The organism is Methylocystis sp. Sn-Cys, from assembly GCF_016745395.1.
Lineage (GTDB): Bacteria > Pseudomonadota > Alphaproteobacteria > Rhizobiales > Beijerinckiaceae > Methylocystis > Methylocystis iwaonis.
Genome location: NZ_JAERVJ010000009.1, coordinates 152,323 through 207,124, shown reverse-complemented (window position 1 = coordinate 207,124; position 54,802 = coordinate 152,323). Strand labels below are relative to the sequence as shown.

At 65.3% G+C, this 54,802-nt stretch carries 54 protein-coding genes and 1 pseudogene (2 of these 55 running past the window's edge); 20 read left to right on the top strand and 35 right to left on the bottom strand.

The genetic code is table 11. The features are described from left to right. The 4 genes from fba to JJT62_RS16735 all read right to left on the bottom strand — a co-directional run. Positions 1–469, bottom strand: the start of a protein-coding gene (gene fba, locus JJT62_RS16750) for a class II fructose-bisphosphate aldolase (protein WP_202073920.1). It extends 614 nt beyond the left edge of the window; only the first 469 of its 1,083 coding nucleotides appear in the window; it begins with the start codon at positions 467–469; the stop codon falls past the left edge of the window. A 204-nt stretch (positions 470–673) separates the two neighbouring features. Further along, positions 674–1,012: a hypothetical protein gene (locus JJT62_RS16745; RefSeq protein ID WP_246744953.1), complete on the bottom strand. Its 339-nt coding sequence runs from the start codon at positions 1,010–1,012 to the stop codon at positions 674–676. Positions 1,013–1,111: 99 nt separating this feature from the next. After that, on the bottom strand, positions 1,112–3,103 hold the full coding sequence (gene tkt / locus JJT62_RS16740; protein ID WP_202073918.1) for a transketolase: 1,992 nt from the start codon (positions 3,101–3,103) through the stop codon (positions 1,112–1,114). A gap of 11 nt (positions 3,104–3,114) precedes the next feature. Next, entirely contained in the window at positions 3,115–3,990 is an 876-nt protein-coding gene (locus JJT62_RS16735; protein WP_202073917.1) for a phosphoribulokinase, read from the bottom strand. 242 nt (positions 3,991–4,232) lie between these two features. On the opposite strand from JJT62_RS16735, the gene lepB reads away from it, so the two are divergent. From lepB to recO, 5 genes are all read left to right on the top strand, one after another. After that, positions 4,233–5,003: a signal peptidase I gene (gene lepB / locus JJT62_RS16730; protein ID WP_202073916.1), complete on the top strand. Its 771-nt coding sequence runs from the start codon at positions 4,233–4,235 to the stop codon at positions 5,001–5,003. 10 nt (positions 5,004–5,013) lie between these two features. Next, positions 5,014–5,703 (top strand): ribonuclease III, encoded by a 690-nt coding sequence (gene rnc, locus JJT62_RS16725; protein ID WP_202073915.1) that lies wholly within the window; start codon positions 5,014–5,016, stop codon positions 5,701–5,703. A gap of 188 nt (positions 5,704–5,891) precedes the next feature. Then, on the top strand, positions 5,892–6,827 hold the full coding sequence (gene era, locus JJT62_RS16720; RefSeq protein ID WP_202073914.1) for a GTPase Era: 936 nt from the start codon (positions 5,892–5,894) through the stop codon (positions 6,825–6,827). Positions 6,828–6,856: 29 nt separating this feature from the next. Next, entirely contained in the window at positions 6,857–7,084 is a 228-nt protein-coding gene (locus JJT62_RS16715; protein ID WP_202073913.1) for a DUF1737 domain-containing protein, read from the top strand. A 171-nt stretch (positions 7,085–7,255) separates the two neighbouring features. Then, positions 7,256–7,969: a DNA repair protein RecO gene (gene recO / locus JJT62_RS16710; protein ID WP_202073912.1), complete on the top strand. Its 714-nt coding sequence runs from the start codon at positions 7,256–7,258 to the stop codon at positions 7,967–7,969. Positions 7,970–8,194: 225 nt separating this feature from the next. Here recO and JJT62_RS16705 read toward each other — a convergent pair whose 3' ends face one another. Next, on the bottom strand, positions 8,195–8,425 hold the full coding sequence (locus JJT62_RS16705) for a hypothetical protein (RefSeq protein ID WP_246744952.1): 231 nt from the start codon (positions 8,423–8,425) through the stop codon (positions 8,195–8,197). A 257-nt stretch (positions 8,426–8,682) separates the two neighbouring features. Here JJT62_RS16705 and parC point away from each other — a divergent pair, with 257 nt between their 5' ends. Further along, positions 8,683–10,944, top strand: a complete 2,262-nt coding sequence (gene parC / locus JJT62_RS16700) for a DNA topoisomerase IV subunit A (protein WP_202073910.1) — start codon at positions 8,683–8,685, stop codon at positions 10,942–10,944. Positions 10,945–11,062: 118 nt separating this feature from the next. Here the strand turns inward: parC and JJT62_RS16695 are convergent, their stop codons facing one another. The 4 genes from JJT62_RS16695 to JJT62_RS16680 all read right to left on the bottom strand — a co-directional run bounded on the left by JJT62_RS16695 (position 11,063) and on the right by JJT62_RS16680 (position 16,532). Continuing rightward, complete coding sequence (locus JJT62_RS16695; protein ID WP_202073909.1) at positions 11,063–13,672, bottom strand: CHAT domain-containing protein; 2,610 nt, start codon at positions 13,670–13,672, stop codon at positions 11,063–11,065. Next, entirely contained in the window at positions 13,672–14,172 is a 501-nt protein-coding gene (locus JJT62_RS16690; RefSeq protein ID WP_202073908.1) for a hypothetical protein, read from the bottom strand. The genes JJT62_RS16695 and JJT62_RS16690 overlap by 1 nt, the downstream gene beginning before the upstream one ends. 308 nt (positions 14,173–14,480) lie before the next feature. Then, positions 14,481–15,623, bottom strand: coding sequence for a LuxR C-terminal-related transcriptional regulator (locus JJT62_RS16685; RefSeq protein WP_202073907.1), 1,143 nt, complete (start codon positions 15,621–15,623; stop codon positions 14,481–14,483). 33 nt (positions 15,624–15,656) lie between these two features. Beyond that, positions 15,657–16,532, bottom strand: a complete 876-nt coding sequence (locus JJT62_RS16680) for a transporter substrate-binding domain-containing protein (RefSeq protein WP_370568575.1) — start codon at positions 16,530–16,532, stop codon at positions 15,657–15,659. 58 nt (positions 16,533–16,590) lie between these two features. On the opposite strand from JJT62_RS16680, the gene JJT62_RS16675 reads away from it, so the two are divergent. Beyond that, on the top strand, positions 16,591–18,576 hold the full coding sequence (locus JJT62_RS16675) for a glycosyltransferase family 2 protein (protein ID WP_202073905.1): 1,986 nt from the start codon (positions 16,591–16,593) through the stop codon (positions 18,574–18,576). On the opposite strand, the gene JJT62_RS16670 is transcribed toward JJT62_RS16675, so the two are convergent. After that, on the bottom strand, positions 18,535–19,608 hold the full coding sequence (locus tag JJT62_RS16670) for a DGQHR domain-containing protein (protein ID WP_202073904.1): 1,074 nt from the start codon (positions 19,606–19,608) through the stop codon (positions 18,535–18,537). The two genes, JJT62_RS16675 and JJT62_RS16670, sit on opposite strands and share 42 nt — an antisense overlap. A gap of 552 nt (positions 19,609–20,160) precedes the next feature. On the opposite strand from JJT62_RS16670, the gene JJT62_RS16665 reads away from it, so the two are divergent. Then, entirely contained in the window at positions 20,161–20,382 is a 222-nt protein-coding gene (locus tag JJT62_RS16665) for a DUF2093 domain-containing protein (RefSeq protein ID WP_202073903.1), read from the top strand. On the opposite strand, the gene lpxK is transcribed toward JJT62_RS16665, so the two are convergent. The 4 genes from lpxK to JJT62_RS16645 all read right to left on the bottom strand — a co-directional run bounded on the left by lpxK (position 20,366) and on the right by JJT62_RS16645 (position 23,880). Beyond that, entirely contained in the window at positions 20,366–21,355 is a 990-nt protein-coding gene (gene lpxK / locus JJT62_RS16660; protein ID WP_202073902.1) for a tetraacyldisaccharide 4'-kinase, read from the bottom strand. The two genes, JJT62_RS16665 and lpxK, sit on opposite strands and share 17 nt — an antisense overlap. Before the next feature lie 6 nt (positions 21,356–21,361). Continuing rightward, positions 21,362–22,639 (bottom strand): 3-deoxy-D-manno-octulosonic acid transferase, encoded by a 1,278-nt coding sequence (locus tag JJT62_RS16655; RefSeq protein ID WP_202073901.1) that lies wholly within the window; start codon positions 22,637–22,639, stop codon positions 21,362–21,364. 123 nt (positions 22,640–22,762) lie between these two features. Then, positions 22,763–23,017, bottom strand: coding sequence for a DUF4170 domain-containing protein (locus JJT62_RS16650; protein ID WP_202073900.1), 255 nt, complete (start codon positions 23,015–23,017; stop codon positions 22,763–22,765). Then, positions 23,014–23,880 carry a 3'(2'),5'-bisphosphate nucleotidase CysQ gene (locus JJT62_RS16645; RefSeq protein WP_246744951.1) on the bottom strand — a complete coding sequence of 289 codons (867 nt, stop codon included), beginning with the start codon at positions 23,878–23,880 and terminating at the stop codon, positions 23,014–23,016. Before JJT62_RS16645 ends, JJT62_RS16650 begins: the two co-directional genes overlap by 4 nt. 184 nt (positions 23,881–24,064) lie before the next feature. Here JJT62_RS16645 and JJT62_RS16640 point away from each other — a divergent pair, with 184 nt between their 5' ends. Continuing rightward, complete coding sequence (locus JJT62_RS16640; RefSeq protein WP_202073899.1) at positions 24,065–24,589, top strand: DUF6101 family protein; 525 nt, start codon at positions 24,065–24,067, stop codon at positions 24,587–24,589. 394 nt (positions 24,590–24,983) lie between these two features. Here the strand turns inward: JJT62_RS16640 and JJT62_RS16635 are convergent, their stop codons facing one another. Continuing rightward, the gene (locus tag JJT62_RS16635; protein WP_202073898.1) at positions 24,984–25,811 is read right to left on the bottom strand and encodes a molybdenum storage protein subunit alpha; all 828 of its coding nucleotides are present in this window, start codon (positions 25,809–25,811) and stop codon (positions 24,984–24,986) included. Positions 25,812–25,825: 14 nt separating this feature from the next. After that, a complete protein-coding gene (locus JJT62_RS16630) occupies positions 25,826–26,638 on the bottom strand; it encodes a uridine kinase (RefSeq protein WP_202073897.1) in 813 nt (270 codons plus the stop codon). 392 nt (positions 26,639–27,030) lie between these two features. On the opposite strand from JJT62_RS16630, the gene JJT62_RS16625 reads away from it, so the two are divergent. After that, complete coding sequence (locus JJT62_RS16625; protein WP_202073896.1) at positions 27,031–27,345, top strand: hypothetical protein; 315 nt, start codon at positions 27,031–27,033, stop codon at positions 27,343–27,345. 329 nt (positions 27,346–27,674) lie between these two features. Here JJT62_RS16625 and JJT62_RS16620 read toward each other — a convergent pair whose 3' ends face one another. From JJT62_RS16620 to JJT62_RS16585, 8 genes are all read right to left on the bottom strand, one after another. After that, a complete protein-coding gene (locus JJT62_RS16620; protein WP_202073895.1) occupies positions 27,675–29,792 on the bottom strand; it encodes a phosphocholine-specific phospholipase C in 2,118 nt (705 codons plus the stop codon). 168 nt (positions 29,793–29,960) lie between these two features. Beyond that, positions 29,961–32,024, bottom strand: a complete 2,064-nt coding sequence (locus JJT62_RS16615; RefSeq protein WP_202073894.1) for a YgiQ family radical SAM protein — start codon at positions 32,022–32,024, stop codon at positions 29,961–29,963. 133 nt (positions 32,025–32,157) lie between these two features. Further along, complete coding sequence (locus JJT62_RS16610; protein WP_202073893.1) at positions 32,158–32,700, bottom strand: YqhA family protein; 543 nt, start codon at positions 32,698–32,700, stop codon at positions 32,158–32,160. Positions 32,701–32,934: 234 nt separating this feature from the next. Continuing rightward, entirely contained in the window at positions 32,935–34,065 is a 1,131-nt protein-coding gene (locus tag JJT62_RS16605; protein ID WP_202073892.1) for a GTP-binding protein, read from the bottom strand. A 151-nt stretch (positions 34,066–34,216) separates the two neighbouring features. Continuing rightward, positions 34,217–35,092: a metal ABC transporter substrate-binding protein gene (locus JJT62_RS16600; protein ID WP_202073891.1), complete on the bottom strand. Its 876-nt coding sequence runs from the start codon at positions 35,090–35,092 to the stop codon at positions 34,217–34,219. A 5-nt stretch (positions 35,093–35,097) separates the two neighbouring features. Further along, positions 35,098–35,967: a metal ABC transporter permease gene (locus tag JJT62_RS16595; protein WP_202073890.1), complete on the bottom strand. Its 870-nt coding sequence runs from the start codon at positions 35,965–35,967 to the stop codon at positions 35,098–35,100. Next, the gene (locus tag JJT62_RS16590) at positions 35,957–36,721 is read right to left on the bottom strand and encodes a metal ABC transporter ATP-binding protein (protein ID WP_202073937.1); all 765 of its coding nucleotides are present in this window, start codon (positions 36,719–36,721) and stop codon (positions 35,957–35,959) included. The genes JJT62_RS16595 and JJT62_RS16590 overlap by 11 nt, the downstream gene beginning before the upstream one ends. Before the next feature lie 5 nt (positions 36,722–36,726). Beyond that, positions 36,727–36,921, bottom strand: a complete 195-nt coding sequence (locus tag JJT62_RS16585) for a hypothetical protein (RefSeq protein WP_202073940.1) — start codon at positions 36,919–36,921, stop codon at positions 36,727–36,729. A gap of 382 nt (positions 36,922–37,303) precedes the next feature. On the opposite strand from JJT62_RS16585, the pseudogene rpsU reads away from it, so the two are divergent. Next, positions 37,304–37,522 (top strand): annotated as a pseudogene (gene rpsU / locus JJT62_RS16580) (30S ribosomal protein S21); the annotation flags it as partial. Positions 37,523–37,635: 113 nt separating this feature from the next. Further along, positions 37,636–38,502, top strand: a complete 867-nt coding sequence (locus tag JJT62_RS16575) for a tetratricopeptide repeat protein (RefSeq protein ID WP_202073889.1) — start codon at positions 37,636–37,638, stop codon at positions 38,500–38,502. 264 nt (positions 38,503–38,766) lie between these two features. On the opposite strand, the gene JJT62_RS16570 is transcribed toward JJT62_RS16575, so the two are convergent. Beyond that, positions 38,767–39,474 carry a TerC family protein gene (locus JJT62_RS16570; RefSeq protein ID WP_202073888.1) on the bottom strand — a complete coding sequence of 236 codons (708 nt, stop codon included), beginning with the start codon at positions 39,472–39,474 and terminating at the stop codon, positions 38,767–38,769. 194 nt (positions 39,475–39,668) lie between these two features. Here JJT62_RS16570 and JJT62_RS16565 point away from each other — a divergent pair, with 194 nt between their 5' ends. After that, the gene (locus JJT62_RS16565; RefSeq protein ID WP_370568574.1) at positions 39,669–40,088 is read left to right on the top strand and encodes a PRC-barrel domain-containing protein; all 420 of its coding nucleotides are present in this window, start codon (positions 39,669–39,671) and stop codon (positions 40,086–40,088) included. A 73-nt stretch (positions 40,089–40,161) separates the two neighbouring features. On the opposite strand, the gene JJT62_RS16560 is transcribed toward JJT62_RS16565, so the two are convergent. The 3 genes from JJT62_RS16560 to dapF are packed head-to-tail and all read right to left on the bottom strand — an operon-like array spanning position 40,162 to position 43,974. Beyond that, positions 40,162–41,943, bottom strand: coding sequence for a CocE/NonD family hydrolase (locus JJT62_RS16560; protein ID WP_202073887.1), 1,782 nt, complete (start codon positions 41,941–41,943; stop codon positions 40,162–40,164). Continuing rightward, complete coding sequence (locus JJT62_RS16555) at positions 41,888–43,120, bottom strand: MiaB/RimO family radical SAM methylthiotransferase (protein WP_370568573.1); 1,233 nt, start codon at positions 43,118–43,120, stop codon at positions 41,888–41,890. The genes JJT62_RS16560 and JJT62_RS16555 overlap by 56 nt, the downstream gene beginning before the upstream one ends. Beyond that, on the bottom strand, positions 43,117–43,974 hold the full coding sequence (dapF, locus tag JJT62_RS16550) for a diaminopimelate epimerase (RefSeq protein WP_202073885.1): 858 nt from the start codon (positions 43,972–43,974) through the stop codon (positions 43,117–43,119). Before dapF ends, JJT62_RS16555 begins: the two co-directional genes overlap by 4 nt. Before the next feature lie 137 nt (positions 43,975–44,111). Here dapF and JJT62_RS16545 point away from each other — a divergent pair, with 137 nt between their 5' ends. The 3 genes from JJT62_RS16545 (at position 44,112) to JJT62_RS16535 (ending at position 47,135) form a co-directional block, all read left to right on the top strand. Beyond that, positions 44,112–44,813, top strand: coding sequence for a GyrI-like domain-containing protein (locus tag JJT62_RS16545; protein WP_202073884.1), 702 nt, complete (start codon positions 44,112–44,114; stop codon positions 44,811–44,813). A 371-nt stretch (positions 44,814–45,184) separates the two neighbouring features. Beyond that, positions 45,185–45,505: a copper resistance CopC family protein gene (locus JJT62_RS16540; protein WP_246744950.1), complete on the top strand. Its 321-nt coding sequence runs from the start codon at positions 45,185–45,187 to the stop codon at positions 45,503–45,505. A gap of 1 nt (position 45,506) precedes the next feature. Further along, complete coding sequence (locus JJT62_RS16535) at positions 45,507–47,135, top strand: copper resistance D family protein (protein ID WP_202073882.1); 1,629 nt, start codon at positions 45,507–45,509, stop codon at positions 47,133–47,135. A gap of 309 nt (positions 47,136–47,444) precedes the next feature. On the opposite strand, the gene JJT62_RS16530 is transcribed toward JJT62_RS16535, so the two are convergent. From JJT62_RS16530 to JJT62_RS16520, 3 genes are read right to left on the bottom strand one after another with little or no spacing between them, the layout of a single operon-like run. Next, positions 47,445–47,666, bottom strand: coding sequence for a helix-turn-helix transcriptional regulator (locus JJT62_RS16530; protein ID WP_202073881.1), 222 nt, complete (start codon positions 47,664–47,666; stop codon positions 47,445–47,447). Beyond that, positions 47,666–48,241, bottom strand: coding sequence for a DUF2975 domain-containing protein (locus JJT62_RS16525; protein WP_202073880.1), 576 nt, complete (start codon positions 48,239–48,241; stop codon positions 47,666–47,668). Before JJT62_RS16525 ends, JJT62_RS16530 begins: the two co-directional genes overlap by 1 nt. Next, a complete protein-coding gene (locus tag JJT62_RS16520) occupies positions 48,238–48,507 on the bottom strand; it encodes a hypothetical protein (RefSeq protein WP_202073879.1) in 270 nt (89 codons plus the stop codon). The genes JJT62_RS16525 and JJT62_RS16520 overlap by 4 nt, the downstream gene beginning before the upstream one ends. Between JJT62_RS16520 and JJT62_RS16515 the strand changes: the two genes are divergently transcribed. After that, a complete protein-coding gene (locus JJT62_RS16515; RefSeq protein WP_202073878.1) occupies positions 48,482–49,111 on the top strand; it encodes a hypothetical protein in 630 nt (209 codons plus the stop codon). The genes JJT62_RS16520 and JJT62_RS16515 overlap by 26 nt on opposite strands. 135 nt (positions 49,112–49,246) lie before the next feature. Continuing rightward, positions 49,247–49,963: an outer membrane protein gene (locus tag JJT62_RS16510; RefSeq protein ID WP_202073877.1), complete on the top strand. Its 717-nt coding sequence runs from the start codon at positions 49,247–49,249 to the stop codon at positions 49,961–49,963. A 249-nt stretch (positions 49,964–50,212) separates the two neighbouring features. Here JJT62_RS16510 and carA read toward each other — a convergent pair whose 3' ends face one another. Next, the gene (gene carA, locus JJT62_RS16505; RefSeq protein ID WP_202073876.1) at positions 50,213–51,403 is read right to left on the bottom strand and encodes a glutamine-hydrolyzing carbamoyl-phosphate synthase small subunit; all 1,191 of its coding nucleotides are present in this window, start codon (positions 51,401–51,403) and stop codon (positions 50,213–50,215) included. Between the two features lie 239 nt (positions 51,404–51,642). Between carA and JJT62_RS16500 the strand changes: the two genes are divergently transcribed. Then, complete coding sequence (locus tag JJT62_RS16500; protein WP_202073875.1) at positions 51,643–52,092, top strand: GatB/YqeY domain-containing protein; 450 nt, start codon at positions 51,643–51,645, stop codon at positions 52,090–52,092. A gap of 123 nt (positions 52,093–52,215) precedes the next feature. On the opposite strand, the gene thiD is transcribed toward JJT62_RS16500, so the two are convergent. Together thiD and JJT62_RS16490 are read right to left on the bottom strand one after the other, a co-directional pair. Then, on the bottom strand, positions 52,216–53,016 hold the full coding sequence (thiD, locus tag JJT62_RS16495) for a bifunctional hydroxymethylpyrimidine kinase/phosphomethylpyrimidine kinase (RefSeq protein WP_202073874.1): 801 nt from the start codon (positions 53,014–53,016) through the stop codon (positions 52,216–52,218). 23 nt (positions 53,017–53,039) lie between these two features. After that, positions 53,040–53,270: a hypothetical protein gene (locus JJT62_RS16490; RefSeq protein WP_202073873.1), complete on the bottom strand. Its 231-nt coding sequence runs from the start codon at positions 53,268–53,270 to the stop codon at positions 53,040–53,042. A gap of 111 nt (positions 53,271–53,381) precedes the next feature. Here JJT62_RS16490 and JJT62_RS16485 point away from each other — a divergent pair, with 111 nt between their 5' ends. Continuing rightward, positions 53,382–53,903 (top strand): hypothetical protein, encoded by a 522-nt coding sequence (locus tag JJT62_RS16485; protein WP_202073872.1) that lies wholly within the window; start codon positions 53,382–53,384, stop codon positions 53,901–53,903. Positions 53,904–53,917: 14 nt separating this feature from the next. Here JJT62_RS16485 and JJT62_RS16480 read toward each other — a convergent pair whose 3' ends face one another. Then, positions 53,918–54,802 carry the 3' portion of a WD40 repeat domain-containing protein gene (locus tag JJT62_RS16480; RefSeq protein WP_202073871.1) on the bottom strand. It continues 123 nt past the right edge of the window, so the window shows 885 of its 1,008 coding nt (coding positions 124–1,008); its start codon lies off the right edge, out of view; it ends in the stop codon at positions 53,918–53,920.

Here is a 54,802-nt window from a genome sequence, read left to right as displayed (position 1 = left end):
CCTTCTCGCCTTCGCCGGTCTCCAGCGAGCCGAGCACGCCGAGCTCGCCCTCGACCGAGGCGCCGACCCAATGCGCGAGATCGACGACGCGGCGGGTGACGTCGACATTGTATTGATAGTCGGCGGGCGTCTTGCCGTCGGCCTTGAGCGAGCCGTCCATCATCACCGAGGAGAAGCCGAAGCGGATGGCGCTGGCGCAGGTGGCTTCGCTATTGCCATGGTCCTGGTGCATCACGATCGGGATGTCGGGATACATGGCGATGAGCGCCTCGATCATCTTGGCGAGCATGATGTCGTTGGCGTAATTGCGCGCGCCGCGCGAGGCCTGGATGATGACCGGCGCATCGACGGCGGCGGCCGCCTCCAGCACCGCGAGGCCCTGCTCCATATTGTTGATGTTGAAGGCGGGCACGCCATAGTCGTGCTCGGCGGCGTGATCGAGAAGCTGTCGCAGGGTGACGAGGGCCATTGGGAAGATTCTCCCTTATTAGAGGCGGATGCCGAGTGAAATAGCGGGAACTTGCGCGGTTATCTACATCGTACGGGAAACAAGGGCCAGCCGCGGCGAGGAGAGCTTGACAATCGTTCCCCGCCCGTCATGGCCGGGCTCGGTCCCGGCCATGACGGCGACCCGGAGGCAGGGAGGCGGAGAGAGAATCCGCCTCTAGGACATTCAGTGACTCTCGCGCAGGCCCACGTGGCGCTCGAGGCGGAGCAGGCGCTCCTCGAACTCGCTCAGCAGGACGCCGTGTCCCACCGCCGAGGAGTGATATTCCACCACAGCGCGGCGCAGCCCCACGATCTGGTCGGAGAGACGCTTTTCGAGGGTCAGCATGTCGGACGCGACATCGGCGCGGAGCGAATGCATTTCGGAACGAAGCTCAGTTTTGGCGTCGCCGATCTCGGCGCGAAGCTGGACTCGCAGCGCGTCCACTTTCGCATCGACGGCGTCAACTTTCTTATCGATCTTGCGCAGCAGCGCTAATGTGAGGTTTTCGGGTTCGTCGCTCAAAGCTGGGTCCATTATGCAAAATGCCTCGGCCGTACGCCGGCCGAGGCACTCTAACACATCTCTTGCGGAGCTGCCCGTCCGGCGAAGCTCCGAACCCGCTCAGGCGCGGGCCGCCCCGACCAGCGCGACGCCCGCTTCCGCCACCGCTTCGGCCGTGATGCCGAAATGCTTGTAAAGCTCCGGCGCCGGGGCGCTGGCGCCAAAGCCCGTCATGCCGATGAAGACGCTATGCTCGCCGAGCCAGCGGTCCCAGCCGAGCCGCGCCGCCGCCTCGACGCCGATGCGCGGGCCCTTGCCCAGCACCTGAGCGCGATAGTCGGCGGATTGCGTCTCGAACAGCTCCCAGCAGGGCATGGAGACAACCGCCGCCTTTATTCCCTTCGCGGCGAGCGCATCGGCGCCGGCGAGCGCGATCTCGACCTCCGAGCCCGTGGCGAGGATCGTCACGTCGCGGCCGCCCTCGGGCTCGCGCACGACATAGGCGCCCTTGGCGGAGAGATTTTCGCTCACCGGGCGATCCAGCGTGGGCAGGTTTTGGCGCGAGAGGCTGAGCAAGGAAGGGGTCGCCTTCTGCGCGATGGCCAGCTCCCAGCATTCCGCCGTCTCGATGGCGTCGGCCGGGCGGAAGACGAGGAGATTGGGCATGGCGCGCAGCGACGCCAGATGCTCGATCGGCTGATGCGTCGGGCCGTCCTCGCCGAGGCCAATCGAGTCGTGGGTCAGCACATAGATCACGCGCAGGCCCATGAGCGCCGAGAGGCGGATGCCGCCGCGCGCATAGTCCGAGAAAACCAGGAAGGTGCCGCCATAGGGCACGAAGCCGCCATGCAGCGCGATGCCGTTCATGGCCGCCGACATGCCGAATTCGCGCACGCCATAGTGGAGGTAGCGGCCGGAAAAATCGCCCGGCCGGACCGAGCCCATGCCCTTGGTCAGCGTGAAATTGGAGTGGGTGAGGTCGGCCGAGCCGCCGATCGTCGCCGCCGTGGCCTCATTGATGACGCCGAGCGTCATTTCAGAGGATTTTCGGGTCGCGACCTTGGGCTTCTCGGCGGCGAGCGTCGCGCGGAAGGCCGCGAGCGGGCCGGCGATTTCCGCTGCGACATCGTTCGACAGGAAGGTCTCGAGGGCGCGGCCCTTCGGCGAGGCGGCGAGGCGCTTCTCCCACGCTGCGCGCGCGCCCGCGCCGCGTTGGCCGGCGGCGCGCCAGGCGGAGAGGATCGGCTCCGGCACGTCGAAAGGCGTATGCGGCCAGAGCAGCGTCTCGCGGGCGGCGGCGACTTCCGTCGCGCCGAGCGGCGCGCCATGGACGGACTCCTTGCCCTGCTTGCCGGGCGCGCCATAGCCGATCACGGTGCGGCAGGCGATCATCGAGGGGCGCGGGTCGGCCTTGGCGATCTCGATCGCCTTGGCCACAGCCTCCATATCGTGTCCGTCGACGCGCTGCGTGTGCCAGCCGGCGGCGGCGAAGCGCGCGCATTGGTCCGTCGAGGTCGAGAGATCGGTCGGGCCGTCGATGGAAATCGAATTATCGTCCCAGAACACGATCATGCGCGAGAGCTTCAAATGCCCCGCGAGGTCGATCGCCTCATGGCTCAGGCCCTCCATCAGGCAGCCGTCGCCCGCGATGACGTAAGTGTTGTGGTCGACGAGATCGTCGCCGAAGCGCGCGGCGGTCAGGCGCTCGGCGATCGCCATGCCGACGGCGGTGGCGAGGCCCTGGCCCAGCGGGCCCGTGGTCGTCTCGACGCCCGGCGCATGGCCATATTCCGGGTGCCCCGCCGTCGGCGCGCCGAACTGGCGGAAGTTTTCGAGATCGGCCTTGGTCATGCCCGGATAGCCGAGCAGATAGTGCAGGGCGTAGAGCAGCATGGAGCCGTGGCCGGCCGAGAGCACAAAGCGGTCGCGATCGGGCCAATCCGGCTGGCTGGCGTCGAACTTCATGAAGCGCTGGAACAGCACGGTGGCGACGTCGGCCATGCCCATGGGCATGCCCGGATGGCCGGATTTGGCCTTTTCCACCGCGTCCATGGCGAGGGCGCGGATGGCGTTGGCGCAGCTACGCGCGTCGAGTTCGAGTGCTCTGGACATATTCCGTTCTTTCAGGTCGCGCTCTTACGGCGCTTCACGAGTTCGAGGATCCTCGGCGTGAGGATGAGCTGCATCGCGAGATCGAGCTTATTGCCGGGAATGACGATCGAATTGGCGCGCGACATCCAGCTCCCGGCGATCATCGTCACGAGATAGGGAAAGTCCACCCCGCGCGGCTCGCGGAAGCGGATGACGACGATGGATTCGTCAGGCGTCGGGATGGAGCGCGCGACGAAGGGGTTTGACGTATCGACGGTCGGCGCCCGCTGGAAGTTGATGTCGGTCTCCGAGAACTGCGGGCAGATGTAATGCACATAGTCGTGCATGCGGCGCAGAATGGTCTCGGTCACGGCCTCGGTGGTGTAGCCGCGCGAGTTGCGGTCGCGGTGGAGCTTCTGGGTCCATTCGAGGTTAATGACCGGCACGACGCCGATCTTGAGATCGGCGTAGCGGGCGACATTGACCTCGTCGGTCACCACCGCGCCATGCAGCCCCTCATAGAAGAGGATGTCCGTATTGGGGGGCAGCTCCTGCCAATCGGTGAACTGCCCGGGCGGCACGGCGAGCTGGGCAGCCTCGTTCTCGTCATGGGCGTAGTGGCGGTAGCGGCCAGAGCCTGTCTCGCCATATTCGCGGAAGAGGTTCTCCAGCTCCGGGAGGAGATTGGCGTCGGAGCCGAAATGGCTGAAATGCGGATTGCCCTTGGCCTGCGCCTCGGCCATCCTGGCTTTCATTACGTCGCGGGGGTAGCGATGGAAGCTGTCGCCTTCGACATAGGCGACCTCGATGCGCTCACGGCGGAAAATCTGCTCGAAGGTCGCCTTGACCGAACTCGTGCCCGCCCCGGACGAGCCGGTGATCGAGATGATAGGGTGTTTGACCGACATCGGCGCGCGACCCAGTGAGTTCCTTTTCGAGCTTACGGCGATCTGCTGCAAGGCCTGCCGCGCTGGGCTTGTCGCATGCCTGTCCGGTAAAGGAAAGGCTTTCGAGGATTGGGCCCAAAGCAAAGAGGCGCGCGCCCCCGGAACGGCGCAGGTTCTCATCCTGCCCTTGGCGTGCTAAGGGGCGCAGGGCGGGCTTTGCCGCCCATCAGACCAAGGAGCACGGCTTGAGCAGGAACGTCCCGATGGCCCAGAAACAGGAAGAGGGCGGACTTCTGGAGACCGTCAAGGTCATCGTCCAGGCTCTGGCCATTGCGCTCGTCATTCGCACGCTGCTGTTCCAGCCGTTCAACATCCCCTCCGGGTCGATGATCCCGACGCTGCTCATCGGCGATTACGTCTTCGTCTCCAAATACGCCTACGGCTATTCGAACTATTCCATGCCTTTCGGGCCGAATGTGTTCTCCGGCCGCATTCTCGCCTCGCCGCCCAAGCGCGGCGACGTCGCGGTCTTCAAGCTGCCGCGCGACAATGAGACGGACTATATCAAGCGCGTGATCGGCATGCCCGGCGACCGCATCCAGATGATCGAAGGCCGCCTCTACATCAACGGCGTCGTCGTGCCGCGCGAGAAAATCGACAAGGCGCGGACCGAAAATCGCGAAGGGCAGGAGGTTCCGGTCGCGACCTATCGCGAGACGCTGCCGGGCGACGCCGAACATGCCGGGGTCGAGCACACGATCATCGAGATCGAGGGCGACCACGGCATCAACGACAACACCGAGCTTTTCGTCGTGCCGCCGGACCATTACTTCATGATGGGCGACAACCGCGACAACTCGACGGACTCGCGCATCGCGCCGGAGCTTGGCGGCGTCGGCTATGTGCCCTTCGTCAATCTCGTCGGCCGCGCGGAAGTCATTTTCTTCTCCGTGAAGAAGGACGAATCCGCGCTCGCCTTCTGGCGCTGGCCCTGGTCGGTGCGCTGGGATCGGCTCTTCAAGCCGGCGCATTGAGCGGACATAGATGGCGCGGAGCAAGCCCGATCTCTCGGCGCTGGAGGAGCGCATCGGGCACGCCTTCAAGGATAAGGCCCTGCTGCGCTGGGCGCTGACGCATGTCAGCGCCGCGACGCAGCGCCCGGATTCCTACGAGCGGCTGGAATTCCTGGGCGACCGAGTCCTGGGCCTCGCCGTTGCGCATATGATCTATGAGAGCTTTCCGGGCGACAGCGAGGGCGAGCTGTCCCGCCGGCTCGCTGCGCTGGTGCGCAAGGAGACTTGCGCGGAAGTCTCGGAAAGCTGGGGCGTCGGCCCCCATATGCGGCTCGGCGAGGGCGAGGCGCAGACGGGCGGACGCAAGAAGCGCGCAATCCTCGGCGACGTCTGCGAGGCGATCATCGGCGCGGTCTTTCTCGACGGCGGGGCGCTGGCCGCGGAAGCCGTGGTGCGCGCGGCCTTCGGCCCGAAAATGCACGATGTCGGACGCAGCCTGCGCGACGCCAAGACGGCGTTGCAGGAATGGGCCCAGGCCCGCCGGCTCGCGCCGCCGCGCTACCGGGTGGTGACGCGCAGCGGGCCCGACCACGCGCCCTCCTTCGAGCTGGCGGTGGAAATCGAAGGGTTCGACTCCGCACTCGGGGCGGGAAGCTCCAAGCGCGCCGCCGAGCAGGCGGCCGCGGCGGCCTTCATGGCGCGCGAGGGCGTGCAGGAGTAGGGTTTCTTCCCTTTCCAATTTCACGAGTCCGAGGCGTGATCCTCTTCCCTCCCCCTTGCGGGGAGGGTTAGGGTGGGGGAAGCCGCGATGACAATCTAGATTGTCGACCCCCACCCCTACCCCTCCCCGCAAGGGGGAGGGGGACGCGGCGCCGGCGCCGGCGCCGATACATCCCAACCGATGGGAAGATGGAAGACGAATTGACCGACACCAACGCCACGGAACAGGAAACGCGCTGCGGCTTTGCGGCGCTGGTCGGCGCGCCCAACGCCGGCAAGTCGACGCTGCTCAATCAGCTCGTGGGCGCCAAAGTCTCCATCGTCTCGCGCAAGGCGCAGACGACGCGGGCGCTGGTGCGCGGCATCGCCATCGACGGGCCGGCGCAGATCGTGCTCGTCGACACGCCCGGCATTTTCAAGCCCAAGCGTAAACTGGATCGCGCCATGGTGGCGAGCGCGCTTTCTGGCGTCGCGGACGCCGATGTGGTGGCGCTGCTAGTCGACGCCCGCAGAGGCCTCGACGAAGAGGTCGAGGCGATCCTGACGCAGCTCGCGCAAGCGAAGGCGCCCAAGGTGCTCGTCCTCAACAAGGTCGACGTCGTTCCGCGCGAAAAGCTGCTGGCGCTCACCGCGAAGCTCAACGAGCGCGCGAAATTCGACGAGACCTTCATGGTCTCGGCGCTCACCGGCGACGGCGTCCAGGATTTGCTGCATGCTTTGGCGAAGCGCATGAAGCCGGGGCCCTGGCTCTATCCGGAAGACCAGCTCTCCGACGCGCCGCTGCGGCTGCTTGCGGCCGAGATCACCCGCGAGCAGATTTACGAGCGGCTGCACGACGAATTGCCGTACCAGTCCACGGTCGAGACCGATATTTGGACGAACCAGAAGGATGGCTCGGCGCGCATCGAGCAGACCATCTATGTCGCGCGCGAAGGCCAGAAACGCATCGTCATCGGCGAGGGCGGCAAGACGATCAAGGCGATTGGCGCTGCGGCGCGTCGCGAGATCGCGGAAGCCGCCGAGCAGCCCGTGCATCTCTTCCTCTTCGTGAAGGTGCGCGAGAACTGGGCGGAGGACCCCGAACGCTATCGCGAAATGCGGCTCGATTATCCGAAAGGCGAATAATATCGGGCGAGTTGATTCGCGAGGGCGCCATGGCCAAGAAATCGAAAACGCTGACCGTCTACCGCTATCTCACCGGCCCCGACGACGCGGCCTTCTGCCACCGCGTGACCGAAGCGCTGAGCAAGGGCTGGCAACTGCACGGCGGGCCGACGTTGACCTTCGATAGTGCGCAAAACCGCGTGATCTGCGGGCAGGCGGTGATCAAGGACGTCGAGGGCGTGGAATACAGCCCCGAGATGAAGCTCTCCGAGCAATAGCCCTACGCCATCGTCGCGATCCCATCCCTCCCCCTTGCGGGGAGGGCAGGGTGGGGGTAGCCGCGATCGCGATCGAGATTGTCGACCCCCACCCCTAGCCCCTCCCCGCAAGGGGGAGGGGGATTAGATTGTCATCACTGAGACTGCGGGGAACAGTCGAGAAACCCGGTCATGGAATGGCAGGACGAAGGCCTCGTCATCGGCGCCAGGAAGCATGGCGAGACCTCGGTCATCCTGGAGCTGATGACGCGCGCTCATGGCCGCCATCTCGGCGTCGTGCGTGGCGGCCGCTCCAAGGCCATGCGGCCTGTTCTACAGCCGGGGAATCTCGTCGCCTCCACCTGGCGGGCGCGGCTCGAGGACCATATGGGCGCCTATGCCGTGGAGCCGCTCGCCTTGCGCGCCGCGCGCTATCTCGACCGCGCTGCGGCCCTGCATGGCGTGACGATGCTTGCGGCGTTGCTGCGCCTTCTGCCGGAGCGTGATCCGCATGAGGCCTTGTTCGACATGGCCGAAGCCATCGCCGTGCGGCTCGATTCGCCCAACGCCGCCGCGCCGCTGATGGCGCAATTCGAGCTCGCGCTGCTCGGCGCCTTGGGATTTGGCCTCGATCTGGAACGCTGCGCCGTCACCGGAACGCGCGACGATCTCGCCTATGTGTCGCCGAAAACTGGCCGCGCGGTGAACCGGGAGGCCGGCGCGCCATGGCGCGATCGGCTGCTGCCCTATCCGCGCTTCTTACAGGAAGAAACCGAAAACGCGGCTCCCGAGGAGATCGCCGACGCCTTTCGTTTGACGGGCTATTTCCTGACCTGCGACGTGCTCGCGCCGCGCGGCGCGGCTCTGCCGGCCTCGCGCGCGCTTTATATCGCTGCCTTGGGGTAGATCCAGGGCTGCGAATACAGGTTAACAACGCAGCCGCGTCATGCCCGCGCTTGTCGCGGGCATCCACGCCAGGACATTATGACACGCGGGAAGAAGGAGCGGCGTCGTTCCCGCTCATGTTCTTGAGCTTTCCGCGTCGGCGCGGCGTGGATGGCCGCGACAAGCGCGGCCATGACGCTGGAACGCTTCTGCTCGTTAACCCGAATTCGGAGCCTTAGGGATAGATCAGCGCGCGTTGTCGCAGATGACGCGCGACTCGTGATTCGTCACGCCGTAACCCTCGTCCGTGTCGACCACGACCTCGCGGCAGACCGCCTGCATGCCGCTATCGTTGCGCGCTTCTTCCGTGCCGGCCTGCTGATGATGGCGCGGCGCGCGCGCCGAATCATTGGCGGCGACCCGCGGGGATTCGAGGGCGAGCGCCGCGCCCGCCAATTGCGCCAGGCCAAGAATCACGAATGCTCTGAGGATCGATGCCATTCGGAAGCCACAGAAATTTATGAGGAAACTTGGCTCGGGGAAGCTGAGCCGGCGGTGTTGCCTTTTCTAGGGAGCGGGACGGCGCCCCGCAAGCGTTAATTTTCCACTGAGCCCGATAAGCGGTGAGAATCGCATCGAGGGCTTGATTTGCCGTCACGTAGCTCGCTTGGCGCTTGCGCCGGCGCGTCGCTGCGCCTAGTACGGGCGAAAATCCAACAGAGGCGAAGGGTCGAATGGCGCAGAAAGGCGGCGCGGGAAAGGGCAAGGACGGCGGCGGCGAAAGCGTGGTGACGCCCGTCGATCTGCGCGAGGCGCTGGAAGAACGCTACCTCCGTTACGCCCTCTCGACGATCACCGACCGCGCCTTGCCCGACGTGCGCGACGGCTTGAAGCCCGTGCATCGTCGCATTCTTTACGGCATGCATGTGCTGCGACTCGATCCCGGCGCGCCGTTCAAGAAATGCGCGAAGATCGTCGGCGATGTGATGGGCTCCTATCATCCGCATGGCGATCAGGCGATCTATGACGCGCTGGTGCGCCTCGCGCAGGATTTCTCCTCTCGCTATCCGCTCGTCGACGGACAGGGCAATTTCGGCAATATCGACGGCGATTCGGCCGCCGCCTATCGCTACACCGAAGCGCGCATGACCGCCGTCGCGCGCTCTCTGCTCGAGGGCATCGACGAGGACGCGATCGACTTCAAGCCCAATTACTCGGGCGAGGAGAAGGAGCCCGTCGTGCTCCCCTCGGCGCTGCCCAATATGCTGGCCAATGGCGCGCAGGGCATTGCGGTGGGCATGGCGACATCCATTCCGCCGCATAATCTCGCCGAGCTTTGCGACGCCGCGCTCTATTTGATCTCGCATCGCGCCGCGACGAGCGAGCAATTGCTCACCTTCGTGCAGGGGCCGGATTTCCCCACGGGCGGCATCATCGTCGACAAGCGCGAGGAGATTATCGAAGCCTATCGCACCGGACGCGGCTCCTTCCGCGTGCGCGCGCGCTGGGTGAAGGAAGAGCTGCCGCGCGGCGGCTGGGTGACGGTTGTCACCGAGATTCCTTACGGCGTGCAAAAATCGCGGCTGATTGAGAAGCTCGCCGAGCTGATTTCCGAGCGCAAGCTGCCGCTCGTCGCTGACGTGCGCGACGAATCGGCGGAGGATGTGCGCATCGTCTTCGAGCCGCGCGCGCGCAATGTCGATCCGGCGCTGATGATGGAGACGCTCTTCAAGCTCTCGGAGCTGGAGACGCGTTTCAGCATGAATATGAACGTGCTGGTCGACGGCGTGACGCCGCGCGTGGTTTCGCTCGACGAAGCGCTGCGCCAGTGGCTCGATCATCGCCGCACGGTGCTGCAACGCCGCTCGCGTCATCGCTTGGCGGCGATCCTGCGCCGCATCGAGCAATTGGAAGGCATGATTGTCGTCTTCCTCAATCTCGACGAGGTGATCCGCATCATCCGCGAGGAAGACGACGCCAAGGGCGAGTTGAAGAGAGTCTTCAAGCTCACCGATCTGCAGGTCGATTATATTCTCGACACGCGGTTGCGCTCCTTGCGCAAGCTCGAAGAGATGGAGCTGCGCCGCGAGCTCGATGATCTCACCAAGGAACGCGCCGAGCTCGAAAGCCTGCTCGAGGACGAAGGCAAGCAGTGGAAGACCATTGCGGGGCAGGTGCGCGACCTCAAAAAGCTCTATGGCCCACAGACGCCGGTCGGCAAGCGCCGCACCACTTTCGAGGACGCGCCGGCGGCGGTCGATCTCGACCTCGCGGAAGCGATGATCGAGCGCGAGCCGATCACGGTCGTCGTGTCGAAGAAAGGCTGGATTCGCGCGCTGAAAGGCCATGTGCAGGATTTGTCGACCCTGCAATTCAAAGGCGACGACGCGCTGGACACGAGCTTCTTCGCGCAGACGACGACGAAAATTCTCGTGCTCGCGACAAACGGCAAGGCCTTCACGCTCGACGCCTCGAAACTGCCGGGCGGGCGCGGTCATGGCGAGCCGATCCGTCTTTACGCCGATATCGACGAAGGCGCGGATGTCGCGCGCGTGCTGCCGCATACGTCGGGGGCGTCGTTGCTGCTGATCGCGGATGATGGGCGCGGCTTCGTGGTGGCGCAGGATGATCTGTTGTCATCCACCAAAAAGGGCCGCGCCGTGCTCTCCGTCGAGCCGCCCGCGAAGCTGAAAGTGGCGACGGAAGCCGCAGGCGATCACGCTGCGATCATCGGCGAGAACAGGAAGCTCCTCGTCTTCCCGCTGGAAGAGGCGCCGCGCATGGCGCGCGGCAAGGGCGTACGCATGCAGCGCTACAAGGACGGCGGCGTGGCGGATGCGAAAGTATTCTCGCTCGCCGACGGGTTGAGCTGGACGGATGCGGCTGGCCGCGTGTTCAACGTGGCGGCGGCGGAGCTGACGGAATGGATGGGGCATAGAGCGGAGGCGGGAAGGCTGCCGCCGAGAGGGTTCCCGAAGAATAACCGGTTTGGGTGAGGCGACCGTCCCCGTCATTGCGAGGAGCGTAAGCGACGAAGCAATCCAGAGCCTCATCACGGCCCTGGATTGCTTCGCTTCGCTCGCAATGACGGCGTAAGGGGACTTCTGACGGCCGTCAAAAGGCGCGACCAATCAACGTGTGCGCGGCCCAGTCTCCGACGCGAAGGCCGCTCTCGCGCAGCGAGCATTGCGCGCGGCGTAGCGCTTCCGCCTTCGTCTGGCCGTCGAGCCAATGGCGGTAGAACTCCTCGGCCAATTTCTGCGCGTGATCCGGATCGACATAGAACAGGGTTGCAACGAGAGACGGCGCGCCGGCTTCGAGAAAGGCTTGGCGGAATCCCCCAACTTCGCCAGCAAGCCGGGCCCGGAAGCCGCCCGAGCGACACGCGTTGAGAAACACGAGGTCAGCTTGGAGCCACGGCCCCTCCGCCTTGATCAGGGCGCGGGCGGTTAGATGGCCGCCGGTTAACTGCAAGGCCGAGGCGCTGAGCGTGTCCATGACGCCGGCGAGCACGTTGCCGTGGCAGGCCAAATGGATCACTCGAAAGCGCGCGGCTTCTGCGAGAAATCGTTCGGGAGTGGCTTCCGGCTCCGACAAATACAGGCTTTGCTTCCTCCAGTCGGGCTTGCCGTCGAAAAGTCCGGCGACCGCCTTCGCGTGGGCGGCGAAGCTGATCTCTCCGACGCCGCCGGCGCCGAGCGTCAGGCAGGATTTCGTCTCTTGCGGGCGCCGCCCGAGGCATTCGAGTAAGCTCGCCACCGACGGCGCGATAACGGTCGCGCAACGCTCAACCAGCGAAACGCCGCCCTTTCCGGTCAAGGCCGCGAATGGGATCGAATGGAGGTGCGAGTCGGGGACGATATAGAGGGTTTTGCAGGTCTCGGCCGTTTCAAGAAGCGCCGCCAGGGGCCGTTGCAGCGCTTCCGAAATGCCAGGCAGCGCATCGGCGAGACCCGCGTTCCATTGCTGCGGCCCATCATCGGCGGTCGGTAGCAACTTCTGCAGTTGAGCCTCGCCGAAATCGGCGGAGACTTCGCGCACGGGGCGGCCCGGGGCGACGATGAAGACGACCGTGTCGATCGGGCCGACAGAGAACAGGGCCAGCGCTGCGGGTCCATCTGGGTGTCGTGCAAGAGCGTCGATGAGAAGCGGCAGGATGTCGCGCGAGGATGCTGGGCCAGCGGGCGAGATCAGTTGACCGTGCGCGCGCAGCAGCCGACCGCGACCGCGTTCGGCCCACTCGAACCCCTCGGCGGCGCGTCCGAGCCGGGCGCAGATGCGCGCGGCCGCCGCGTAGGCGGCCTCGATATGCTGCAATTCGTCCCGGCCCGCGCCCGGCCCGTCGCCGAGCGGATCACGCCGTCGCTCTGGAAACAGGCTCACAGCTTCAATGGCGTCGGCGAGCGCCTCCTCATCACGCCCGAGGCGCTGCAGCGCCGCGCTGCGGGCGGCCAACGCCGCGCCGCGGGTCTGGGCGTTGGCGGCGGCGTCCAGCGCGCCGTCGATGTCCGTCAGCGCGGCGGCGTAATCACGATCGAGAAAGCGGGCCATCGCGCGCTGCAACCACGCCTGGGCGGAACCCTCGCCGTCCCGAGCGTCGCGGCAGGCGCGCAACACGACGTCGAGCTCGGCAATGGCGCGCCTTCGCTCCGCCGCTTCGCCGCCCGCGATCAACAGGCGGATCAAATCGCGCCGTGCGCCGTCGATAAACCCGGCGATGCCGGTCTCATTGCCGATCGCCAGCGCCTCATCGAACAGCTTGATCGCCTCCTGGCGACGGCCAGGGCGATCCTCGCAAAACCGGCCATAGGTCATGCGCGTCGTCCAGCGCTCGCGCGGGCTCTTGGCGGCCAAGAGCGCAGCCTTTAGCCGGCGGTCGGCGCGCGCATAGCCTTCCCGCTCGATGAGCGCCTGCCCACGCAAGAGCTGCATGTCGATCTTATAGGCCTCGTCGTCGGCGAGCTCTGGCGCTCCGCCGCGATCGAGTTCGGCGTTCATCGCGTCGAGCACCGCGCCCGACGCGTCCCAGCGCAACGCATACTCGTAGCGCTGGCGCCAGATGCTGCGAATGAGCACGGGTTGGCGGCTCTTGATCGCGGCTTTGTAGGCGAGATCGAGCGTTCGCGCATATTTCTCGCGGTCGCCGCGCGCGAGGGCGATATGCGCAAGGAGACCGAGGCTTCGCGATACGCCCTCCATCGAGCGTCGAGCCTGCATCTCCCTCTTCGGCGCGCCGATCCGGTCGGCCCAGCGCTCGGGATCGGCAAAAGATTCGGCGATCTCGACCGCCTCGGTCATCGCCGCTTGCGCCGCTTCGAGATCGCCTGCCTCGAACTCGATCTTGCCGAGGGTCTCCAGGAGAAGCGCGCGTTCGGGGTCGTCGGGGGCGGTCAAGTCGAGACCACGCCGGCACGCCGCTCGAGCGCCCGCGTAATCGCCGGTCATCGCGAGGGCGCCGGCTACTCCGAGCCACAGGACAATACCCGCTTTGCGGGCGCGCTCCGCCAGGTGGCGCCCCAACGCACTCGCGAGCGGACTTGGCTCCGCCGCCCATGCCCCGATGTCGCGGGCGATACTCTCCGCCTCCCCGGCAAGCGCTCGCAGGGGGCCGAGGACCTCTTTGGGCTGCGTCGCAACCAATGAATGGAGGCTTCGCCCCTGACGTTCGAGCATGGCGAGGCGCTCCGCCAAGGCCCGGAAGCGCGTTTCGCCCAGATCGCTCATCAGGCGCCGAAAAGGGAGGACTTCACCGTGTTAGGCAAGGCTTTGACGAAGCCGGTCACTTCGTGCGCAAGCTTGGCGCCGTCCTGGAGTTGGCCCCATTCGATCGTTTCGAGCTTGCCGTCCTTGAACTTGATTTTCTTCGGCACGGCGATCATCGCAAGAATGACGACCCCGGCCAGAAGCGTCAGGTCCATATGAGGCTGCGCCGCACGCCGTAGCGCCTCATCGAGATAATCACGAAGGCCAGGGGTCTGCGCCGCTTGGTCGAGAACGAGGCGGGCCACCTCGCCGCGCGCCTCGGTTTCCCTTTCCGCGAGCATTGCGTCGAGGAAAGGCGCGACGTCGGGCGGCGCGCCGTCGCGAGCCTCTTTGGCCAAATCATCGAGATCGGCGATGGTTGGCTTGCCCCCGTCGAACAGATCGACCGGCAACAGATCGAATAATTCCTTCACCGCCTGTTGCGCTTGTCCCGGCGACAACGCCGCTATCCGTTGATCCATGAATTTGCCTCCTGAGCCGGCGAGCGACCGCCCGGTAGGATTACAATCAGCGTCGCTTGCTTTTGCTAACAATGGTCCGATGAAATCTTGTTCGATTATGTCGGGGAAACGCGCGCCCGGCAAGCGGCGAGGCTTCGAGGCGCCGCCACGCGCGCGGCAGGGGCGTGCGCAGGTTTCCGAAGAATAACGGGTTTGGGTGAAGTGGCCGCCCCCGTCATTGCGAGCGAAGCGAAGCAATCCAGAGCCTCATCGCGGCCCCTGGATTGCTTCGTCGCTTCGCTCCTCGCAATGACGGTGGAGCCTAATGCTCATCGCCCGACGTTCAAATCTGCCCGCGAACTCTCTGAAAGCCGCGTCTGGCGCGGCTGTCCCTGAGTAGTCTGCGCCAGCAGCATCGCCAGATCGAGCTGGCGGGCGCATCCGGTTTTGGCGAGGAGGGATTTGATCTGCGTCCGCACCGTCTCTTTCGAGACGTCGAACTCCGAGGCGATATCCTCGACGGTCTTTCGCTGCGTGACGGCGCGCGCGACGCGCGCTTCGGCGGGCGTGAGGTCAAAGAGACCCTGAATGAGCGCGGCGTCGGGCGCAGCGGGCGTCGCGACGGGCGTCACCGTCAGCAGGCTGAGCCCGCCGCCGAAAAGCTCGCGGGCAGCGCCGCTGATAGGGATAAGATGAACGACCGCCGGATCGCCCGTGGCGCCCTTTGATGGGAAAGACCGCGCCGAGGCGGCGGCTGGGTACGTCACCCCGGCGAAGGCGCGACGCAACATTCCGTCGGCCGCGGGGTCGATCAAAGCGATACGATCCTTGGGCAGCCAGGCGATATGGGGGCGCATCGCCTCGATCAGCTCATTGGCCGCGAGAACCCTGCCGCCTGCGTCGAGAACCGCCGCAGGTAGGCCGATGATGGCCAGCGCTTGCGCCGCGGCGCGCAGCCGCTCCAGCCGCCAGCGCGCCGCAAGCAATCCGGCGCGCGCGAGATGCGGGCGAAAGGCGTCGAGGCGGGCGATGTCGGCGCGATCGAAGGGGGGCTTGCCAGCGCGGCGGTTGAGCTGGACCAAAACCAGATCGCCCGTGGGCACGGGAATCACCGTCGCCGCGCAATGGTGCAGACCCAGGGGGCCGCACCATTCGCTCATGACGGAGTCCTCGAGCCATTCCTGCTCGCTGAACCCTTCATTATCCGCAACGAATCCCGCACGGTCGAAGGCGATGAGCCGGGCGGTCGCCTGGGTTCGCGCCGCGCCGCCTCCCGGAGCCATCCAGGCGTCGGTGGTCCGCGAATTCATAAGGTCGGAGCAGCGCCAGCCCGTCCAGGCGTCGGCGCGGCGGGTGAGGATGATGCCGCCCGCCGCATCGACCAATTCGCCGAGGTCGTGCAGGATGAGCGGCCATAAATCCGGGTCGGCGGCCGCTTCATAGATGCGCGTGACGGTCGATTCGAAATCCATAGGCTGGACCGGGCGTTCGGAGGGGAGATTAGCTCAGAACGGCCCTATCGGAAAATACTTCAAAAAGAGTTCGCCCAAAACGCCCCGTCGATCGAGCCGCGCCAGCGCGTAATCGAGCGCCCGGCGCAGCGGCGCGTTGCCCTTTTTGACGGCGACGCCGACGCCCTCGCCGAAATAGCGCGGATCGGTGAAGGGGCCGTCCTTGAAGGTGCAGCATCCGCCCGCCTCCGCGCCGTTGAGCCAGAAGGACATGCCGATCGCATCGCCGAAATAGGCCGCCACCTTGCCATTCTTGAGCGCGTTGCGCGCGAGAGCGGTCGTCTCGAAGGTCACGCGTTCGGCGCGCGGATAGAACGTCTCGAGAAAGGCTTCGTAGCGGGAGCCGGCGACGACGGCGACCTTGCGGTCGTCTATCGCCTCTGGGGAAGCAGCGGCGAGCGTCGTATCCGCGAGCGTCGCGAAACGGCCGGGGGTCAGGAAATAAGGGCCCGTGAACTCGACCTGCTTGCGGGTCTCGTCGTTGATCGAGAGAGAGGCGATGACGGCGTCGCCGCTATTGTCGTCCAGCGACGGAATAAGAAGATTCCAGCTTCGTCTCTGGATCGTGCAGGGCAGCTCCAGCTCGGCGCAGATCGCGCGGGCGAGATCGACGTTGAAGCCGGCGAGCTGTCCATCCGCGAGGAGAAAATTGAAAGGCGGATAGTCGTCTTCGGTCAGGAAGCGGATCTGTTTTATGTGCGAGAGATCGGGCTTCTGCAGCGCGCGATGCGGATCGACGAGCGACGGCGCCGCGGGCGCCGGATCGGCGACGGCGGCGACGCTCGCGAGAGCAAAGGCGAGCGCTGCGACGACACCAAGCGAGAGCGCCACTGGAGGATGGGAAAAATTCGAATCAAATTTATTGCGCACCCGATTTTTCTGGCCGATAGTCAAGCTTGTATATTTTTTCATTCATTGAGTTTAGTTCATGAGCAAGGCGTCGGTCGACTATTTTTCCACCGATTCTGGCCCACGCAAGCGCGACGATACGGGCTTTCCCCCGTTGCCTTTGCGCCGCAAAAGCCTCGCGGATGAATCCGCGCGGGAGGGGCGCAGGGCCTCCCGCAGGGTGGAAACGCCGCCCGTCGAAATCGCTTTTCTGCTCGATCACGGCGTCTCGCTCGACGCATTGAACGAAGCCGCCGGATTGGCGCGGCGTCAGGGCGTCTCGGCCGACGCGGCGCTCCTTGCCGAGGGCGTCGTCGAGGAAGCGTTTTTCTACCGCGCCCTCGCTCAGCATCTCGGGGTCGCCTTCATCGACGACACGATCGAGCTCGCGCCCGGCGCGCTTGCCGCGGCGGGGCTCGGCTATGTGCGATTGCGGGATCGCCGCGACGGCGTTCGTTGGCTCTTCGCGCCGTCGGGAACGCAAATCTTTCGTTTGACGAGCGTCGCGCGCGCAGCGAAAGGGCGACCGCTTTTCGCGATCACGACGCGCACGCGTTTTCTGGAGGCGCTTCGCGACGCCTATCCGCGAGACGCCGTGTATGCCGCGAGCCATTCGGCGGAACAGATCGACCGGGATCTTTGCGTGCGCGGCTCGACGACGCGCGCGCCGCTCGCCTGCGCCACGGCGGCGCTGATCTGCATCGTCGTCAGCCTGTTCGCGCCTTTCGAAACCGTCAATCTCGCCGTCGCCTTCGCCCTCGCCGCGGCTTTTCTGGCGAGCGTCGTTCTGCGCCTGAGCGCCTGCGCCTCCAGCGCTTCGGGGCAGAAGGACGCGCGATGGATCGACGATGCGCGGCTTCCCGTCTATACGGTGGTGCTCGCGCTCTACAAGGAAGCGGCCGTCGCGCCGCAACTCGCGCGCGCCATCGACCGTTTCGATTATCCGCGCGCCAAGCTCGACATCAAATTCGTTATCGAGGCCGATGACGCGGAGACGGCTGCGGCCTTGCGCGCGCATCCGCCGCGCGCGCCGCATGAGATCATCATCGCGCCCGACGGAGCGCCGCGCACCAAGCCGCGCGCGCTCAACATCGCCATGCCGCTGGCGCGCGGCGCGCTCGTCGCGGTGTTCGACGCGGAGGATATTCCCGATGCGCGCCAGCTCCGCCGCGCCGCCGCGCTTTTCGCCGCGGCGCCGCCGGATGTCGCTTGCCTGCAGGCGAGTCTTGTCATCGACAATGGCGCGCTCAATTGGATGACGGGCATGTTCGCGCTGGAATATGCGGCGCTTTTCGATGTCTATAACAAGGGGCTGTCCCGGCTCGACCTGCCGCTCTTTCTCGGCGGCACCTCCAATCATTTCCGGCTCGCCGCCCTGCGCGAGATCGGCTTCTGGGACGCCTATAATGTAACCGAGGATGCGGACCTCGGGCTGCGTCTCGCGCGCGCGGGCTTCGCGGTGCGCACTTTCGATTCCCACACATTCGAGGAGGCGCCGGCCGTCTTTCGGGCGCTCGTCAAACAGCGCACGCGCTGGTTCAAGGGCTGGATGCAGACGGCGATCGTTCATTGCCGCCATCCCGCGGGCTTCTTCGCCGATCTCGGGGCGCGGCGGGCTTTCGCCGTGCTCGCGATGTTGGCCGGCGGCGTTTTGGGGCCGCTGCTCGGCCCGCTCCTGATGTGCCGCCTGGCCTATCACGCCCTTTTCGGCGCATTGCTGCGGCCGACGACATTCTTCGAGACGGCGTGCTGCGGGCTATGGTGCTTTCTCGCGCTGTCAGGAGCGGCGGCGCTGCTTTGGCCCATCCTCGCCGGGATGCGGCGACGGCGCCTTACCGCACTTCGAAATGCGCTGCCCCATCTGCCGATCTGGCTTTTCATGCTCAGCATCGCCTGTTGGCGCGCCTTTTTCGAGCTCTGGCTGCGGCCCTTCCATTGGGAGAAGACCGAGCATGGGCTCACCATGCGCGGCCATCCGGAGGGCTCAGGCGAACAGCCATTGTTTGAGCAGGAAGCCGGCGCTTAGCGCCTTGCTGTAATGCTCGTGCAGCATGATATGCGTCATGCCGGCCCGCGGCAGATCGCTTTTCTTCAATCGCCGGAAGAAGGGAACGAGCACTTCCTCGAAATTGCGCACCGTATATTGGCCGCCATGCCGGTCGGCGACGCGCCCCGCGACATTGGTGAAGAGCAGCATTAGCGCCTTGAACAGAACTGGGTTGGCGATGTTCTGATCGATGGCGTGAAGCCCCAGGCCATGACGGCAGGCGAGAATATAGGCGTTGAGAACGACATAGACTTCCTCGGCCGGCGCGCCATCGAAGGCGCCTTTGATCGACCGCAGCGCCGCATTGAAGGTCACGCGGGAAATCATGCCCTTCTTGCGTTCGGCGGGGCTGAGGAAGCCGGCCAGCGCGGAATCCTCGCGCGTATGGAAGGCGTCGAAAACATTGTGCAGCAGCGCCTCGGTTTCCGTCTCCAATTCCGAGAGTCGACGGATATCCAGCAAAAGCTCGTTAGGCACCGGACGCTGCTTGGTGTTGATATCCATGAACAGCCGGCATTCCTGCGCGCGCGTCAGCCTGTTGTAGATCACAACCGGCACGTTCACCGAGGATTTGGCGAGCTTGAAGCCGAAGACGCGATGCTGCCCGTCGATGATGAGAAAGGCTTTCGGGTCCTTGCGGAAAGTGAGGGCGCCCTCGTCCTTGTCATAGGAGAGATGCGCGCGGGTCTGCGCCGAGAGCACCACGGCTCCGGGGACTGTGCCCAAACCCGCGTCGATGTAACGCGCAATCGATCTTGCGCGCCGCTCGTCGAGCAGGCGTTGGAAACCGTCGGTCGGATTTTCAGCCCGAGCCTCGACCGTGCAGGTCTGGGCGAGAAGATCGCTCGGGAGCACGAGGGAATAGAAACGATGCTTGCCCTGGGTGACGATCAACGCGCGCTCCGAGATCGTTTTGACCTTGGCGGCGTCGCGCGGGCTGGCGGCGGAGAACTCGGCGTCGTGGGGCAGGGGGTGGGAATCGGCCAGATCGCCTATGGTGTCCCGATCCATTATCGTGATCCCATCGAAGCGCGAACTTGACAGCGTTCGCGAAAGGCTGACTCGACGAATCAAAAATCGGCACTTGCGCGAAAGGCTAGGCGCGAATGGCGACGGGAACAAGACCGCTGTGTTTCTTATTCGGGCAATCGTGTTGACGTCGGGCGTGAGCCCATCCCTCCGCTTTACGGAGGGTGGCCCCGCCATAGGGCGTCTTGTAAGGCGCCCGTCTTAAGACGGGCTATGGCGGGGTCGGGTGGGGTAAAGCCCCACCACTGCCGTTGCGGCGTGAGCCCCACCCGGCGGCCTTTGGCCGCCGACCTCCCCGTAAAAGGGGAGGTATGGGTGGCTAACGACGCAGTTTGGCGCGAAAAGGCTGGAAACTCTGGCGATGTCGGTCGAGGGTTCCAGCGATTGTTCGCGCTTCCTTTGGCGCCCGCGGGGTTGTAGACTTTCCGTCAAATCGGCCGGCCGGAGAGGGCGACGCCCATGAGGTCGATCATCTCGTCGATCCGACGACTGACAGGTCAGCCGCTGACGCGGCGCTTCAACAGAAGATATCGAATGAACCGCTACGAACGCACGCCGCAGCCGGCCGGGGAAGCCGAGATCGAGTATCTCGACGGCGAATATCGCATCCGCAAGCCCGGCGCCTATGTGCGCTGCGCCGTGACCGGCGAGCCCATCCCGCTCGAGGATCTGCGCTACTGGAACGTCGATCTGCAGGAGCCTTACGCCGGCCCGCACGCCAAGCTCATGAAGCTCGGGGTCAAGAAGCCCGACTGAGACGCGCGCGGGAAAGCGCGGCGTCGAGCGTCTCCAGGACGGCTTCCGGCTCGGTAAAGGTGAGGCTGATGGGCAGAGCCTCTGCGGCGAACGCGGGCGGGAGGCGGACGGCGTCCTTCTCGGTTGTGACGAGCGTGGCGCCCTGCCGGCGCGCAAGCGCAATCAACTCGGCGAGGTCGCTTTCGCCGTAGCGATGGTGGTCGGGAAAGGCCCGGGTCGCAACGACGTCGGCGCCTGTCTCCGCCAGGGTGTGGAAGAACTTTTCAGGGCGTCCGATTCCGGCGAAGCCGATGACTCGCCTGCCTGCTAATGCCTTTGCCGCTTGCGGGTCGGGAACGATTTGCGCCTCGAAAACCGGCTTTTTGCAAGACCTGCTAAGCACCCGCCCGGCAGCGCCCTCGCCGATGACGATCAGAGCGTCGGCGACCGCCATCTGCGCCTCGAGCGGCGCGCGCAGCGGGCCGGCGGGTAGGCAGCGGCCATTGCCCGCGCCATAGTCCGAGTCGATCACGAGCAGCGAGAGGTCTGGCGAGAGCCTCTGGCTGTGGAAGCCGTCGTCCAAAATGAGAAGGGTTGCCCCCAGGCCGCGCGCGAGCGCCGCGCTTGCTGCGCGATCCGCGCCGACAATGGCGAGCGCGTGGCGCGAGAGCAGCGCCGCCTCGTCGCCCACGGTTGCCGCGTCGTCCGGCGGTGAAACAGCGAAGGGCTCGGAGCGCCCGCTACGCCTGCCGTAGCCCCGTGAGAGCAGCGCGGGACTTTCGCCTTGCGCGGAAAGCAGCTTCGCAAGCGCGATGACGAGCGGCGTTTTACCGTCGCCGCCAATGGTCAAGCCCCCGACGACGATCGTTGGCAGAGCGGCGCGCGGCGCCTTGCGGGCCAAGCGCCCGCGGGCGACCGCGCCATAGAGATGGCCGAAGGGAGACAGCAGACGAGAAGCGACTCCTTCCGTTCGCCAGAACTGGGGCGCGCGCATGAGCGCTCAGCGCCCGGAGGCGGCGACTTGCGCGAGAAAGGGCTCGACCGCCGTCATGATCGCGCGCGAGGCGCCGCCGAGCTTGTCGACCGCTTCGGCGCCGGCGCGGCCCATGCGGCGCATGCGGGCGGGTTCGGAGAGGAGATATTGCGCGGCGCGCGCCAGCGCGGCGGCGTCGGCGACGCGCGCCGCCGCCTTGGCGGCGGCCAGCTCCGTGTAGATTTCGTTGAAATTGTCGATATGCGGCCCGTAGAGCACCGCACAGCCGAGCTTCGCCGGCTCGATGGGGTTCTGCCCGCCGCCGGGAACAAGCGATTTGCCCATGAAGACAACGCCGACGCTGCGAAAGAAGAGGCCGAGTTCGCCGATCGTGTCGGCGACATAGATCTGCGTTTCGCGGCGCGGCTCGCCGTCGCGCGTGCGCAGGGCGGTCGCAAAGCCTTGCGCTTGCGCCAGCTCTGCGATTTCCGCGCCGCGCTCGCGATGCCGCGGCGCAATGACGGTCAGCAGATTGGGGATCTGCTTGCTGATCTCGGCATGGGCGGCGAGGATCAATTCCTCTTCGCCCGCATGCGTCGACACCGCCGCCCAGACCGGACGGGCGCCGACCGCGCCGTTGAATTCGGCGAGACGCGCGGCGTCCACAGGCGGCGGCGCCACGTCGAATTTCAGATTGCCGGCGATGCGCACGCAGGGCGCGCCCAGCGCCAGAAAGCGCGCCGCATTCTCCGAGTCCTGCGCCAGGCATAGATCGATCGCGCCGAACACACGGCGGGCGGCGCTCGGCAAGCCGCTCCAGCGCTCCGCGGATTTGCGCGAGATGCGGGCGTTGGCGAGCAGCAACGCCACCCCCCGCGTGCGCAGCGAGGCGACCATATTCGGCCACAGCTCCGACTCGGCGAAGACGGCGATGTCCGGGCGCCAATAATCCAGGAAGCGATTGACGAAACGTGGGGCGTCGAGCGGGACATATTGGTGGAAGGCGCCGGCCGGCAGCCGCTGCGTGAGAATGCGCGCCGAGGAGACCGTTCCGCTCGTCACCAGCACTTCCGCGCCGCGCTGGATGAAGCGCTCGACCAGCGGCAGCAGCGAGACCGTCTCGCCAAGGCTTGCGCCATGCAGCCAGATCAGGCGCCCTTCCGGCCGCTCGCGCGAGGCGACGCCCAGACGTTCGTCGAGCCGGTCTCGGTCTTCCTTGCCACGGGAGGCGCGCCAGTTGAGGCCGGCTCCGGCAAAGGGCGTCGCGGCGATGGTCGCCAATCGATAAAGCTTCAGGAGCGGCATGTTTACCGTGCTACGCAAACGCTTCGGCCCGAGGCCGCGCCGATTGGCCTAAGCGGCGTCGCGCTTCCCCGACAAGAATAATGCTCCCAAAACCGGCGGATTTTGGAAAGCGCCAAGCTCGCTTCAGAGCTTGTCGTGCTCGGGGTCGAGAAGCTTGTAGAGATGGACGACGAAATAACGCATATGCGCGTTGTCGACGGTCGCCTGCGCCTTCGCCTTCCAGGCGGCGACGGCGCTGTCATTGTCGGGATAGACGCCGACGATGTCGAGCTTGGCGGGATCGCGGAAGGTCACGCCGTCGAGCGCCTCCAGCTCGCCGCCGAAGACGAGATGCAGAAGCTGCTTGTCCTGTTTCGCGGGCGTCGCCTTCTTTGTCATGACCACTTTATTCCTTTCGAAACGTCCAGAGCTATCGTTCTCGTGTCCTCGATGAGAGGCTTGGGCGCGGCGACGAGCATGCCGCGCTTCGAGGAGCTGCGATTATAGGTGATCTCGCCCCCCTCGACCTCTTCGAGGGCGATCCCGGCCTCCTCCAGAATGACGTCGGCCGCGGCGATATCCCAATCGCGTGCATTGGGCGAAGAGATGACGAGATCGTGACGCCCGGCGGCAATATCCACGAGCCGCAGCGCCAGAGAGGGCGTGCGCGGCGCGATCGCAATATTGTGCGGCAGAGCGGCGATACGCTCATGCAGCGGCCGCGGCGCGATGACCATGGCGCCGGCGAGCGTGGCGCGGCTGAGCGGCGAGAGACGCTCGCCGTTGAGAAAGGAGCCGAGCCCGCGCGCGGCGGTAAATGTTTCCCCGCGCGCCGGCGCATGGACGACGCCGATCGTCGGCCGCCCGCGCTCGACGAAGGCGAGGGAGACCGCCCAGCGCTCGTCGCCGCGGGTGAAGGCCTGTGTGCCGTCGATGGGGTCGACGACGAAGATCGCCTCGCGCGACAGGCGCGCGTCAGTGTCGGCGGTTTCCTCGGAGAGCCAGCCGGCCTCGGGCGCGAGCCGGCGCATTTCCTCGAAGAGGAAACGGTCCACCGCGAAATCGGCCTCGGTCACCGGCGAGCCGCCGCCTTTGTAAGAGATCGCCGCCGCCGTGCGGGCGCCTGGGCGGAAATAGGCCATGGCGATGTCGCCGGCCTCGCGCGTAATCGCTTCGAGGCGCGACAGGAAGGCGGGACGGTCGGATTCGACGAGCGGCATCACGAGAAGCAGTAGGGGAGCCGCGGCTTGCCCGCAAGACATTCGCGGATGCGAATTGCCGACAATTTGATCAAATGTGTTTCCCCGCATTTACCTTGGAGTCGGGATAACGGCTCAAATGCAATGGTTTACGCTGCATTCACCAGGGTTTTTAGCAACTTTGCCGGGGCTCGCGCGGCAGGATCGTGGGGACAAAAGGAACAGCCCGAGCCCGAGGAGTGAAGCCATGTTCGAAGCCGGCAATGCGCGCAAGATCGATGAAGCCTTTCTCGTTCAACGCGACTGGCGTGCGGATGGCGGCGTGCGGCGCGTGCGCGTCACGCGCAGCGACATCCTCATCTCGCGGCGCTTCAACGGCGTCGATATGATGATCGCCGTGCCGGCGCCGGCCTATTGCGGCGTCGTGCTGGACGTCGTCGAGGGGCAGGATGGGGCGCCCTGCTACCGCCTCTCGCTCGCGCATCGCGACCGCGACCTCGATGTCGTGCTGGCGGAAACCCAGGACAGCGGCGACGCCGCGGCGGACTGGAAATATTGGGCGAGCTGGCTCGCCTTGCCGCGGCTCGCGGCCGAGAACGGCAAGCTCGCCAAGGTCGATGCGGCGGGTTCGTCGCTTACGGTCTTCCCGCGCCGGGGCGCCTCCAGCCTGCGTAGCCGTCGCCCGCGCTTTCTCACGCGCCGCAAGACGGGCGTCGCCGCGCGCATGGCCGAGGTCTTCGCCGGCGAGCGCGAGATCATCTGCTACGAGTGAGTCGCCGGCCGCGTAATTAGTGATAGCGATCTGGCGTCATGATCCCGTACCTCCCCTTTACGGGGAGGTCGGCGACCGAAGGCCGCCGGGTGGGGTTCGAGCCGCAACGACAGTGGTGGGCTTTACCCCACCCGACCCCGCCATAGCCCGTCTTTTAAGACGGGCGTCTTAAAAGACGGGCTATGGCGGGGCCACCCTCCCCGTAAAGGGGAGGGATGGGCTCACGCCCGGCGCTCGCGCGCTGCCCTGGAGGGTCAGAAACCTGCGGCCCGCTTGCCAAATCGCCTGCCGTCATTGCGAGCGAAGCGAAGCAATCCAGGGCCGTGATGTGGCCCTGGATTGCTTCGTCGCTTACGCTCCTCGCAATGACGGTGAGCGCTAAAATCCGCAGCGCTCAGGCCGCCTGCGCGCCGGTGCGGACAATTGTCCCGACATGCTCGCCGCGCAGCGCGGCGGTCAGCCGGCCCGGAACGAGTCCGTTGACCACCTGCACCCGCTCGAGATGCCGCGCATTCGCCATGACCTCGAGGAGCGCGCGGTCGAAAGGCAGCGCATCGAGCTTCGAAAGCTCGGCGCCGCTCGCCTCGCGGATCAGCTCGGCCCGCTCGCCGCCGGGGCCTTTGGGGTCGGTCGTATAGACCCCGTCCACGTCCTCCACGATCGTCAGACCAGCCGCGCCGAGCGCGTCGGCGAGCAGAAACGCGCCGGTGTCCGCGCGGTGCATGGGGATGCGCGAGTTCGGGAATTCGTGGTGGTGGTAGGGCGGAAAGGCGCTTCCGACCACCGCGCGGGCCGCGGAGAGATGGATGGCGAGCTGGTTGGCGATGGTCGGGTGCTCGACATAGGAGACGCCCTCCGGCGCGAGCAGCGAGGCGAGGATATGACCGTTCTGGCCGGCTTCGCTCGCCGCGAGCGGGGCCAGCGAGCCCACCGGCAGGCCGAGATCGAGCCCCACGCCATAGAGGTGGCGAGCGCGCACGCCCGCGCCGGTCAGGATCAGCAGACGGTGCTCGGGCAGGAGCTTACGGATTTCGTCGACGATCGGGAGGATGGCGTCCGCGCCGCGATCCATGATCGAGCGGCCGCCGATCTTCACGACCTGCAGCCAGGGGAGGAGCCGGATCGGGCGGCGGCCGGCGACCGGGCGGGTGAGATCGCCGTCGAGAAGGGTCTGGCGCGCGAGCGGCGAGGCGACGTGCTTGATGCTATTGGCGTCGGTCATGGGAAAAAACTCTTTTAGCTCGCGGTGATGATCGTGCCGACATGCTCGCCGGCCAGCGCGCGTGTCAGATTGCCGGGGACAAGGCCGTTGACGACCTGCACTTCGCGGACGTGGCGCGCGGCTTTCAGCAGATCGAGCATGGGGAACTCGAGGATCGAGTCGTGCAGCCCCTGCGCCTTCATCTCATCGACCGAAATCTTCGGGATGAACTTCGCGCCTTTCGCGGTTTTGGGGTTGGCGGTGTAGAGGCCGTTTTCGTCCTTCACGAAGATCATCGCCTTGCAGCCGAACTGCTCGGCGACGAGGAAACATCCGGCGTCGGTGCGATAAGGCGGGATGACGCCCTCGGGCGCGGGGCGCATCCAGACGTTGTAGGGCGGCATGCCGCTGAAGATGACGGCGTTCACCTCGGCGAGGTAAAGCGGCACCGCCGAGAGCGCGGCGCCGTTGACGGCGGAGACGCCGTATTTGGCGAGCAACTGTCCAAGCATTGCGGCGTTCTGGTCGGCGACCGAGGCGCCGAGCTGCGAGAGCACGCCCGCCGGCAGGCCGAGCCCCGCCGCAATCGAATAGAGATGCCGGGCGCGCGTGCCCGCGCCGGTGCCGATCAGCAGCTTATGGGATTTGCGGGCGGCGACGATCTCGTCCACCAGCGGATAGACCGCCGCGCGGCCACGGTCGATGACGCTTTGCCCGCCGATCTTGATGACCGTCGCGTCCGGCAGAATGCGGAAATCGGCGGCGGACTCGGCCGCCGCCAGAAGCTGCGCGTCGGTCAGCGACCGTTGCATGAGGAGGGCGTCGAGCGCGGCCGTCGTATTGGCCATGAGGGCAACCTTTCGTGATATCTACAAATATTTATTCCACTGTCTCGATACAGCTTCGAGAATTACCTCGCAATATGCGGGAATTCTGCTTTTTTTACTGCACGGAAAACACGGCAAATGCTTCGCCGGAAAAGAGGACGGAAAACGCCTGCGCCGGATTTGCGATGCGGCGTCGCGCCGTCACATCCCCAAGCAGGGCATCAAAATTGCTTGGCGGTGCTGCCAGGCGAAACGGGTTGTCGAGCGACTTCCCACACGTCCGGCGTGCGACATCAAATCCGCTTGATTGGCTCGTTACGCGAGCCGCTCGGGCGGAAATCACATGAGAGAGGCTTCCTTCGTCTTGGTGACGAAGAAGCCGACGATCCCTCGAGCGTGGGGCAGTCGAGAAGATGCAAGTCACATTCATCCGGAATACGTCAGATGGCCGCGCAATCGAAGTCATCGGTCCCTATGTCTGCGTGGCGCGCGAGCCGGTCGCCGACGGGATCGTCGAGATCGCGACCCATCCCAATCGCAAAGCGATCCTGGCGAGTGTGCCCAATGCGACGCATATGGCGGGACCGCTCGTTTTGACCGCGGAAGAAGCCTCGGCGGTCCGCGGCGCCCTCGCAGCCGCGCAGCCGGCGCCCGTCGAGCCGAGCGAAATCGACAGGCGCTTTCGCGAGGCTTACAACACTCGAAGCCGTCGGGAGGGCATCGAGTAATACGAGATCAGCTTGATTGGTTCGGTGTCATTCCCGACGCTCGCGCAGCGAGCGATCGGGAATCCAGAGCCAAACCAGCGCTTTTGTGGCTCTGGATTCCCGATCGGGCCTTCGGCCCGTCGGGAATGACAAGCCCCAATCCGAGCTATTCAAACGGAAACGGTATAAGGGGCGCGCGGCAAGTTTGACGCGCGGCCGTCAGTGGTTGGCGCTGAGGCGCAAGCTCATCTCGATCGTCGAAATCACGCGCCGCTTGCCTTGGGACGTATGCGACAAGGCCGCCGCTCAATTGCCAGAGCGGCGGCCCCGCGAAATCTTACGCCGGACGGCTATTCGTTCTCGTGTTCGACCTCGGCGGATTTGACACGCTTGCCGCCGTTCGAGCCGAAGGCCGGGTCGCTGACGCTGTCCTTGCCGTTTTCGATATGACCCGCGAGACGGCGCTCGAAGCTCTTGTCCTCATCGATGGTGATCAGCAGATCGTACCAGCCGAAGCTGGCTTCCAGCGGCCAGGACTTCTCGAAACGCTCGCCCGGGGAAAGACGCCGCTTTGCCGTGTGGCCAGTATAGGCGTTGAAGATCGTGACGGTGCGGGCGCTCGCTCCGCGATTTGCGACAACGATCTCGAAGTCGCGATACGCCTCCTCCTCCTCCTCGTTCTTGTAATGGGTGCCGACATAGAGGTCGGCCGAGCCAGCCGCGACGCCGCCCTTGAAGGTGCGAAGGAAGCCGTTCGGGCCATAAACCGAGAAGTCGTACAGACCGCTGACCGGGACCTTCAAGCTGTCGGAAAGCGACTTGCCGGCCTCGACCGTATAGCTCCATGGGCCAGAGGAAGCGTCGCCCGAACGCACCTGTAGCCAGGCCCCCGCCTTGCCTTTGTTGGCAATTTCGAGGTGGAACGTCTTCGCGAGGTCGAGGGCGCCTTTCACATCGAGCGCATAGGGCAGTGGGCGGGCGTAGCGCGCGCCGGTTTCCTGTTTCGGCATCGCCTGCTGGGTCGGCAGGGTGGGGACGTAGCTGGGATGTCGCTGCCGGTCCGGCGGCGCGTAAGACGCCGTGCTCGGCAGGGCGACGAAGCGTTTGTCGGGCCGCGTGAAATCGAAGGCCGAGGTCAGATCGCCGCAGATCGCGCGGCGCCACGGCGAGATTTGCGTTTCGACAACGCCGAAGCGACGCTCGATGAAGCGAATGACCGAGGTGTGATCGAACAATTCGGAGCAGACGTAGCCGCCTTTGCTCCAGGGCGAGATGGCGAACAGCGGCACGCGCGCGCCGAGGCCGTAGGGGCCCGCGGCGTATTTCGCGCCGCCCGCATAAATCTCGTGCGTCGTGGCGACCGTCGAGAGACCTTGCGACGGCGATTGCGGCGCATAAGGCGCAACGACGTGATCGAAGAAGCCGTCGTTCTCATCGTAATTGATGATCAGGACGGTCTTGCTCCAGACTTCCGGATTGGAGGTCAGCGCGTCGAGAACTTGCGAGATGTACCAGGCGCCGTAATTGACCGGCCAGTTCGAATGTTCGGTATAGGCCTCGGGAGCGGTGATCCAGGAGACTTGCGGCAGCGCATTGCGACGCACGTCGTCGCGAAGAATGTCGAACAACGCGCCGCCAACGGCGATGTTCGTGCCGGTCTTCGCCTTGTCGGCGAGCGGCGCGCCCGGCTGGGCGTTTTGATATTGGTGGAAATAGAGCAGCGAATTGTCGCCGTAATTGCCGATATAGGGATCGGTCGTCCAGCCCCACGATCCGGCGTCGTTCAGTCCCGTCCCGATGTCCTGATAGACCTTCCAGGACACGCCGGCTTTTTCCAGAAGCTCCGGATAGGTGCGCCAGTCGTAGCCGGCCTCGGAATTGTCGAGGGCGGGGCCGCCATTGGCGCCGTCATTGCCGACCCAGCCGGTCCACATGTAATAGCGGTTGGGGTCGGTCGCTCCCATGAAGGAGCAGTGATAAGCGTCGCAAATGGTGAAGGCGTCGGCCAAGGCGTAATGGAACGGAATGTCTTCCCGGGTCATATAGGCCATGGTCAGCGGGCCCTTGGCCGCGACCCACTGGTCGTATTGACCATTATTCCAGGCCTTGTGGGCGTCCGGCCAATTATGCGGCGTGCCGGCCAGGAACTGCGCTCCGACCGGGCGCGCGTCCGGACGGTACGGCAAGAGTTCGCCGGCGCCATAGGGCTGATGAAACACTGATTTCTTGGATGGCAGAAAGGCCGGACGCGGATCGCCAAACCCGCGCACGCCGCGCAGGCTGCCGAAATAGTGATCGAAGGAGCGGTTCTCCTGGGTCAGGACGACGATATGTTCGACGTCCTGGATCGTGCCCGTCCGTCTATTCGCCGGCAGCGCCAGCGCGCGTTCGATGCTCTGCGGAAAACACGTGGCGAGCGCTGCGCTGCCAGCAAGGCGCATAAAATCGCGGCGGTTACTCGCGGTCATTGTGTCGGCCCCCAAGGCTGTGCTTGCGGGGCTCACTAACAAGGGGCAACGACACACCGGTGACGGGGCTTTGACAAAATGACGACAGCTATTTGTGAATCCAGGGCGGCGATGCGGCCCTGGATTGCTTCGTCGGCTCCGCCTCCTCGCAATGACGGCGGTGATTATTTATTTGACGGCCGGCTTTCGATAGGCGACGCCCTTCGTGAGGAACTTACGCTCGCCTGACGCTCCGCGCCTAATAGAGGGGCCGCCCTCGCCGGTTCCTTTGGGCTGCCAATTCGGCACGAGCTGATGCTTGCCGGGCCCGATGAGGTCGGCGCGGCCCATGACTTTCAGCGCCTCGCGCAGCATCGGCCAGTTCTCGGGATCGTGATAGCGCAGGAAAGCCTTGTGCAGGCGCCGCTGCCTTATCCCCTTCACCGCGTCGACTTGCTCGGACGCCCCGCGCCGCACGGGTTTCAGCGGATTGAAGCCCGAGTGATACATGGCTGTCGACAGCGCCATGGGCGAGGGCAGATAGGTCTGCACCTGATCGGCGCGATATTTATTGCGCTTCAGCCATAGCGCCAGATTCATCATGTCCTCATCCGTCGTGCCCGGATGCGCCGCGATGAAATAGGGGATGAGGTAATATTCCTTCTTCGCCGCGCGCGCCGCCGCGTCGAATAATTGCTTGAAGCGGTCGTAAGAGCCGATGCCCGGCTTCATCATCTTGGAGAGCGGGCCGCTTTCCGTATGTTCGGGCGCAATCTTCAAATAGCCGCCGACGTGATGCTCGACGAGCTCGCGAATATAGGCCGGGCTTTTCACCGCGAGGTCGTAGCGCACGCCGGAAGCCACCATCACCTTCTTCACGCCCGGAAGCGCGCGCGCCTTGCGATAGAGTTCGATCAGCGCGTCGTGGCTGGTGTTCAGGTTCTTGCAAATGTCGGGATAGACGCAGGACGGGCGCCGGCACAGCGCCTCTGTCTCTTTGTCACGGCAGGCCATGCGATACATATTGGCCGTAGGTCCGCCGATGTCGGAGATAATGCCGGTGAAGCCTTCCGTCTTGTCGCGAATGATCTCGATCTCTTTGAGGATCGAGGCTTCCGAACGCGATTGGATGACGCGGCCTTCGTGCTCGGTGATCGAGCAGAAGGAACAGCCGCCAAAGCAGCCGCGCATGATCGTCACCGAATGGCGGATCATCTCCCAGGCGGGGATTTTGGCGCCGTCGTAAGAGGGGTGCGGCGCGCGCGCGAAGGGCAGGTCGTAGACGGCGTCCATCTCCGCTGTGGTGAGCGGAATGGGCGGCGCGGTGAGCCAGACGTCCTTGTTGCCGTGCCGCTGCGTCAGCGGGCGGGCGTTGCCGGGATTGCTCTCCTTATGCAGCACGCGCGAAGCGCGCGCATAGGCTTCCGGGTCGCTCGATACTTGTTCGTAGGCGGGCAGGCGGATGACGACATCGGCGCCGCTGCGCGCATCGTCCTTGCGCAGACGCCCTTCGTCGGCGCTGTCGATATCTTCGGCCGAGGCTTCGACCCAGCCTTCGGGCGTGGCGTCGCGCAGCAAAGCAAGGCCGCGAATGTCGGAGAAATCCTGCGCCAGCCCGCGCTTGGCGATGCGATGCGCGACCTCGACCAGCGCCCGCTCGGCGTTGCCGTAGAGCAGCAGGTCTGCCTTGGCGTCGAGCAGGATGGAGCGGCGCACCTTATCGGACCAATAGTCGTAATGGGCGATGCGGCGCAGCGAGGCCTCGATGCCGCCGAGCACAATGGGCGTCTCGGGGAAGGCTTCGCGGGCGCGTTGGGCGTAGACGATAACCGAGCGGTCCGGCCGTTTGCCGCCCTCGCCGCCCGCCGTGTAGGAGTCGTTCCTGCGGATGCGGCGGTCCGACGTATAGCGGTTGACCATCGAATCCATATTGCCGCTGGTGACGCCGAAGAAGAGGTTCGGCTTGCCGAGCTTTTTGAAGTCCGAGGCGTCGCGCCAATCGGGCTGCGAAATGATCCCGACGCGAAAGCCTTGTGCCTCCAGAAGGCGTCCGACGATCGCCATGCCGAAGCTCGGGTGGTCGATATAGGCGTCGCCAGTGACGAGGACGATGTCGCAGGAATCCCAGCCGAGCGCCTCCATCTCCGCCCGCGACATGGGCAGGAAGGGCGCGACGCCGAAGCGATGCGCCCAATATTTCCGGTAGGAAAAAAGCGGCTTGGCGCTTTGCAGGGGTGGGGTCGTAGATGCCATGGCGGTACTAGGCGGGTTTTTCCTGGGGCGTCAACGGGGAACGCGCGTCGTCTTTGCGAGGAGCGTAGCGACGAAGCAATCCAGAGCCGAGGCGTGGCTCTGGATTGCTTCGCTTCGCTCGCAATGACGACTTTCAAGCCCCGTTCTTCGGCCCGGTCTCGTCGGACGTCTTCTTTTCCGCCTGCCCCGAGATCGTCACCCTGTCGGAGAACGCGAAGAGGAAGGTCGAGACCACGAAGGTGATGTGAATGGCGATGTAGTAATTCAGGTCGCGTTCGTCCAGCTTCGGCACGTCCATAAAAACTTCGAGGAGCTTGATCGCCGAGATGGCGACAATCGTTGTGAGCAGCTTCAGCTTCAACTGCGTGAAGTCGATGCCGCCCATCCAGCTCGGCCAGCCTTCGCGCGACGTCGCCGGAACGCCCGAAACAAAATTTTCATAGAGTGAGATCGTCACGATCATGACCAGCGCGCCGGTGAGCGTGAGGTCGATGAGGCCGAGCAGCTCGAGAATGACCCTGTCCTCGCTGGTCGAGCCCAGAGACGTGACGATCGAAACGAGATGGCGCCCGGCGTTCACCATTAGGGCGAAGAGCCCGAGCGTCAGCATGATGAAGAAGGGCGCGAGCAGCCAGCGCGACAGGAACAGATAATGCTCCAACAGGCGCTTCAGCATGGCGGCTCCGGGCGCGGCTGGCGCGCCGCTTCCGGATGGATTTAGGGGCCGAGGGCAAGGCGGCAACGCCACCCAAGCTATCAAACCATTGCAATTTGAACAGCTCGCATCGGGAGCGTGTCATTCCCGATCGCTCGCTTCGCGAGCGTCGGGAATGACAGCGAACCAATCAAGCGGATCTCGTATCAGAAGGCGGAGACGGTCGTGTTTGCTCTGGATTCAGTCACGGGTGGTTCAGGAGACGGCCACCTCGAAACCCTTGCGGATCGCGTCTTCCTTGAGCTTGCGGCCGATGAAGACGAGGCGCGACTCGCGCTTTTCACCGTCCTTCCATTCGCGCTGGAGATCGCCGTCGAGGATCATGTGAACACCCTGGAAGACGAAGCGGCGCGGCTCGTTCTTGAAGGCCACGATGCCCTTGCAGCGCAGAATGTCCGCCCCCTCTTTCTGGACCAGCTCGTTGAGCCAGGGCACGAAACGCTCGGGATCGACCTCGCCGGCATGGCGTAGCGAGATCGACTGCATCTCGCTGTCGTGGATCGCCTTCAGATGGCCGTGGCCGTCGTGGTCATGATGGTGATGCTCGTGTTCGCACTCCGGCCCGCACTCATGATCGTGATCGTGGTGGGCATGCGCATGATGCTCATGGTCGTGATCGCACTCGGGACCGCATTCGTGATCGTGATCATTGTGATGATGATGGTCGTGATCATGTTCCTCGGCCACGAGGAAATTCGGCTCGATCTGCAGGATGCGGTCGAGATCGAAAGCGTTGCGCTCCAGCACGGCCTTTAGCGGCACATTGGCCTTCACGGCGCGATGCAGGCTCGCATAGGGATTGATGCCGCGGATGCGCGCCTCGGTCTCTTCGAGCTCCTCCGGCGTCGCGAGATCGGTCTTGTTGAGGATGACGACGTCGGCGAAGGCGATCTGCATCTTGGCTTCCGGCGCGTCCTTCAGGCGCTCGCTCAGCCATTTGGCGTCGGCCACCGTGACAACGGCGTCGAGCTGCGCCGCGTCCTTCACATCGGCGTCGACGAAGAAGGTCTGGGCGACGGGGGCGGGGTCGGCGAGGCCGGTGGTCTCGACGATGATGGCGTCGAATTTGCCGCGCCGGCGCATGAGCCCTTCGATGATGCGGATGAGATCGCCGCGCACGGTGCAGCAGATGCAGCCGTTGTTCATCTCGAAGACTTCTTCGTCGGCGCCGACGATAAGGTCGTTGTCGATGCCGATTTCGCCGAATTCATTGACGATGACGGCGTAGCGGCGGCCGTGCTGCTCGGTGAGGATGCGGTTGAGGAGAGTCGTCTTGCCAGCGCCGAGATAGCCGGTGATGACGGTAACGGGAATTTTGTCGGTCAACGCCGCGTGCTCCAAATGCTGTCGCCCCCTCCCTGTCCCTCCCCCGCTAGGCGGGAGAGGGGACGCTCACGATCGGGGTGGGCGGAACGTCATGAAGGCCGCCGTCTGCTCCCTCTCCCACGAAGTGGGGGAGGGGTGGGGAGGGGGAAGCCTACGGCGCCAGGGCTTTGGTCAATTCTCTAACATTGTGGCGCATCATGTCGATATAATTCGCGCCGTCCCCCTTGGGCCCGGAGAGGGCGTCGGAATAGAGCGTGCCGCCGATCTTCGCGCCGGTCTCGGCCGAGATGCGCCTGGCGAGGCGGGGGTCGGCGATATTCTCCAAAAACACCGCCCCGACCTTATGTTGCCTCACGGAATCGATGATGCGGGCGATGTCGCGGGCGCTGGCCTCGGCCTCGGTCGAGACGCCCTGGGGGGCGATGAATTCGACGCCATAGCGCGCCGAGAAATAGCCGAAGGCGTCATGCGTTGAGACGACGCGGCGGCGCTCCTTGGGGATGGCGTCGAGCGCCTTGACGATCTCGGCGTCGAGCGTGTCGAGCTTGGCGAGATAGGCGGCGGCGTTCGTCTGATAGGCCTCGGCGCCTGCCGGATCGGCGGCCGCCAGCGCGTCGCGCATTTCGGCGACATAGACCTTGGCGTTGGCGACATCCTGCCAGGCGTGCGGGTCGGTTCCCTCCTCGCCGGGCCGGGCGGCGACGCCCTTGCCGAGCGTGACGATAGTTCCCTTGCTCTTGGCCGCGGCGACGAGGCGTTCGAGCCAGCCTTCGAACCCCAGGCCATTGACGAAAATGAGCTTGGCCTGCGCGATCTTGCGGCCGTCGGCTGGCGTGGGCTGATAGACATGGGCGTCGCCGTCCGGACCTACGAGCGTCGTCACCGTGACGCGATCGCCGCCGACCTGCCGGACGAAATCGCCGATGATCGAGAAGCTTGCGACAACGGGGAGGCTCTCCGGTCCCGCGTAAGCCGGGACCGCGAGCGCAGCGGCGAAGGCGGCGACAAAGGCGCGGCGTGTCAGCATGAATGTCATCCTTCGAGATGCCGGCGCGGCCGCTTGAGCCGCAGCGCGCCGCCGGCGGAGCCAAAAATAAGCGAAGCGAAATAAACGAGGCCGGCTGCGAGAATGATCGCCGGGCCGGTGGGCGCGCCCGTCTCGTTGGAAAAGACGAGGCCCGCATAGACGCAGACCGCCGCGACGCCGGCGGCGAGCGGCAGAGCGACGGCAAGCTCATGGGTCCAGAGCCGCGCCGCGGCGGCGGGCAGCATGATGAGGCCGACGGCCATCAGCGTGCCGAGCGCCTGAAAGCCTGCGACGAGATTGAGCACCACAAGGCCGAGGAACAGGAAAGGGATGAATTCGCCGAGCCGGCTCGTCTGGCGCAAAAAGAGCGGGTCGAGCGTGTCCATGGCGAGTGCGCGATAGAAGACGGCGAGAGCGACGAGCGTCAGCGTCGAGACGCCGGCGAGCATGACGAGCGCCGAATCGTCGAGGCCGAAGACCGAGCCAAACAGCACATGCAGAAGATCGACGCTCGAGCCCTTCAGCGACACCAGGACGACGCCCAGCGCGAGCGAGACGAGGTAGAAGGCGGCGAGCGAGGCGTCTTCGCGCAATGTGGTGAAGCGTGAGGCGGCGCCTGTGGCGATGGCGACGACGAGCCCCGCGACAAGCCCGCCGAAGGTCATGGCCGGCAGTGAGAGGCCCGCGACGAGATAGCCGACCGCCGCGCCCGGAAGCACGGCGTGCGAGAGCGCGTCGCCGGCAAGGGACATGCGGCGCAAAATGAGAAACACGCCGAGCGGCGCCCCGGAAACGGCAAGCGCCAGCGAGCCAACGAGCGCGCGGCGCATGAATTCATAGTCGAGGAAGGGCGCGACAAGGATCTCAGTGAGCATGAGCCGCTTCTTCGTCTCTCAGACATTCGCGCGCCTGCCGGTCATAGGCTTCCGACATGGCCCGCGCGCGGGCGAGGTTTTCGGCGCAGAGCGCCGCGCCGGTTTCGCCCCAGGCGATGCGCTCGCGGGCGAGCAGCAGGGTCTCAGGGAAGGCGCGGCGGGCGAGATCGAGCTCATGCAGCACGGCGACGATGGTGCGTCCCTCGCCGCGCCATTGCGCGATGAGGCCGAGGAGATCGTCGGTCGTCGCTTCGTCGATGGCGCCGAAGGGCTCGTCGAGCAGAATCACGCGCTGGTCCTGGACGATGAGCCGGGCAAACAGCACGCGCTGCATCTGGCCGCCGGAAAGCGTGTCGATCGGGCGATCCTCCATGCCGGCGAGGCCGACGCGGTCGATCGCCTGCGCGGCGCGCTCCCGCTCTCCGGCGTGGAGACGTCCGAACAGCCCGACGCGGCGCATGGCGCCCATGGCGACGAAATCGCGCACATTGATCGGGAAGGAGCGGTCGATGTCGACGAGCTGCGGCAGATAGGCGATCTCCCGCGCCGTCGCGCCGCCGCGCTCGATGCGCCCGCCAAGCGGCGGGAGGAGGCCCGCGAGGGCTTTCAGCAAGGTGGATTTGCCGGCGCCGTTCGGGCCGCAGACGGCGAGCGCGGCGCCGGGCGCGATCTCGCCTTCGAGGTGATGGACGGCGGGGCGGCGGTCATAGCCGAGCGTGAGATTGACGAGGCGAATCGGCCCCGGCGACGCCATGCGCCTCAATGGAGCGCCCAATAAACGCCGGCCCAAAGGGCGGCGATGACGAGCGAAACGCCGGAAAGACGCGCGAGGGCTGAAGCTTCGAGCAGCGACGCGCGCGCGGGGGGCGCGCGGTCCGCCGATTGGGCAAGCCCTTGCGCGCGCAGGACCGCGTGGTCATGGGCGTGGCGGTGGCCTTGGGTCGCGTCGGTCATGCTTGATGTTATAATATAACGCCTGATAAGAACAAGGGCTGCTTTTCGAGCAGAGGATGCGCTCTCCTTCTCCCGTTTACGGGAGAAGGTGGCCCTCGCGTCAGCGAGGGTCGGATGAGGGCGGCCCTCACCCGACCCCTGCTCACGCAGGGGCCACCCTCTCCCGCATGCGGGAGAGGGGAGTTCCGCAGCGTTCGTGGCGCGAGCTGCCCGAGGCGCTCTAACCGCCATTTTGCTTTTTCTCGGGCATGGACAGCGCCCGCCAACTCTGCTATGTCCCCTGCTTACGGGTCAGGCGCTCCGTCAGCGCCCGGAGACCTATTCCCATTTCGGACAGGCTCACGGCAATCCCGCGGGCGGCCCCAACCAGCAGGATGGTTTCGTGCAAGTTCTCGTTCGCGACAACAATGTCGATCAGGCTCTGAAGGCGCTGAAGAAGAAGATGCAGCGCGAAGGCATCTTCCGCGAGATGAAGCTGCGCGGCCACTATGAGAAGCCCTCCGAGAAGCGCGCCCGCGAGAAGGCCGAGGCCGTTCGCCGCGCCCGTAAGCTCGCCCGCAAGAAGCTGCAGCGCGAAGGCCTGCTGCCGGTGAAGGCCAAGGCCACCGGCCGCTGAGCCTGTCGAATTCCTGCCCTATCGAGACGCTTTTTTAGCTGCGTCCGGCAAGAATTGGCCAAGTTCCAGATAAGAGACGGTCGAGAGGATTTTCAGGCATGAGCTTCCGCCTCACGGCGACGTCGGTTCGCTTGTGTCCTCTCTTCCGTGGTTTGCTGCTGAGCGGCGCGGCGTTCGCTGCTCTGGCGCTCGCCGGATGCGAGACGGCGACGGGCATTCGTCCGCCGGGGCGCGGCATCGCCGAGATCGCCGACACCGATCCCAAAGCCGCGTCGGTGAATATCGATTCGCTTTCCGAGGTCATCCGGCGCAACCCATCGAGCGCCGAGGCCTATAATACGCGCGGCGTCGCCTATGCCCGCGTCGGCCGTTTTCAGGAGGCGATCGCGGATTTCTCACAGGCGATCAAGCTCGACCCGAACAACGCCGCCGCCTTCACCAATCGCGCCTTGGCCAACCGGCAAATGGGACAGAGCGATCTCGCCCGCGCCGATTTCGACCACGCCATCCAGGTCAGCCCGAATCACGCCCCGGCCTATATCGGCCGCGCCAATCTGTTGCGCGCGCAGGGCAATCTCGATCTGGCGCGCTCCGATCTCGACACGGCGATCCGCCTCAACCCCGAAAATGCGCAGGCCTTCCACGCGCGCGGGCTGATCCACCAGAAGAACGGCGACAATGCGCGCGCCGTCACCGATTTCGACAACGCCATCGACCGCGATCCTTTCGCCGCCGCTCCCTATCAGGCGCGTGGCGAGAGCCTTGTCGCACTGGGCAAATATGACAAGGCGATCGAGGACTTCAACGCCGCGCTGAACGTCGACAACAAGAGCGCGCTTGCCTGGGCCTGGCTCGGCGTCGCCTATGACAAGAGCGGCAATCGCGGCAAGGCGCAGGAAGCCTATCAGCGCGCCCTGCAAATCGATCCGCAGCAGCCGGTCGCCAAGCAAGGCCTGAGGGGCTGAACCGAGGGCGAGCCCTCGCTTCGGCGCCAAACACCAAGGCGGCCTCGTCCTTCGAGACGCGAGCTTTGCTCGCTCCGCGGGAAGAGCCTTATACCATTTCCGTTTGAACAGCTCGCGTTGGGGCGTGTCATTCCCGACGGGCCAAAGGCCCGATCGGGAATCCAGAGCCATCATAAGCCGCCTTTGCTCTGGATTCCCGATCGCTCGCTACGCGAGCGTCGGGAATGACACCGAACCGCTAAGTCAGCAGTCTGAGGAGCGACTTCAGCCCTTTTGCTTTTCCTGATCGCGCTTGTCCTCGCGCCATTGCCGATAGGCCTTCACGCCAAAGGCGACGAGCAGCACGAAAGCGGCGCCGCCGATCGCCAAAGCCTGTTCGATCGTTGCGTGATCGGCGCCGTGCAGGCGCTCGATTACGGCCGCATCGGACGCCGCCATTTCGCCGGAGACCCAACCGAGCAAACCTGCGCCCGCCCAGACGAGAACAGGAAAGCGCTCCAGCACTTGCAGCAAGAATCCCGCGCCGAACATCACGATCGGCACCGAAAGCGCCAGGCCAAAAACGACGAGATAGGTCGACCCATGCGCGGCGGCGGCGATGGCCAGCACATTGTCGAGCGACATTACGGCGTCGGCCATGATGATGGAGGTCACCGCGCCCATGAGATTGGGCTTCGCCTTGACGTCGCTATGTTCTGTTTCGTCGATCAGTAGCTTTACGGCGACAAAGAGCAACAGTAGCGAGCCGAAGGCTTTCAGAAACGGAACGCTCATGATCTGCACGACGAGCAGCGTGAAGATCACGCGGAGGAGAACGCCGCCGAGCGCGCCAAGAAACACGCCCCAGCGCCTTTGCGTCACCGGCAATTGGCGGCAGGCGAGGGCGATGAGGATCGCATTGTCGCCGGAGAGCAGGATGTTGATCCAGATGATCCCCAGGACTTCCCAGCCGACGGTGATTTCCGAATTCATTTCCTTGTCCTGATTAACGCCGCGTTACAGGCTCGGCTTGCCTTAAACTGTTTTGCCGTCCCGCGATAGCGCGGCGCTCGCGATGAGCCCGCGCGCGACGACGCATTCTTGAACAACGAGCGGAACATTGGCGGCGTCAATTTGTTCTCAAGGCTCAACGAACCAAAGGGTTCGACGGCTTCCAGGAGGCGACGATGGGAATGGCGACACAGGGCAATAATCTCATTTCGAGCGAAAATGTCGAAGGCACGGCCGTCTATGATCCCTCCGGCAACAAGATTGGCCAGATCGACCATCTGATGATCGACAAGGTTTCCGGCGTGATCCGCTACGCGATCATGACCTTTGGCGGATTTCTCGGGATTGGCGAAGGCGAGCATCCTCTGCCGTGGAAGGCGTTCAAATACGACACCAATCTCGGCGGCTATGTGACCAACGTCACGGCCGACCAGTTGCAGAGCGCGCCCGAATACACCGAGGAAAGCTGGAAGGATCGCGACTGGGAGTCGCGCCTGCATCAGCATTTCGGCTCGAAACCCTATTGGGAAGAGGCGGGCGCGGGCTCGAGCGTCGGCTCGACGACGCGCGGGACGGACCAGACGGCCGGCTTCTAAGAAACAACCCCAAACACAAGCTCGAAGCGGGGCCGCAATCGCGGCCCCGTTTTTTCGTTTTGGGGGTCCTTCCCTAGATCGCCGGGGTTTCTTGCAAGGTGAGGTAGCTGCCCGCGCCATAGTGCAAGGTATTGCGCGCCAGATAGGGCGGCCCCGGCAAGTCGAAATGCACATAGCCGTTACTGACATTGCTGCGCAGCAGGTCCAGCCGGCTCGCGAGATCCAGCCGCAGCCGATCGCCCGGTCGAAGCTCGGTAGGTCCGGGGGTGAGGCTGAAGGCGAGGTCGACGGGGACGCCCGGCTCGAGAGGCATGGGCGCCGAAGTGTCGTGCACGATCTCGCAGGCAGTGTCGCGCGCGGAATCCCGCAGGCGCCGCGCGGGGCTCATGGCGCCCAGCGAAAGCAAGTGATAGCCGCCGTCCGCCGCGACGCGCCCCACTCGGGCGACGACGTAAGAATCGATTTCATTCGAGCTGAAGGAGAGATGCAGAGACACGGGGCCAGCAAGCCGCGTCGCGCGCTCGATCGGCAATTCGAAGGTGAGGATCTGGTTCGCGACCTCGTCGAAGCCGCCGAGCAACGGTAGGCCCAGGGGCACGGCGGCCCAACGGCTTTCACCGCCGTTTTCCGGCGCGGTTTCCGTCAGCAGATGGGTGGCTGTATCGGGCCCATTGGGGGCGAGAAAAAAGCGCCGCGCCACTGCGCCCGGCACGGGGAAATTCGCAGCGCCCTCGAAACGCTCCGCCCCTTCCAGCCAGTAGCGCACAGGGGGCTGGCCGGGATAGCCGTTGTCGGCGCCATGGAGCACATGGTCGAAGAAGGCGAGCGCTTCATATTGCCAGGCGTAGACCGGCAGTTCGTAGCGCGGCGGCGCAAGGATCATCCATTTGCGGTCGGAGGGCGTCGCGGCGTTCTGGAAGAGGTCGTAGGCGCCATATTGGTGCAAATTGAAGTAGCCGAGGTTTTGCACCACGACGAAGGGAATATCGATCCGGCCTAACTCCTTCGAGGGGCCGGGCGCAAGCGTGCTCGTCTCGCGCGACTTCGCGTCGAGCATCCAGTTGGCGTACCATTCGCGGACGGGTTTTGCCGGCGTCTTCGCCATGAAGCTGCAGAACAGGGCGTCCGCCCGTTTCATCAGGAACGGCTGCCAGAATCGCTTCAAGGGCGAATTCGTGACGTGGCTCAGAAGCGCGCGAACGATCGGCGGAACGCGCAGGGAAAATAGGGCCGGCGTGAAATTGGCGCCCATCCAGAGATTGCAGAAAAACAGATTGAACACGCCGCCGAAGTTGAGGAGATGGCGGAAGTAATCCGTGCAGATTTCGTTGCAGAAGAAGGCCTTCAGCGCCTCCGGCCGGCGCACCGCCACCAGAGGCTGCGTCATGCCATAATAAGACGTGCCGAACATAACGACGCGCCCGTCGCACCAGGGCTGCGCAGCGGCCCAGGCGATGCAGCGTTCAATGTCGTCCACATCTTGAGGGTTGAGGAAGACGCCCGCCTCGCCATTGGAGCGCCCCATGCCGCGACGCGTGGCGACCACTTGCGCATATCCGCGACCGGTGAAAACGGGTGGGCAGCCGATCTCATTGCTGCCGGTGGGAACGCCGGCCGTGTGCAGCTCGCGCGTATAGGCGGCGCATTGGACAATCGCCGGATAGCGGCCGGGTGTGCGTGGGATATAGACGTCCGCCGAGAGCGAGACGCCCGGCTCCACCTCGATGCGCTGGTCGGCGAGCAGGCGGCACCCGAGGCCCTCGGCCGCCTTTCGCGTTGGGCGCCAGCCAGCGAGTTGCTCATGCTCGAGGGGCGGGACCTTCAACGGGATGAGATTGTCCAGCCACTCGCTCATGGTTGTGCTCCAAATTCGCTGCTGAAAAATTGGTTATTGCGTTCAGCGCTTTCCCGTCATGCCCGGTAACGCGCGCATCGATCATTCGCCCCGCTTCTATGCCGGGCGTGCGCGCCAGCGTGAAATCCGCCGCCCGCGCCACGCCGCCGCGCTCGGTCAAGAAACGCAGCGTCTTTCCTCGTTGTGCATCGAGATGACGCACGAGCGCGCGTTCTCCAATTTCGCGCAAGCGCGCCGCCCGTTCCTTCGCGATCTCGCGCGCCACCTGCGGCATGCGCGCCGCCGGCGTGCCGGGGCGCGGCGAGAAGGGAAAGACGTGCAGATGCGTCAGCCCACATTCTTCGGCGAGCGCGAGCGTCTGCGCGAACATCTCGTCGGTCTCCGTCGGAAAGCCCGCGATGAAATCCGCGCCGAAGATGATATCGGGGCGGGCCTTGCGCAGCGCGTCGCAGAAACGAATCGCGTCCGCGCGCGCGTGGCGGCGCTTCATGCGTTTGAGGATCAGGTCATCGCCCGCCTGCAAGGAAAGATGCAGATGCGGACAGAGGCGCTCTTCCTCGCGCATGGCGATCAGGAGATCGTCATCCGCTTCGATACAGTCGATCGACGAGAGGCGTAGGCGCGCAAGCTCCGGCAATTCGCGCAGCAGCCTTCGCACGAGTGCGCCGAGCTTCAACCCATCTGCGTCGTAGCTCGTGAGATCGACCCCGGTGAGCACGATCTCCTGCTTGCCGCTCTCCACGAGCGCGCGCGCCTGCCGGATGATTTCATCCGGCGGCGCAGAGCGCGCCGCGCCGCGCCCGAGGGGGATGATGCAGAAAGTGCAACTGTGATCGCAGCCATTCTGCACGGCGAGAAAGCCGCGCGTGCCTTCTTCCGCGGCGCGTGCGCGATTTTCCGGCTGTTCGGCGATGACGCGCGAAACGCCTTCCATCGTTTCGAAGCTCTGTGGATCGATGCGCGCCGCGCAGCCCGCGACGACAATGCGCGCCTCCGGACGCTCGCGATGCAGCCGGCGGATCGCCTGCCGCGCCTGGCGCGTCGCTTCATTGGTGACCGCGCAGGTATTGACGATCACCGTATCGCTCGCGCTCTGGCGCGCGAGTTCTTCGGAGTCGACCATGTTCAGCCGACAACCGAAGGTGAGAACCTCGACATTCGGCGCCCGCGCGCTCACGCCGCGCCTTCGAATAGCGCTGACGTCAGGCGCGTCTCGAATTCGAATTCGACGGGCCCCGTCATCATGACATGGTCGTCGGCGCGCCATTCGATATAGAGGTCGCCGCCCGGCAGCCGCACGCGCGCGCGTCTATCCGTGAGACCGGCGCGCGCCGCCGCCACCAGAGTCGCGCAAGCAGCCGAGCCGCAGGCCTTGGTGGCGCCCGTGCCGCGCTCCCAGACGCGCAGGAGAATATCGTCGCGCGCGACGATCTGGGCGAAGGAGATATTGGCGCGCTCGGGAAAGAGCGGGTGATGTTCGAGCCGCGCGCCGAGATCTTCGAGCGCAATCGCCGCGGCGTCCGCGACGAAAAAAATCGCATGGGGATTGCCCATGCTGACGGCCGAAAATTGCGCCGGCGCGCCCGCGACCGGTGGATCGAGCGCAACAGCGCTTGTGTCGGCCGCGCGGGCGAGTGGAATCTCACGCCAGTCGAGCCGCGGGCGCCCCATGTCGACGGTGAAGACGGTCTCGGCCTCGCGCCGCGTCTCTAAGCGGCCGGCCTGGGTTGCGAGCGAGAGCCGCTCCTTGCCCTCGCGCGCCAGCGCATAGGCCACGCAGCGCGTGCCATTGCCGCAGGCCCCCGACAGCGAGCCGTCGATATTGTAGATGCGCATATAGGCGTCGTCGCCTGGCTCGAGCGGGTCGTGCAGCGCCATGAGCTGGTCGAAGCGCAAGCCAGGCGCGGCGGCGATGGCGCGGGCTTCCCGCGGCGCCAGCACATGCGCGCGCCCGCGCAGGTCGAGCACGAGGATTTCATTGCCGGCGCCGTTCATGCGCAGGATCGGAAGATTTTCGAGCGGATGGCGCATTGGTTTTTCCATCGGGACGCGCCCGGTATATAGAGACTGCGCCGCTCTAGCGCCACAGTTGCGCCGCCCGACGCCCGTCGCAATTTCGCGCAAGAAGCGGTCATGAGAGACCGCATCTCCAAAAGGACGCTTCGAGGATGGACGAGGAACCCGGTCTGATCGACAGCCTGCGCACCCATTGGCGGGCGCTGGCGATTTTCACGCTGCTCGTCGTGTCCGCCGCTATTCTCGCCGAAAGGCGCTTCTTGCCGGCGGGCTCCGAGGAAGATGAGGCGCCCGCCTCGCGCGCCGCGACGGCGCCCGCGACCCCTGAGGCCACCAAGCCCGACGACAAGGCCGAAGCGGCCAAGCCCGCGACCCCGGACCTCGCGCCCGCCGTCATCAGCGAGACCATCGACGTGGATGCGCGTCCGGCCGTCGTGATGAAAGGGCAGGGCAAATGGGAGGACGCCGCCAAGACGCTCTCCGAGGCGCTGAGAAAGCTCAGCGGCGCCGTCGCCAAGGCGGGGCTGACGGCCAACGGCCGGCCGATCGCCGTTTTCACCAAGACCGACGATGCGGGGTTTTCCTTCGAGGCCATGGCGCCGCTCGCCGCCGCGCCGGAAGGCAAGGCGAAGCTCCCCGAGGGCGTGGAGATCGGCGCGTCTCCCGCCGGCAAAGCGCTCAAATTCCAGCATCGCGGCGCCTATGATGAAATCGACGCCACTTATGAGGCGATCGCCGCCTATCTCGACGAGAAGGGCCTCGACACCAAAGACCTCATCATCGAGGAATATCTGACCGATTTTAAAAGCGACGACGCCAGCGTCGACGTCGACATTTACGTCTTTCTCAAATGAGGCGCGGCAGGAGAACCCCATCCACAGGGCATGGAATCCCGGTTAAAAACCCTCTGCAGCGCGTCATGCCCGCGCTTGTCGCGGGCGTCCACGCCGGGACATGACGACACGCTGGGAGAACAAGCGGAGTCGATTCCGCTTATATTCTCAGCTTTCCGCGTCGGCGCGGCGTGGATGGCCGCGACAAGCGCGGCCATGACGTTGGAACACGTCTGCGCGTTAACCCGAATTCGGAGCCCTGACCCCATCCATCAGCCATTGCTAAGGTCTCGCGGAATAGGATAATCGGCAAGGCTTGAGCCCATCCGGGCGCGGTTTCGCACGGGTCGATTCTCATGAGATGTCTTGGATTAATATGCGCCCTGGCTTTCATGCTCGGCGCGAGCGAGACGGCCCTGGCCCACGCCATTGTGCTCGCCTCGACGCCGCGCGCCGACGAGACGGTCCGAAGCGAGGAGCTTGCGATCGAGATCCGCTTCAATAGCCGGATCGACGCCGCGCGCTCGCATATGAAGCTTTTCAAGATCGGCGGCGAGGCTGTCGCGCTCCCCATTCTCGATGCGGCGTCCGCCGACACGCTGAACGCCAAGGCGACGGGACTCGAGCCGGGCGCCTATCGCCTGCATTGGCAGGCGTTGAGCCTCGACGGGCACATCACGCAAGGCGACATTCCCTTCGCCGTGAGCCGCTGACATGCAGCTCTTCATCGAGATCTATGGCTTTCTGAGCGTCGTGCTGCGCGGCGTCATTCTGGCCGCGCAGTCGGTCGCGGTCGGCGGGCTTGCCTTTCTGATGCTGCTCGTCTGGCCGCTGGCCCCGAGGCTCGCGGGCGCGGGCGCGGCGCTGGAGCGGCGGGCGTTGCGGCTGATCTTCGTCTCAGCCAGCGGGCTCGCCGCCGCCGAATGGCTCGCCGCCGCCTCGCTCACTGTCATGTTGGTCGGCACGCTCGAGATTCCCGCGCAAGAGGCCGCCGGCGCGCGCGCCGTCGCTGTCGATCTCGTTGCGGGCGTCATCGCCGCTGTCGTCGCCGTCTCCGCCCGGCGCGCGCAGCGCGGCGGCGTCGCGCTTCGTCAGTCGGCGCCCGTGCTCGCGGCGCTGCTGATCGGGGTCCAGGCGGGGTCGACACACGCCGCGAGCCAGTTCGAGGGGGCGGCGGTCCTCGCTTGCGCCGAATTCCTGCACATGGCCGGCGCGGCGGTCTGGATCGGCGGCATTCCCTATTTTCTGATGGCGCTGACCGGTGTCGCCGACCCGACGGCCCGCGCGCGCGTCGCGGCGCGCTTTTCGGCCATGTCCGTCGGCGCGGTGGCGGCGCTGCTCGCGGGCGGCGCGCTGATGGCGGTGTTTTATGTGGGCGCGGCGCCCGCCATGTATGGCACGTCCTACGGAGTCATGCTCAGCGCCAAGATCGTGCTGCTTTTGGGTCTGCTTCTCCTCGGCGGATTGAACTTCCTGGCCGTGCGCAAGCTGAAACAGGAGCCGGCCGGCCCGCTGCTGCGCACGCGGCGATTCGCCGAGACGGAGATCGGCGTCGGCCTCACCGTGCTGTTCTGCGCCGCTTCGCTCGCCTCGCTGCCGCCGGCGCGCGATTTGCCGAACGATCGGGCGAGTTTCGCCGAAGTCGTCGATCGCTTGGAGCCGCGCCTGCCGGTGCGGCTGGACAGTCCAGACTTCGAAGCGCTGTCGGCCGCTCTGCCGCCAGAAGCCTTGAAAAACCTGCCGCCCGGCGCCCAGCCGCCGCGCTCGCCGGCCGATATCGCCTGGTCGGAATATAATCACCATTGGGCGGGGCTTTTCGTTATCGCCATGGGCGTGATGGCGCTTCTGGAGCGCGTGAGCCGCCGTCTCGCGCCGGTCATGCGGCATTGGCCGCTCGTTTTCCTGGGCCTCGCTTGCTTTTTGTTCCTGCGCGCGGACGAGATGGTCTGGCCGCTGGGGCGCCTCGGGCTCATCGAGAGCCTGCGCGATCCCGAAATCGCCCAGCACCGCCTGCTGACGCTGCTGATTGTGATCTTCGGCCTGTTCGAATGGCAGGTGCGGCAAGGCCGTATCAAGGCCTGGTGGGCTCCTTATGTCTTCCCGGTCAGCACGGCGACGGCGGCGGCTTTTCTCCTCACCCATTCCCACGCGCTCGCCAATCTCAAGGAAGAGACGCTGATCGAGATTACCCATACGCCGCTGGCGCTCGTCGGCGTCGCGGCCGGATGGTCGCGCTGGCTGGAGTTACGGCTCGACGGCGGAGCGAAGCGGATGGCGGGCTTTGTGTGGCCGATCGGCTTTATTCTCGCCGGGCTGATGCTGGTGTTTTATCGGGAGGCCTAAGCGGCGGCGGGGGAGGCCGCGGCCTTGCATACTGCCGTCATTGCGAGCGAAGCGAAGCAATCCAGGGCCGCCGTGTGGCTCTGGATTGCTTCGTCGCTTTGCTCCTCGCAATGACGGCGGGAGCGGAAAGCGGCATCAATCCTTTTGGGGCTTCGTCCGGGCGGGTAGTCCGCGCCTTTTTTGAAAAGGCTGACGAGAAAAATCCAGGGCAAACCTCGCCGTCATTGCGAGCGCAGCGAAGCAATCCAGGGCCGTGATGTGGCTCTGGATTGCTTCGTCGCTGCGCTCCTCGCAATGACGGAGGCGGCGTCAATCCTTCGGAGGCTCGTCCGGGCGATATTCGAGTATGTCTCCCGGTTGGCACGCAAGCGCCTCGCAGATTTTCTCCAGCGTATCGAAGCGCACGCCCTTCACCTTGCCCGATTTCAGCAGGCTCACATTCTGCTCGGCGATGCCGATCAACTGCGCGAGATCGCGCGAGCGCATCTTACGCTTGGCGAGCATGACGTCGAGATTGACGATGATGGCCATCAGACGATCTGCGCATTTTCGTCGGCGATGTCGGCCGCGGTTTTCTGGATATGGGCGAGGGCGAGAAGCATCAGGACCAGGATGATGTGGACGATGTCCTCCGATCCGATGAAGATATGTTTGGTCTTCGCCGACGCCGGCAGATGCATCGCCAGCGTATAGATGACGGCCGAGCGCTCGACGAAATCGGCGACGATCGCCACCAGTCCCGCAATCCCGATCCGTCGCAGCCAAACGGCGGCTTCAAGAGAGAACACTTCCCCCGCAAGATAGATCGAAAAAAGCCGCCAGATGGAGAAGGTGAGGGCGGCGACGCATAGCCACAATGCAAGGCTCATCGCCAGCACGGCGTTCCATTGCGTTGCAGACGCAGCGGAAACGTCGAGTTTGAAGAGTTCCATCGCTCTTGTTTCATAGGGCGCGCGCGTCGCCCATGCGTCGCAAAAAACCCATAGCAGGAGCAGCGCGTAGCTCATGGCGAGCAGCCGGATGGTCTGGCAAAGCCAGCCGATCTTGGCGCGCAAGGTCGAGAGCCGCGGATTGGCCGGCGAAATAAGGGCGATCGTATCGGTCATTGTTTTTTCTCCATGGCCGCGGCGCGGCGGGCCGATTTTTGAAATCCATGACGCGTGGCGAATGACGCCGAGCCGATAAAGCGGATCTCGCATCGGACAAAGTGACGCGCCGAAAACTCGCGACGCGGCGAAAGAGCATGCCCGCCGCCACGCGGGCAAGCTTTCTCTGCGCGCCAATATTGACGCATAAAAAATTTAATGCAATACATTAAAAAATGATCGTGGAGGATGATTGTTATCATGCGACTCACAGGTTTGATTTTCATCGCCTTTTCCGCCGCTTTGCTCTCGGGGTGTAGCTGGGACGTCCCCATCGCCACCCAATGGAAGCTCCGCGCTTTCGATATGGGGACGGCCGATCTGACGAAGTTGCGCTTCGCTTTGCGAACGCCGGAATGGGCGGCTCCGACGCCGGACAAGACGGTTCTCGTGACGACGCTCGCGTCCGAGGGCGAAAAGGACGGCGAGCGCAATGTCGAGATTCACCTGCATCGCGCCGCCTATGCCAAAGACGCGGAAGAGATCGCCAATCTCTCGCAGAAGACCGGCCCGCTCGACGTGTATGAGATCGCGCCGCGCGACCTCGCGGCGGCGCAGGCGTTGCAGGCGGAAGCGCGCAAGTTGAAGGCCGAGGGGCGCCACGGTCATAACGGCGTCAAAGTCGACCGCGGGCTCGCCTGTCGCAAGGCAAATGTGCCCGACGGCGCCATTCCCATCGACGTCTTTATTCACCCCGACGACGAGATCGGCTGGCTGCCGCTTCTCGAAAATTACGATGTGCGCGCTCTGCTCAAGACGCCCGAGGATCTGCGCAAATTCGAAGAAGGCGCGCCGCTCTGCGACAAGCACGCCCAACGCGCTTCCCGATGACGACGCGAAAGCCAATCCGCGCGCCCCCGCGATGACGACGCGCTGAGCCAACCGAAAGGACAATCGCCTTCCCCAACGCCGGAGCCCTCGCTCCGGCGGACACAGCCTCTTTGTCTTCAAACTGGAGATCTCTCAATGAAACGCTTGATTCCCGCTATTCTGGCGCTCGGCGCCGCCAGTGCGGCCGCCGCCGCCGATCTGCCATATCGCAAAGCGGCCCCGCCGCTCGTTCCGCCTCCGCCGCCCCCGGCGCTCTTGTTCCAGGGGCTTTACGCCGGCGTGCAGGGGGGCTTCCTCGGCTTTGCCGATCGTTCGCGCGATTATTTGGCCGTAAACAACGCTTTGCTGTTCACGAGCAAGACCGGGCATGGCGGGAGCTTCCAGGGCGGCGCGCATGTCGGTTACGATTGGCGCTTCGGCTCCTTTGTCGGCGGTCTCGTCGCCGATGTGACGGGCGCGCGGGCGGTCAATGATGTCTACGATCCGCTCGGGCAATACTCGGTGCGCAATGTGCTCGGCGTTTCCGGCTCGCTCCGCGGGCGCGTCGGCGTCGTCGCCTTCGATCGGCTGCTGGTCTATGCGACGGGCGGCCTCAATGTCGCCGACGTGCGCCACGAGTACAGATCGGTTTTCGGCCTGAGGGCAAATAAGAATTCTCTGCTGGGGTCGCCCACGGTCGGAGTCGGCGTTGAATATGCGCTTTCCGACCGCTGGAGCGGGCGGATCGAATATCGCGTCACCGGCCTTGGAACGCCGCGCGAGACGACGCCTGTCGCTTGGGGGTTGAAGACGGCGCATCAGGCCGGCTCGGGCGCCATCACCGCGGGCGTCAGCTATCGCTTCGGCAACTGACGCAAGCTGGACCGCGCGCCTTCGGGCGCGCTGTCCATTCAGCGAGCCTGAAGGCTCGCGGTCCAGAAAGGCGCCTGAAAAGTGGCGGCGACGCCCCTCGTGCTTCGAGACGCCTGCTGCGCAAGCTCCTCAGCATGAGGGGCTTTAGCATCTGCGCCAAACACTTAGGCCTCATCCTGAGGAGCGAGCGAAGCTCGCGTCTCGAAGGACGAGGCCGCCTCGGAGGTTCGTCAATAAACGAAGGCGGCCTTAGGCCGCCTTCGCCTTTTCCATCATCTCGACGAAGCGCTTGAAGAGATAATGGCTGTCCTGCGGGCCGGGCGAGGCCTCTGGGTGGTGCTGCACCGAAAAGGCCGGGCGGTCGGTGAGCGCAATGCCGCAGTTTGAGCCGTCGAACAGCGAGCGATGCGTCTCGACGGCGTTCGCTGGCAGGCTGTCGCGGTCGACGGCGAAGCCGTGGTTCATCGAGACGATCTCAACCTTGCCGGTGGTGAAGTCCTTCACCGGATGGTTCGCCCCATGATGGCCCTGCGGCATCTTTTGCGTTTTCGCGCCGACGGCCAGCGCCATCATCTGATGGCCCAGGCAAATGCCGAAGACCGGCACTCTCTTGGCGAGCAGATCGCGGATCACGGGCGTCGCGTATTTGCCCGTCTCGGCCGGGTCGCCCGGGCCGTTGGAGAGGAAGACGCCATCGGGCTTCAGCGCCAGGATTTCAACGCTCGTCGCCGTCGCCGGCGCGACGATCACCTCGCAGCCTTCCTCGGCCAGCAGGCGCAGGATGTTGCGCTTCACGCCATAGTCGATGGCGACGACGCGAAACTTCGCCGCGCCGTCGCGCGCGCCATAGCCGGCGCCGAGGCGCCAGGGGGTTTCCTTCCAGTCGTAGCGCTCCTTGGCGCCGACGCTGGGCACGAGATCCATCCCGTCGATGCCGGGCCAGGCGGCGGCCTTGGCCTTGAGCGCTTCAATGTCGAACTTGCCGTCCGGCGCATAAGCGATGACGGCGTTGGGCATGCCGCGCTCGCGAATGAGCGCCGTGAGCGCGCGCGTGTCGACGCCATAGAGCGCCACAATGCCGCGCTTCGCCAGCCAGTCGGTCAGCGACGTCTCGGAGCGGAAATTGGAAGGGTCGGTCACCGGCTGGCCGAAGATCGCGCCGACGGCGCCGGCGCTGCGGGCGAGGTCGACCGTCTCGATGTCCTCACCATTGGCGCCGACATTGCCAATATGCGGGAAGGTGAAGGTGACGATCTGCGCGGCGTAGGAGGGGTCAGTGAGGATTTCCTCATAGCCGGTCATCGCCGTGTTGAAGCAGACTTCGCCCACGGCCTCGCCGACGGCGCCGAGGCCAAAGCCCTCGATCACTTCGCCGCTCGCGAGCACCAGCACGCCGGTATGCACCGGCTTCGTCCAGCCATTGTCTTGATCGAGGGTCATCTTCCGTCCGTTGCGCTCGGGTGGGGCGAGCCGTTATGACAGCCGCTTCACCGCGCGTCATGCCCGCGCTTGACGCGGGCATCCGTCTGGATGCTTGCTCATGTGCATCGCTTTGCCCCGCGGGCTTTGCAGCCCGGGGCGTGGATGGCCGGGACGAGCCCGGCCATGACGCGAGAAATTCACTTGAGGTGGATGTAATCCATCCGCCCCCGAAATGGAAACCCCCAAGAAAGTCTCCCATGCGCGAGAAGATCAACCAGGACCTCAAGGACGCCATGAAGGCCCGCGACAGCGCCAAGGTCGACGCGCTGCGGCTCATCAATGCGGCGCTGAAGGACAAGGACATCGAGGCGCGCGGCGCGGGCAAGACCCTGTCCGAGGACGATGTGCTCGCGCTCCTTCAGAAGATGATCAAGAGCCGGCAGGAGTCGCTCGACATCTACGAAAAGGCCGGCCGCGCCGATCTCGCCGACAAGGAGAAAAGCGAGATCGCGGTGATCTCCAGCTATCTCCCGCAGCAGCTCTCGCAAGAGGAAGTCGCCGAGGCGGTGAAGGCGGCGATCGCCGAGGCGGGGGCGACGTCTATCAAGGATATGGGCAAGGTTGTCGCTGCGCTAAAGGCGAAATACACCGGCCGTATGGATTTCGCGAAGGCGAGCGCTGCGGTGAAGGCGGCGCTGGGGGGCTGAGACCCCCTCCCTGTCCCTCCCCCGCAAGCGGGAGAGGGGACGCTCACGATCAGCTTTGCTGATGAAGGCCACAATTCTTCCCCCTCTCCCGCGCCAGCGGGGGAGGGTCGGGGAGGGGGCGTATCAGCGCCACATCCCATAGAAATGGTTCGGCGGCCCACGCCCCTCGCCCAGTTCCAGCCCGTCCGCCGCTTCCAGCGCCCCCTCGAGCCACACCTTCGCCGCCGCAATGGCGTCGATGAGCGGTTCGCCCTTGGCGAGGCCGGCGGCGATGGCGGAGGAGAGCGCGCAGCCGGTGCCATGGGTGTGCCGGGTCGCGATGCGGCGGCCATGGAAGAGCCGGGCCTCCCCATCCGCGACAAGCACATCGACCGGCTCGCCCGAGAGATCGCCGCCCTTCACCAGCACGGCCTTGGCGCCGGCTTCGACCAGCATGCGGCCTTGCGCGACCATTTGGTCGGTCGTGCGGGCAAGCGGCGTCTCGGAAAGAGCCGAGGCCTCGAAGATGTTGGGCGTCACAAGCCGCGCGAGCGGCAGCAGCGTCGTCATCAGCGCGCGCTCCAGCCCCGCGGCGGCGAGGCTCGCGCCTTGCGTCGGGATCAGCACGGGGTCGAGCACGACATTCGGCGGCGCGTCTCCAAGCGCCCCGGCGATCGCCGCTGCGATCTCAGGCGTCGCGACCATGCCGATCTTGATGGCGTCTGGCCGGATGTCGGCCATCACCGCGGCGATCTGCGCCGCGACGATATCGGGCGCGACCGGGAAGGCGGCGACCACGCCCCGCGTATTTTGCGCGGTGAGCGCGGTGATCGCCGCCATGCCGTAGCAGCCGAAGGCGGAAAAGGTTTTCAAATCCGCCTGTATGCCGGCGCCGCCCGAGGGGTCCGAGCCGGCGATCGAGAGGAGCTTGCGCGTTTTGTTCAAATCCCGCTTGCTCCTTTCGCGTCTCAGCTATGTAATTCGCGCCCGCCGGGCCAGGCGGGCTCCTTCTTCTCTTCGTAGTCGCTATAGGCCTTTTTGAGCCCGCTCAACACTTCGGCGGAGGTTTCGAACATGGCCTTGAGCTGCGGCTCATCGACCTTCTCGATGTCCTCGTGCAGGCGGTTGATCGTCTCCTGGAGATAGGCGGCCATCTGGCGGATATGCTGGTGAGGATCGCTTTCGGCTTTGTTGGTCATGGACGTGGCTCTTTGGCGGGGTGGCTCTTTGGCGCCGGTTCATCGGGGTAACACTTAAACCCGAAGGGAGCGGGGGCGTTCCGCGATGGAGGGCTGAGAGGGGCAAACCGCATGAGCAAGGCGCCGCGCAACGCCCGCTCTTTCGAGACGATCGACATCGCGGACCTGCGCCGGCTGGCGGATATTGCGCGCGAGCGGATCGAAAGGGCGTTCATCGCGCATCCCGCCAAACGCGCGCTCTACGACGGCCATCTTCTCGCGATCTGCCTCTGCCAGGGCGCCGCCGATCACTTCCTCGCCCCCGCGGCGAGCGACGGGGTGCAAGACTTCGACATGTGGGCGTTCTTCCGCCCGCGCCCCGGCGCGCGGCTGTGGAATCGCAAGCCCTTCACGGCGGATTTCGGTCCGTCGAGATTCGGGCGCAGCCCGCTGGACCCGCCCAAATACACTGGCCGGCGCGTCGACGTTCTGTGGCGCGACATTCCCTGCGAGACGGGCGTCATGGAAGCGGTCGCGGCCTATTTCAGCGACCCGCAAACCGAAAGCGCGCGCGCCTTGCGCAAGAAGGCGGCCGTTGTGGCCTGGCCCTCAGAAACGGCAGGTTTGGTGATCTGGCGGCCTGCTATCCGATAAAGGAAGCGGCGCCGTTACTGCTTCGGCAGCGTCAGCAGGCCCGCGTCGCCGTTTTCCGCCCCGAACAGCAGGCGCGCGCCTTTGGCGTCCCAGGCCAGCGCGCTGATGCGGGCGTTCTTGGCCTCTTGCGCTGGGCGCCGCACGAGGATCTCCGAACCGTCGGTCACGCGCGCCAGCAGCGCCATCCCGTCCTCGTAGCCGATCGCGACGACCAGCGCGCCGGGATGGAAGGCGACGCGGGTCACAGGCACATTCGTGCGCACGCCGCACTCGCGCGGGCTTTGGCCCATCGGTCCGTCCTTGCCCGAGAAGGGCCAGAGGATGCAGGCGTCGGCGCCCGAGGTCGCGAGCCATTTTCCGTCGAAGGACCAGGAGAAGCTGCGGGTTTTGCCGGGATAGCCCGCCATGCGCATATGTTTGGCGTCGGCGATGCGCCAGCCGTGCAGCGTGTTCTCCTGCATGGAGGTGACGAGGAAGCGCCCGTCGGGCGAGATCGTCGTATCGAGATGCGAGCCGCTCCAGGAGAGAACCTCGGGCTTGCCGGCGTTGGGGAACCACAACGTCGCGCCATTGTAATGGGCGGCGGCGAGGCGGTAGCCCTTGGGGAAGAAGGCGAGGCCACGGCAGGTCGAGGGCAGATCAATCGACTTCACTTCTCCCTTGGCCGAGCGGGCGCGGGCGTTGCGGCCGGCCGACCATGCGATTGCGCCTTCATGCAGGGCGAGCGCGTCGATCCATTTGCCGTTCTCGTCGGCGATGGTTTCGAGCGCGCCAGTGGCGTCGATCGCGACCACGCGGCCGTCGTCGCCGCCGGTGACGAGGCGCCGGCCGTCGCTCGACGCCACGAGTATGGCGGCGTCGGGATGCGCGGCGACCCGGCGGCTGTCCTCGGCGTCGCC

Bases quoted from the DNA above. Each gene is read 5' to 3' on its own strand.
- tkt (WP_202073918.1), bottom strand. From the start codon at position 3,103: ATGTCCAGAGCACTCGAACTCGACGCGCGTAGCTGCGCCAACGCCATC.
- JJT62_RS16735 (WP_202073917.1), bottom strand. From the start codon at position 3,990: ATGTCGGTCAAACACCCTATCATCTCGATCACCGGCTCGTCCGGGGCG.
- lepB (WP_202073916.1), top strand. From the start codon at position 4,233: ATGGCCCAGAAACAGGAAGAGGGCGGACTTCTGGAGACCGTCAAGGTC.
- rnc (WP_202073915.1), top strand. From the start codon at position 5,014: ATGGCGCGGAGCAAGCCCGATCTCTCGGCGCTGGAGGAGCGCATCGGG.
- era (WP_202073914.1), top strand. From the start codon at position 5,892: ATGGAAGACGAATTGACCGACACCAACGCCACGGAACAGGAAACGCGC.
- JJT62_RS16715 (WP_202073913.1), top strand. From the start codon at position 6,857: ATGGCCAAGAAATCGAAAACGCTGACCGTCTACCGCTATCTCACCGGC.
- recO (WP_202073912.1), top strand. From the start codon at position 7,256: ATGGAATGGCAGGACGAAGGCCTCGTCATCGGCGCCAGGAAGCATGGC.
- parC (WP_202073910.1), top strand. From the start codon at position 8,683: ATGGCGCAGAAAGGCGGCGCGGGAAAGGGCAAGGACGGCGGCGGCGAA.
- JJT62_RS16695 (WP_202073909.1), bottom strand. From the start codon at position 13,672: ATGAGCGATCTGGGCGAAACGCGCTTCCGGGCCTTGGCGGAGCGCCTC.
- JJT62_RS16690 (WP_202073908.1), bottom strand. From the start codon at position 14,172: ATGGATCAACGGATAGCGGCGTTGTCGCCGGGACAAGCGCAACAGGCG.
- JJT62_RS16685 (WP_202073907.1), bottom strand. From the start codon at position 15,623: ATGGATTTCGAATCGACCGTCACGCGCATCTATGAAGCGGCCGCCGAC.
- JJT62_RS16675 (WP_202073905.1), top strand. From the start codon at position 16,591: ATGAGCAAGGCGTCGGTCGACTATTTTTCCACCGATTCTGGCCCACGC.
- JJT62_RS16670 (WP_202073904.1), bottom strand. From the start codon at position 19,608: ATGGATCGGGACACCATAGGCGATCTGGCCGATTCCCACCCCCTGCCC.
- JJT62_RS16665 (WP_202073903.1), top strand. From the start codon at position 20,161: ATGAACCGCTACGAACGCACGCCGCAGCCGGCCGGGGAAGCCGAGATC.
- lpxK (WP_202073902.1), bottom strand. From the start codon at position 21,355: ATGCGCGCGCCCCAGTTCTGGCGAACGGAAGGAGTCGCTTCTCGTCTG.
- JJT62_RS16655 (WP_202073901.1), bottom strand. From the start codon at position 22,639: ATGCCGCTCCTGAAGCTTTATCGATTGGCGACCATCGCCGCGACGCCC.
- JJT62_RS16650 (WP_202073900.1), bottom strand. From the start codon at position 23,017: ATGACAAAGAAGGCGACGCCCGCGAAACAGGACAAGCAGCTTCTGCAT.
- JJT62_RS16645 (WP_246744951.1), bottom strand. From the start codon at position 23,880: ATGTCTTGCGGGCAAGCCGCGGCTCCCCTACTGCTTCTCGTGATGCCG.
- JJT62_RS16640 (WP_202073899.1), top strand. From the start codon at position 24,065: ATGTTCGAAGCCGGCAATGCGCGCAAGATCGATGAAGCCTTTCTCGTT.
- JJT62_RS16635 (WP_202073898.1), bottom strand. From the start codon at position 25,811: ATGACCGACGCCAATAGCATCAAGCACGTCGCCTCGCCGCTCGCGCGC.
- JJT62_RS16630 (WP_202073897.1), bottom strand. From the start codon at position 26,638: ATGGCCAATACGACGGCCGCGCTCGACGCCCTCCTCATGCAACGGTCG.
- JJT62_RS16625 (WP_202073896.1), top strand. From the start codon at position 27,031: ATGCAAGTCACATTCATCCGGAATACGTCAGATGGCCGCGCAATCGAA.
- JJT62_RS16620 (WP_202073895.1), bottom strand. From the start codon at position 29,792: ATGACCGCGAGTAACCGCCGCGATTTTATGCGCCTTGCTGGCAGCGCA.
- JJT62_RS16615 (WP_202073894.1), bottom strand. From the start codon at position 32,024: ATGGCATCTACGACCCCACCCCTGCAAAGCGCCAAGCCGCTTTTTTCC.
- JJT62_RS16610 (WP_202073893.1), bottom strand. From the start codon at position 32,700: ATGCTGAAGCGCCTGTTGGAGCATTATCTGTTCCTGTCGCGCTGGCTG.
- JJT62_RS16600 (WP_202073891.1), bottom strand. From the start codon at position 35,092: ATGCTGACACGCCGCGCCTTTGTCGCCGCCTTCGCCGCTGCGCTCGCG.
- JJT62_RS16595 (WP_202073890.1), bottom strand. From the start codon at position 35,967: ATGCTCACTGAGATCCTTGTCGCGCCCTTCCTCGACTATGAATTCATG.
- JJT62_RS16590 (WP_202073937.1), bottom strand. From the start codon at position 36,721: ATGGCGTCGCCGGGGCCGATTCGCCTCGTCAATCTCACGCTCGGCTAT.
- JJT62_RS16585 (WP_202073940.1), bottom strand. From the start codon at position 36,921: ATGACCGACGCGACCCAAGGCCACCGCCACGCCCATGACCACGCGGTC.
- JJT62_RS16575 (WP_202073889.1), top strand. From the start codon at position 37,636: ATGAGCTTCCGCCTCACGGCGACGTCGGTTCGCTTGTGTCCTCTCTTC.
- JJT62_RS16570 (WP_202073888.1), bottom strand. From the start codon at position 39,474: ATGAATTCGGAAATCACCGTCGGCTGGGAAGTCCTGGGGATCATCTGG.
- JJT62_RS16565 (WP_370568574.1), top strand. From the start codon at position 39,669: ATGGGAATGGCGACACAGGGCAATAATCTCATTTCGAGCGAAAATGTC.
- JJT62_RS16560 (WP_202073887.1), bottom strand. From the start codon at position 41,943: ATGAGCGAGTGGCTGGACAATCTCATCCCGTTGAAGGTCCCGCCCCTC.
- dapF (WP_202073885.1), bottom strand. From the start codon at position 43,974: ATGCGCCATCCGCTCGAAAATCTTCCGATCCTGCGCATGAACGGCGCC.
- JJT62_RS16545 (WP_202073884.1), top strand. From the start codon at position 44,112: ATGGACGAGGAACCCGGTCTGATCGACAGCCTGCGCACCCATTGGCGG.
- JJT62_RS16540 (WP_246744950.1), top strand. From the start codon at position 45,185: ATGCTCGGCGCGAGCGAGACGGCCCTGGCCCACGCCATTGTGCTCGCC.
- JJT62_RS16535 (WP_202073882.1), top strand. From the start codon at position 45,507: ATGCAGCTCTTCATCGAGATCTATGGCTTTCTGAGCGTCGTGCTGCGC.
- JJT62_RS16530 (WP_202073881.1), bottom strand. From the start codon at position 47,666: ATGGCCATCATCGTCAATCTCGACGTCATGCTCGCCAAGCGTAAGATG.
- JJT62_RS16525 (WP_202073880.1), bottom strand. From the start codon at position 48,241: ATGACCGATACGATCGCCCTTATTTCGCCGGCCAATCCGCGGCTCTCG.
- JJT62_RS16515 (WP_202073878.1), top strand. From the start codon at position 48,482: ATGCGACTCACAGGTTTGATTTTCATCGCCTTTTCCGCCGCTTTGCTC.
- JJT62_RS16520 (WP_202073879.1), bottom strand. From the start codon at position 48,507: ATGAAAATCAAACCTGTGAGTCGCATGATAACAATCATCCTCCACGAT.
- JJT62_RS16510 (WP_202073877.1), top strand. From the start codon at position 49,247: ATGAAACGCTTGATTCCCGCTATTCTGGCGCTCGGCGCCGCCAGTGCG.
- carA (WP_202073876.1), bottom strand. From the start codon at position 51,403: ATGACCCTCGATCAAGACAATGGCTGGACGAAGCCGGTGCATACCGGC.
- JJT62_RS16500 (WP_202073875.1), top strand. From the start codon at position 51,643: ATGCGCGAGAAGATCAACCAGGACCTCAAGGACGCCATGAAGGCCCGC.
- JJT62_RS16490 (WP_202073873.1), bottom strand. From the start codon at position 53,270: ATGACCAACAAAGCCGAAAGCGATCCTCACCAGCATATCCGCCAGATG.
- JJT62_RS16485 (WP_202073872.1), top strand. From the start codon at position 53,382: ATGAGCAAGGCGCCGCGCAACGCCCGCTCTTTCGAGACGATCGACATC.